At 71.7% G+C, this 48,901-nt stretch carries 41 protein-coding genes, 2 pseudogenes and 2 riboswitches; of the genes and pseudogenes, 19 read left to right on the top strand and 24 right to left on the bottom strand.

Features of this window, described 5'->3' with window-relative positions; translation table 11 throughout:
- Positions 1–254, bottom strand: a pseudogene (locus AC1DXK_RS12825) (glycosyltransferase family 2 protein); the annotation flags it as partial.
- Positions 255–714: 460 nt separating this feature from the next.
- Here AC1DXK_RS12825 and AC1DXK_RS12820 point away from each other — a divergent pair.
- Positions 715–1,188 (top strand): DoxX family membrane protein, encoded by a 474-nt coding sequence (locus AC1DXK_RS12820; RefSeq protein WP_457107316.1) that lies wholly within the window; start codon positions 715–717, stop codon positions 1,186–1,188.
- Between the two features lie 23 nt (positions 1,189–1,211).
- Here the strand turns inward: AC1DXK_RS12820 and AC1DXK_RS12815 are convergent, their stop codons facing one another.
- Positions 1,212–1,817 (bottom strand): glutathione S-transferase, encoded by a 606-nt coding sequence (locus tag AC1DXK_RS12815; RefSeq protein WP_457107353.1) that lies wholly within the window; start codon positions 1,815–1,817, stop codon positions 1,212–1,214.
- A 68-nt stretch (positions 1,818–1,885) separates the two neighbouring features.
- Complete coding sequence (locus AC1DXK_RS12810; RefSeq protein WP_457107317.1) at positions 1,886–2,131, bottom strand: hypothetical protein; 246 nt, start codon at positions 2,129–2,131, stop codon at positions 1,886–1,888.
- Between the two features lie 362 nt (positions 2,132–2,493).
- A riboswitch (glycine riboswitch) is annotated at positions 2,494–2,596 on the top strand.
- Between the two features lie 3 nt (positions 2,597–2,599).
- Positions 2,600–2,709, top strand: a riboswitch (glycine riboswitch).
- Between the two features lie 66 nt (positions 2,710–2,775).
- Here AC1DXK_RS12810 and AC1DXK_RS12805 point away from each other — a divergent pair.
- The 6 genes from AC1DXK_RS12805 (at position 2,776) to AC1DXK_RS12780 (ending at position 10,132) form a co-directional block, all read left to right on the top strand.
- Positions 2,776–4,038, top strand: a complete 1,263-nt coding sequence (locus AC1DXK_RS12805) for a D-amino acid dehydrogenase (RefSeq protein WP_477297947.1) — start codon at positions 2,776–2,778, stop codon at positions 4,036–4,038.
- Between the two features lie 181 nt (positions 4,039–4,219).
- The gene (locus AC1DXK_RS12800) at positions 4,220–5,359 is read left to right on the top strand and encodes a threonine synthase (RefSeq protein WP_457107319.1); all 1,140 of its coding nucleotides are present in this window, start codon (positions 4,220–4,222) and stop codon (positions 5,357–5,359) included.
- Between the two features lie 36 nt (positions 5,360–5,395).
- Positions 5,396–6,517 carry a DSD1 family PLP-dependent enzyme gene (locus AC1DXK_RS12795; protein ID WP_457107320.1) on the top strand — a complete coding sequence of 374 codons (1,122 nt, stop codon included), beginning with the start codon at positions 5,396–5,398 and terminating at the stop codon, positions 6,515–6,517.
- A 123-nt stretch (positions 6,518–6,640) separates the two neighbouring features.
- Positions 6,641–7,579, top strand: a complete 939-nt coding sequence (locus AC1DXK_RS12790) for an ornithine cyclodeaminase family protein (RefSeq protein ID WP_457107321.1) — start codon at positions 6,641–6,643, stop codon at positions 7,577–7,579.
- Between the two features lie 48 nt (positions 7,580–7,627).
- A complete protein-coding gene (gene cobF / locus AC1DXK_RS12785) occupies positions 7,628–8,416 on the top strand; it encodes a precorrin-6A synthase (deacetylating) (RefSeq protein WP_457107322.1) in 789 nt (262 codons plus the stop codon).
- 9 nt (positions 8,417–8,425) lie between these two features.
- Entirely contained in the window at positions 8,426–10,132 is a 1,707-nt protein-coding gene (locus AC1DXK_RS12780) for a DEAD/DEAH box helicase (RefSeq protein ID WP_477297944.1), read from the top strand.
- A 1,292-nt stretch (positions 10,133–11,424) separates the two neighbouring features.
- Here AC1DXK_RS12780 and AC1DXK_RS12775 read toward each other — a convergent pair.
- From AC1DXK_RS12775 to AC1DXK_RS12740, 8 genes are all read right to left on the bottom strand, one after another.
- Positions 11,425–12,168: a MauE/DoxX family redox-associated membrane protein gene (locus tag AC1DXK_RS12775; protein WP_477297942.1), complete on the bottom strand. Its 744-nt coding sequence runs from the start codon at positions 12,166–12,168 to the stop codon at positions 11,425–11,427.
- 79 nt (positions 12,169–12,247) lie between these two features.
- The gene (gene copM, locus AC1DXK_RS12770; protein WP_457107325.1) at positions 12,248–12,649 is read right to left on the bottom strand and encodes a CopM family metallochaperone; all 402 of its coding nucleotides are present in this window, start codon (positions 12,647–12,649) and stop codon (positions 12,248–12,250) included.
- 33 nt (positions 12,650–12,682) lie between these two features.
- Entirely contained in the window at positions 12,683–13,048 is a 366-nt protein-coding gene (locus AC1DXK_RS12765) for a hypothetical protein (RefSeq protein ID WP_457107326.1), read from the bottom strand.
- Between the two features lie 19 nt (positions 13,049–13,067).
- Positions 13,068–16,217 (bottom strand): efflux RND transporter permease subunit, encoded by a 3,150-nt coding sequence (locus tag AC1DXK_RS12760; protein WP_457107327.1) that lies wholly within the window; start codon positions 16,215–16,217, stop codon positions 13,068–13,070.
- Positions 16,218–16,228: 11 nt separating this feature from the next.
- Positions 16,229–17,968: an efflux RND transporter periplasmic adaptor subunit gene (locus AC1DXK_RS12755; RefSeq protein ID WP_457107328.1), complete on the bottom strand. Its 1,740-nt coding sequence runs from the start codon at positions 17,966–17,968 to the stop codon at positions 16,229–16,231.
- A gap of 86 nt (positions 17,969–18,054) precedes the next feature.
- On the bottom strand, positions 18,055–18,507 hold the full coding sequence (locus AC1DXK_RS12750; RefSeq protein ID WP_457107329.1) for a hypothetical protein: 453 nt from the start codon (positions 18,505–18,507) through the stop codon (positions 18,055–18,057).
- 92 nt (positions 18,508–18,599) lie between these two features.
- The gene (locus AC1DXK_RS12745; RefSeq protein ID WP_457107330.1) at positions 18,600–18,812 is read right to left on the bottom strand and encodes a heavy-metal-associated domain-containing protein; all 213 of its coding nucleotides are present in this window, start codon (positions 18,810–18,812) and stop codon (positions 18,600–18,602) included.
- Positions 18,813–18,947: 135 nt separating this feature from the next.
- The gene (locus AC1DXK_RS12740) at positions 18,948–20,363 is read right to left on the bottom strand and encodes a multicopper oxidase family protein (RefSeq protein ID WP_457107331.1); all 1,416 of its coding nucleotides are present in this window, start codon (positions 20,361–20,363) and stop codon (positions 18,948–18,950) included.
- A 235-nt stretch (positions 20,364–20,598) separates the two neighbouring features.
- On the opposite strand from AC1DXK_RS12740, the gene chrA reads away from it, so the two are divergent.
- Positions 20,599–21,843, top strand: coding sequence for a chromate efflux transporter (gene chrA, locus AC1DXK_RS12735; protein ID WP_457107332.1), 1,245 nt, complete (start codon positions 20,599–20,601; stop codon positions 21,841–21,843).
- A 252-nt stretch (positions 21,844–22,095) separates the two neighbouring features.
- Here chrA and AC1DXK_RS12730 read toward each other — a convergent pair whose 3' ends face one another.
- The 3 genes from AC1DXK_RS12730 to AC1DXK_RS12720 all read right to left on the bottom strand — a co-directional run bounded on the left by AC1DXK_RS12730 (position 22,096) and on the right by AC1DXK_RS12720 (position 23,966).
- Entirely contained in the window at positions 22,096–22,431 is a 336-nt protein-coding gene (locus AC1DXK_RS12730) for a PadR family transcriptional regulator (protein ID WP_477297938.1), read from the bottom strand.
- Positions 22,432–22,559: 128 nt separating this feature from the next.
- Complete coding sequence (locus AC1DXK_RS12725) at positions 22,560–23,678, bottom strand: nickel/cobalt efflux transporter (protein ID WP_457107334.1); 1,119 nt, start codon at positions 23,676–23,678, stop codon at positions 22,560–22,562.
- Between the two features lie 9 nt (positions 23,679–23,687).
- Complete coding sequence (locus tag AC1DXK_RS12720) at positions 23,688–23,966, bottom strand: metal/formaldehyde-sensitive transcriptional repressor (protein ID WP_457107335.1); 279 nt, start codon at positions 23,964–23,966, stop codon at positions 23,688–23,690.
- An 88-nt stretch (positions 23,967–24,054) separates the two neighbouring features.
- Between AC1DXK_RS12720 and AC1DXK_RS12715 the strand changes: the two genes are divergently transcribed.
- Positions 24,055–24,258, top strand: a complete 204-nt coding sequence (locus tag AC1DXK_RS12715) for a DUF1289 domain-containing protein (protein ID WP_457107336.1) — start codon at positions 24,055–24,057, stop codon at positions 24,256–24,258.
- Between the two features lie 285 nt (positions 24,259–24,543).
- Here AC1DXK_RS12715 and AC1DXK_RS12710 read toward each other — a convergent pair whose 3' ends face one another.
- The 3 genes from AC1DXK_RS12710 to AC1DXK_RS12700 all read right to left on the bottom strand — a co-directional run bounded on the left by AC1DXK_RS12710 (position 24,544) and on the right by AC1DXK_RS12700 (position 28,070).
- Positions 24,544–25,344: a MetQ/NlpA family ABC transporter substrate-binding protein gene (locus tag AC1DXK_RS12710; protein ID WP_457107337.1), complete on the bottom strand. Its 801-nt coding sequence runs from the start codon at positions 25,342–25,344 to the stop codon at positions 24,544–24,546.
- Between the two features lie 262 nt (positions 25,345–25,606).
- Complete coding sequence (locus AC1DXK_RS12705) at positions 25,607–26,740, bottom strand: hypothetical protein (protein WP_457107338.1); 1,134 nt, start codon at positions 26,738–26,740, stop codon at positions 25,607–25,609.
- Between the two features lie 100 nt (positions 26,741–26,840).
- The gene (locus AC1DXK_RS12700) at positions 26,841–28,070 is read right to left on the bottom strand and encodes a sensor histidine kinase (protein ID WP_457107354.1); all 1,230 of its coding nucleotides are present in this window, start codon (positions 28,068–28,070) and stop codon (positions 26,841–26,843) included.
- A gap of 162 nt (positions 28,071–28,232) precedes the next feature.
- On the opposite strand from AC1DXK_RS12700, the gene AC1DXK_RS12695 reads away from it, so the two are divergent.
- The 6 genes from AC1DXK_RS12695 to AC1DXK_RS12670 all read left to right on the top strand — a co-directional run bounded on the left by AC1DXK_RS12695 (position 28,233) and on the right by AC1DXK_RS12670 (position 34,118).
- Positions 28,233–28,496 carry a hypothetical protein gene (locus tag AC1DXK_RS12695; protein WP_457107339.1) on the top strand — a complete coding sequence of 88 codons (264 nt, stop codon included), beginning with the start codon at positions 28,233–28,235 and terminating at the stop codon, positions 28,494–28,496.
- Positions 28,497–28,725: 229 nt separating this feature from the next.
- The gene (locus AC1DXK_RS12690) at positions 28,726–28,956 is read left to right on the top strand and encodes a hypervirulence associated TUDOR domain-containing protein (protein ID WP_457107340.1); all 231 of its coding nucleotides are present in this window, start codon (positions 28,726–28,728) and stop codon (positions 28,954–28,956) included.
- A 115-nt stretch (positions 28,957–29,071) separates the two neighbouring features.
- Complete coding sequence (locus AC1DXK_RS12685; RefSeq protein WP_042673359.1) at positions 29,072–29,566, top strand: (2Fe-2S)-binding protein; 495 nt, start codon at positions 29,072–29,074, stop codon at positions 29,564–29,566.
- Entirely contained in the window at positions 29,563–30,603 is a 1,041-nt protein-coding gene (locus AC1DXK_RS12680; RefSeq protein ID WP_457107341.1) for an FAD binding domain-containing protein, read from the top strand. The genes AC1DXK_RS12685 and AC1DXK_RS12680 overlap by 4 nt, the downstream gene beginning before the upstream one ends.
- A 172-nt stretch (positions 30,604–30,775) precedes the next feature.
- Entirely contained in the window at positions 30,776–33,052 is a 2,277-nt protein-coding gene (locus AC1DXK_RS12675) for a xanthine dehydrogenase family protein molybdopterin-binding subunit (protein WP_457107342.1), read from the top strand.
- Between the two features lie 130 nt (positions 33,053–33,182).
- Entirely contained in the window at positions 33,183–34,118 is a 936-nt protein-coding gene (locus AC1DXK_RS12670) for a dihydrodipicolinate synthase family protein (protein ID WP_457107343.1), read from the top strand.
- An 80-nt stretch (positions 34,119–34,198) separates the two neighbouring features.
- Here the strand turns inward: AC1DXK_RS12670 and AC1DXK_RS12665 are convergent, their stop codons facing one another.
- Together AC1DXK_RS12665 and AC1DXK_RS12660 are read right to left on the bottom strand one after the other, a co-directional pair.
- Positions 34,199–36,637 (bottom strand): membrane-bound PQQ-dependent dehydrogenase, glucose/quinate/shikimate family, encoded by a 2,439-nt coding sequence (locus tag AC1DXK_RS12665; RefSeq protein WP_457107344.1) that lies wholly within the window; start codon positions 36,635–36,637, stop codon positions 34,199–34,201.
- Between the two features lie 166 nt (positions 36,638–36,803).
- Entirely contained in the window at positions 36,804–38,075 is a 1,272-nt protein-coding gene (locus AC1DXK_RS12660) for an efflux RND transporter periplasmic adaptor subunit (protein ID WP_457107345.1), read from the bottom strand.
- A 192-nt stretch (positions 38,076–38,267) separates the two neighbouring features.
- On the opposite strand from AC1DXK_RS12660, the pseudogene AC1DXK_RS12655 reads away from it, so the two are divergent.
- From AC1DXK_RS12655 to purD, 3 genes and pseudogenes are all read left to right on the top strand, one after another.
- Positions 38,268–38,738 (top strand): annotated as a pseudogene (locus AC1DXK_RS12655) (cupin domain-containing protein); the annotation flags it as partial.
- Between the two features lie 75 nt (positions 38,739–38,813).
- Positions 38,814–39,128: a hypothetical protein gene (locus AC1DXK_RS12650; RefSeq protein WP_457107346.1), complete on the top strand. Its 315-nt coding sequence runs from the start codon at positions 38,814–38,816 to the stop codon at positions 39,126–39,128.
- Between the two features lie 96 nt (positions 39,129–39,224).
- Positions 39,225–40,490 carry a phosphoribosylamine--glycine ligase gene (gene purD / locus AC1DXK_RS12645; RefSeq protein WP_457107347.1) on the top strand — a complete coding sequence of 422 codons (1,266 nt, stop codon included), beginning with the start codon at positions 39,225–39,227 and terminating at the stop codon, positions 40,488–40,490.
- Positions 40,491–40,575: 85 nt separating this feature from the next.
- Here purD and ggt read toward each other — a convergent pair whose 3' ends face one another.
- Positions 40,576–42,345 carry a gamma-glutamyltransferase gene (ggt, locus tag AC1DXK_RS12640; protein WP_457107348.1) on the bottom strand — a complete coding sequence of 590 codons (1,770 nt, stop codon included), beginning with the start codon at positions 42,343–42,345 and terminating at the stop codon, positions 40,576–40,578.
- A 381-nt stretch (positions 42,346–42,726) separates the two neighbouring features.
- Positions 42,727–43,737, bottom strand: coding sequence for a 1-aminocyclopropane-1-carboxylate deaminase (locus tag AC1DXK_RS12635; RefSeq protein ID WP_331318870.1), 1,011 nt, complete (start codon positions 43,735–43,737; stop codon positions 42,727–42,729).
- A gap of 250 nt (positions 43,738–43,987) precedes the next feature.
- Here AC1DXK_RS12635 and AC1DXK_RS12630 point away from each other — a divergent pair, with 250 nt between their 5' ends.
- The gene (locus AC1DXK_RS12630; RefSeq protein ID WP_457107349.1) at positions 43,988–44,452 is read left to right on the top strand and encodes an Lrp/AsnC family transcriptional regulator; all 465 of its coding nucleotides are present in this window, start codon (positions 43,988–43,990) and stop codon (positions 44,450–44,452) included.
- 153 nt (positions 44,453–44,605) lie between these two features.
- Here AC1DXK_RS12630 and AC1DXK_RS12625 read toward each other — a convergent pair whose 3' ends face one another.
- The 3 genes from AC1DXK_RS12625 to AC1DXK_RS12615 form a co-directional block, all read right to left on the bottom strand.
- Positions 44,606–45,958 (bottom strand): replication-associated recombination protein A, encoded by a 1,353-nt coding sequence (locus AC1DXK_RS12625; RefSeq protein ID WP_457107350.1) that lies wholly within the window; start codon positions 45,956–45,958, stop codon positions 44,606–44,608.
- Between the two features lie 86 nt (positions 45,959–46,044).
- Positions 46,045–47,502 (bottom strand): Do family serine endopeptidase, encoded by a 1,458-nt coding sequence (locus AC1DXK_RS12620; protein WP_457107351.1) that lies wholly within the window; start codon positions 47,500–47,502, stop codon positions 46,045–46,047.
- Positions 47,503–47,626: 124 nt separating this feature from the next.
- Complete coding sequence (locus AC1DXK_RS12615) at positions 47,627–48,115, bottom strand: Ros/MucR family transcriptional regulator (RefSeq protein ID WP_457107352.1); 489 nt, start codon at positions 48,113–48,115, stop codon at positions 47,627–47,629.
- Positions 48,116–48,901 lie beyond the last annotated feature (786 nt).

The following is a 48,901-nucleotide window of genomic DNA, read 5'->3' as shown; positions in this document are numbered from 1 at the left end:
GCGCGGATGGCCGCGTTCAAGGCCGGGACCTGCGCCTTGCGGTCGCTGCGCACGAACGTGATCTGGGGGTGGTCGGCCAGCCTCGCCGGGATCTCGGTGTCGGGATCGATCCCGACGAAGAAACGGAGCGTCACCGGCCTGTCGAGGTCCTGGCCGGCGGCGCTCTCCATCGCGTGCTCCAGGAAATACTGGCCGGCCTTTCCGGCCAAGGTCGAAGGCTTCAGCCGTGATGGTGTGATGATCGCGATGTTCATGCTCAGTTCGCTCAGTTAAATCCGATTTCGAGGCCGTAACGTGCCGTCGGATCGGGAGAGTCGGAGATGGAACGCGATGACTCTCGCTGGAACGTTTGAGATTACAGAGTTCGCGAGGGTGCCTTCTGTCAAGTCGTGATTCGAAGTTCGAATTTCTGAGTGAAGGCACAAGAAGTCTTAATAATGTTTAAATCTCTGATATTAGAATACAAACGATCGAGATGCACTTGTGAGAATGAGGAAATAAAATACGACGTACTATATTCCGTCAATCCATCCTCTGTTGCCTGCATGCAACCTACGTCCGAAGAAATAGGGCGCGCTGTCTGGGTCCGGTCCGGGTATCGTGCGCCGTGTGCCGGGAATCGGTGGCCGAGGGGCTGTCGCGGACGAAACCTTTGCGCCGCTCGCGGCTTGGATCAGCGGCTCGAACCGGGCCGGATCGGGGTCGATTCTGCGCATGGCCAGCCTCAGCGTCGCGATCGCGTTCGGCGTCCGCCTGCTCCTCGTGCTGCTGTTCCTGCCGTTCAGCGCCCTCGACAAGATCCTGAACTTCAGGGGCGCGGTCGGGCAGGCGCGGGAGGCCGTGCACGCCACCGCGCCCGCGACGGCGCTGATCCTGGTCGGGCTCTGCGTCGAGATCGGGATGTCGCTCTGCATCCTGACGGGGACCGCCGACCGGGCCGCCGCGTTCGTGCTCGCCGGCTATTGCGGCCTCACGGCCCTGCTGTGGAAGCGGTTCTGGCGGCCGGGGGATTTCTGGGTCGGCGGCAAGGGTCGCGAACTGTTCTGGGACTTCCTGAAGAACATCGCGCTGGCGGGCGGCTTCCTGCTCATCACGTTCGGCACGGGGGCCGGCACGGTCCAGGACTTCCTGGCCGAACCCCTCGGCTCCACGCATCCCTACGCGATCGCCGATCGGGCTCGGCCGTAGCCGAGCCCCGGGGGGGCAGGTTCTCAGGCCTTCGGCACGGTGGCTTCCATCGAGGGGCGGCGCTCGAAATCCGCGTACCATGCCGCGACCGCCGGACGGCCCTCCCGCCACGCGAGGTCGGGGAAGCGCAGATCCAGGTAGCCGAGGGCGCAGGCCATCGCGACCGCGCCGATATCCAGCGCCGGCATGCCGGCGACCAGGGCCTCGAACCGGTCCAGCGCCGACCGGATCTTGCCGATCTGGCCGGCCTCCCAGGCGTCCCAGCGCTGGGGCTCGGGGCGCAGCACGCGCTCGTAGCGGGTGAGCAACGCCGCATCGAGCAGGCCGTCGGCGAGCGCCTGCCGGGTCAGCGCGTCCCAGCGGGCGGCGCCCTGGGGGAACAGGTGCGGGCCGGCCGAGAGGCCGTCGAGATACTCGCAGATCACCCGGCTGTCGTAGAGGGCGGTGCCGTCCTCCAGGACCAGCGCGGGGATCTTGCCCAGCGGGTTGTGGGCGGCGACCTCGGGGGAAGGTCCGGTCGGCGACGCCCCGGCGGCCGTGACGGCGATCCGGTCGATCAGCCCGGTCTCGTGGGCGAGGACCAGAACCTTGCGGGCGTAGGGGGAGGCGGGGGAGTAGAGCAGCTTCATCGGACCGTCCCGGTTGATCGTGGCGCCGGGACCTTGCACCGATGCCACCGGGAATCCAGCCCCGGCGCTCAGACCTTCCGGGTCATTCCGGACCCGGCATGAACCGCCCGAGACCGGCTCAGGCGTTGTGCCCGCATCCGCTCGCGCCAGGTGAGGATGCCGGTCGCGGCCCGATCCAAGAGGAACATGCACAGGCTGCCGATGATGGCCAGCACGCAGACGGCCCCGATCAGGACCCCCCAGATCCCGGGGGCCGGGATGATCATCAGGCACAGGAGGCCGAAAACGGCCGCGCCGGGTATCCACTTCGCCATCGCGCCGCCTGCCTGAACCAGAACTGTGTCGCTCGGACCTTGCCTAGGCTGAGACTCTTAAAAGATCCCGGTCGCACAGTGTCGACCCGAATTTTTCTGTATTCAGGGAGCGAAAATCTGGATTGCTGGGTTTATAGAGTGTAAATCAACCTCTCGGATCGGCGGCGATCGCGCACCGTACTGGCTCAGGTCGCCAGCCCGGTCCGCATCGGGTGCCCGCGGCACGCCTTCGTCGACCGACGGCGGCCCGGATCGCGCCCGGCCGGTGACATCCCGCATCCGCTGTCCGTGGAATCGGACGCCGGCCCGGCCTGCGGGCTTCTCCTCCGGGGCCGAATCGGCGTATCGGAGGATCAGCCCATCGCGACGATGCGGGAGAGACCGGGATCTTCCCAACAGAGGGGACCCGGCGCCGACGGAGCAACCGCCCCGGAAACTCTCAGGCACCGGAACCGTGTCGTCAGGGCGATCTGGAGAGTGGTGCAGCGGGCGTGCCCGTGGGCACCCGCCGAAGGGGACGTCCGTGCTTCGCCTCGCCAGGGCTGGGCCGGATCAAACTCTCAGGCACCGGGACAGATGGGGCGCGCAACCGGCCGACCGCTCGCGGACGGCCTCCACGCGTCCACGTCCCGGAGTCCAATCCCATGACCCACATCGCCGTGATCGGCGCCGGCATCACCGGCGTGACGACCGCCTACGCCCTCGCCCAGCGCGGCTACCGCGTCACCGTCCTCGACCGGCAGCGCTACGCCGCCATGGAGACCTCCTTCGCCAATGGCGGCCAGCTCTCGGCCTGCAACGCAGAGGTCTGGAACAAGCCCTCCACGGTGATGCAGGGCCTGCGCTGGATGATGCGCCGCGACGCGCCGCTTCTGATGAATCCCAAGCCCTCCTGGCACAAGCTGACCTGGATGGCCGAGTTCGTCCGCGAGATCGCCCATTACCGGGAGAACACCGTGGAGACCGTGCGGCTGGCGCTGAAGGCCCGGGAGGCCCTGTTCGCCATGGCCGGGGCCGAGGGGATCGACTTCGACCTGAAGACCCGCGGCATCCTGCATTTCTACCGGGACCGGGCGGGCTTCGAGAAGGCGGTCGGCGTCAACGCCCTGCTGCGGGAGGGCGGCCTCGAGCGCTACGCCGTGACCCCGGAGGAGATCCGGGCGATCGAGCCGACGCTCTCCGGGACCTACCACGGCGGCTTCTTCACGCCCTCCGATGCCACCGGCGACATCCACAAGTTCACCCGGGGGCTGGCTTCCGCCTGCGCCCGCAAGGGCGTCCGCTTCGTCCAGGACGCCGACGTCGCGACGATCGCGCCGGGGGAGGGGGGCTACGCCGTCCGCTGGCGTGAAGCGGGCCATCCTGCCGGGGCGCTGCGGATCCTGCGGGCCGACGCGGTGGTGATCTGCGCGGGCTGCGCCAGCCGGCATTTCGCCGCGATGCTCGGGGACCGGGTGAACGTCTACCCGGTGAAGGGCTACTCGATCACCGTGAACCTGCTGACCCCGGAGGCGCAGCGGGCGGCCCCCGAGGTGAGCATCCTCGACGAGGCGGCCAAGATCGTCACCAGCCGGCTCGGCGACGCGCGCCTGCGGGTCGCCGGCACCGCCGAGTTCAACGGCTTCAACCGCGACATCCGCCACGACCGGATCCAGCCGCTGGTCGACTGGACCCGGGAGCAGTTCCCGCGCGTCGACACCGACCGGGTGGTGGCCTGGAGCGGCCTGCGCCCGATGCTGCCGAACATGCTGCCCAAGGTCGGCCGCGGCCGCCGGCCCGGCGTCTTCTACAACACCGGCCACGGCCATCTCGGCTGGACCCTGGCGGGCGCCACCGCCGAGATCGTCGCTGGGGCGATCGCCGCCGAGCACGCCCCGGAGCCGGCGGTCCTGCCGCTCGCGGCCTGAGGATCCCGGGTTCCGAAGGGCGCCGGGCCTTCGGCGGGTCGTCAGGGCTTAGCCCTGACGAGGGGGGCCTCGGCCGCCCCAGTCCGGATCGCGGCGCGCCGTCCCTGCCCCGAGAAGGGAGGCGCGCCGCTCAAGATTATTTTGTATTATCTTCCCGAGCCGCCCCGGAAACCGAGCCGCGATGTCCCTGTCCCCGGCCTATCTCGACCCCGCCACCGGCGCGACCTACCCGATCGAGACGCCGCGCTGGCGTTCCGAGACGGGCGGTCCGCTGATGATCACCGACCTGCCGGGGATCGGCCGGGCCGAGATCGACACCGGCACCCGCTCCCTCTGGCGCTACGCCGCCGCGCTGCCGGTGGTGGTGGCCGATCCGGTCTCGCTCGGGGAGGGCTGCACCCCGCTGGTGCGCCGGCCCTGGCGGGGCGGCCACGCCCATTTCAAGCTCGAATGGTTCGCGCCCTCGGGCAGCTTCAAGGACCGGGGTGCCTCCGTGATGCTGTCGATCCTGCGTCAGCAGGGGATCGACGCGGTGCTGGAGGATTCCTCCGGGAACGGCGGCGCCGCGGTGGCGACCTACGCGGCCGCCGCCGGGATGCGGGCCAAGATCCTGGTCCCGGCCTCGACCTCGCCGGCCAAGACCGTGCAGATGCGCGCCGCCGGCGCCGCGGTCGAGCTGGTGCCCGGCACCCGCCAGGACACCGCGGACGCCGCGGTCGGCCAAGCGGAGTCGATCTTCTACGCCAGCCACAACTGGCAGGCCCATTTCCTCCAGGGCACCAAGACCCTCGCCTACGAGCTGTGGGAGGATCTGGGTTTTGCCGCGCCCGACGCCGTCATCATCCCGTGTGGCGCCGGCAGCAACATCCTCGGCTGCGACATCGGCTTCTCGGAGCTGCTGCGCCGGGGCGCGATCGCCCGCCTGCCGCGGCTCTACGCGGTCCAGCCGGCCCATTGCGCGCCCCTGCATGCCGGGTTCGAGGCCGGCGCCTCCGATTTCGTGCCGGTCACCCCGCGCCCGACGCTGGCGGAGGGCGCCTCGATCGCCCAGCCGGTGCGCGGCCGGGAGGTGCTGGCGGCGCTCCGCCGCTCCGGCGGCGGCACCGTGGCGGTCTCCGAGGAAGCCATCGAGGCGGCCCTGATGGAGCTCGCCCGCTCGGGCCTCTACGTCGAGCCCACCTGCGCCATGGCGACGGCGGCGCTCACCGATCTCACCGCGCGCGGAGCGATCCGGCCCGACGAGACCACCGTGGTGGTGCTCACCGGCACCGGCATCAAGGCGACGCCGCGCATCGCCGAACTGCTGGGCCTCGCCCCGTGACCCACGCCCGCTGACACGCGATCAGGAGGACACACCATGCGCAACAACATCCCCGCCAGCGTCGGGATGCCGGTCGAGGAGGTGGATACCCCCTGCCTGATGGTCGACCTCGACGCCCTCGAGCGCAACATCGACAGGCTCGGCCGCTTCATGACGGAGCACGGCCTGCGCCACCGGGCGCATGCCAAGACCCACAAGTCGTCCGACATCGCCGTGATGCAGATCGAGCGGGGCGGGGCCTGCGGCGTCTGCTGCCAGAAGGTGAGCGAGGCCGAGGCGCTGGTGAGCGCCGGCATCCGCGACGTGCTGGTCTCCAACCAGGTTGTGGCGCCGAAGAAGATCGAGCGCCTCGCGGCGCTCGCCACCCGGGCGCGGGTACTGGTCTGCGTCGACGACCTCGGCAATGTCGACGACCTCTCGGCGGCGGCGGTCAAGTTCGGCGTCACCCTCGAGTGCCTCGTGGAGATCGACGTCGGCGCCGGCCGCTGCGGCGTCGCGCCGGGCGAGCCAGCAGTCGCGATCGCGAAGAAGATCGCGGCGGCGCCGGGCCTCAGCTTCGCGGGCCTGCAGGCCTATCAGGGCAAGGCGCAGCACGTGCGCGACTACGGCGAGCGCAAGGCCCTGATCCAGACGGCGATCGACGAGACGCGGCGCACCGTCGACCTCCTGAAGGCCGAGGGGCTCACCTGCGACATCGTCGCGGGCGCCGGGACCGGCAGCTTCGCCCTGGAGGGCGGCAGCGGCGTCTACAACGAGCTGCAATGCGGCTCCTACGTCTTCATGGACGCCGACTACCAGCGGGTGAAGGACGCGGACGGGCGGCCGATCGCGGAGTTCGAGAACAGCCTGTTCATCTACACGGCGATCATGAGCAAGGCGAAGGCGGACGTCGCGATCTGCGACGCCGGCCTGAAGGCGCAGAGCATCGACAGCGGCCTGCCGGTGGTCTTCGGCCGGGAGGACGTCGCGTACATCAAGTGCTCGGACGAGCACGGGGTGATCAGCGATCCCGGCAACGTGCTGAGGCTCAACGAGCGCCTGAAGCTGATCCCCGGCCATTGCGACCCGACGGTCAACGTCTACGATTGGTACGTGGGCGTGCGGAACGGCCGCGTCGAAGCGATCTGGCCGGTCACCGCCCGCGGCATGACCCTGTAGGGGTTTCCGAAGGGCTCTGGCCCTTCGCCGGGGTGTCGGGGCGGCGCCCCTACATCGGGCTCTGCCCGACACCCGCAAAGGGTCTCGACCTTTTGAAACCATGACTTTGGAGATCGTCACGTCATGCGCTTCATCGCGGAAGAGGAATCCGCCGCCCTGGTCGATCACGCCATGGCGTTCGCGGCGGCCCGGGAGGCGCTGATCGCCGCGGTGGCGCCGGGGACCACCCTGTTCCCGGCGGTGCTCGGCCACGGCTCGGAGCCGACCAACCGGTTCTCGATCAAGTCGGGCGCGACGGCCGACTATGCCGGCCTGAAGGTCGGCTCGTTCTGGCCCGGCAACCCCGACCGGGGCCTGCCCCGGCACAATTCGGTGATCCTGCTGTTCGACCAGGCTGTCGGCCGGGTCGACACGGTGATCGAGGCGGGCCGCGTCAACGCCTACCGGACCGCCGCCGCCGACGCTGTGGCGGCCAGTGTCCTGGCGCGGCCGGATTCGGCGGTGCTGGCGGTGTTCGGGGCCGGCAACCAGGCCGAGTTCGAGTGCGCGGCGCTGGCCCGGATCCTGCCGATCCGGACGGTCCTGGTCGTCGCCCGGGACGCCGCCAAGGTCGCGGGGCTCGGTGAGCGCCTGGCGGGGCAGGGGGCGTCCGGGCTCGACGTGCGGGCGGCCGCGCCCCGGGAGGCCTGCGCGGCCGCCGACGTGATCGTCACGGCGACGCCCGCCCGCGCGCCGCTGTTCGAGGCCGCCTGGGTCCGCCCCGGCACGCATGTTGCCGCCATGGGGGCGGATGCGAAGGGCAAGCAGGAGCTGCCCCCCGCCCTGCTGGAGCGGGCGGCCCTGTTCTGCGACCTGCCGGAGCAGTCGCGCGCCATCGGCGAGTTCCAGCACGCCTCCGCGGGCGCCCTGGCCGGCCTGCGGGCGCTCGGCGACGTGCTCCGGAGCGGGGAGGGGGGCCGGACCGATCCGGAGGCGATCACCGTGTTCGATTCCTCCGGCATCGCCCTGCAGGACCTGACCATCGCCCGGGCGATCCTCGCCAAAGCCGACGCGCGCAGGTAGGGGAGGCCGGCGCCGGCCCTCCCCCGCACCGGCGGAGGACGGCCACGCATGCAGGACAGGCAGATCCGGGTCATCGGCATCGGCACCGGCGATCCCGAGCACCTGACCCTTCAGGCGGTGCGGGCGCTCGCCGACGTCGACGCGGTGTTCGTGCTCGACAAGCGCGCCGAGACCGCCGATCTCGTCGAGATCCGCCGCCGGATCTGCGCGGCCCATATCGCGAAGCCCCATCGGGTCGTCACGGTCGAGGACCCGCCCCGGGAGCGCCGCCCGGCCGATTACGGCGGCACCGTCGCGGCCTGGCACGCGGCCCGGGCCGAGCGCCTGGAGGCGGCCTTCGCGGCGGATCTCCGGCCGGGGGAGGTGGGGGCGATCCTGGCCTGGGGCGACCCCGCCCTCTACGACAGCGTGCTCCGCATCCTCGACCGCATCGCCGCCCGCGGGCGCGTCGCGTTCACCCGCAGGGTGATCCCCGGCCTGACGAGCGTGCAGGTGCTCGCCGCCCGCCACGGCGTGCCGCTGAACGGCATCGGCGGGTCGGTGCTGATCACCACCGGCCGGCGCCTCGCGGCGGGCTGGCCGGTGGACGTGGAGAGCGTCGTGGTGATGCTCGACGGCGAACCGGCCTTCGGCCATCTCGACCCGGACCTGACGATCTACTGGGGCGCCTATCTCGGCGGCCCGGACGAGATCCTGCTCGCCGGCCGGCTGGGCGACGTGGGCGACGGGATCCGCCGGGTCCGTGCGGAGGCCCGCGCCCGCCACGGCTGGATCATGGACATCTACCTGCTGCGCCGTGACCGCGCCGCCACGGACAGGGCCGGCGAACCCGCTTAGACCGCGGCCATGCTGCGCCTGCGGGACTACCAGCGCGCCAGCCTCGACGCGCTCTCGGCCGCTTGGGGGCGGGGAGGGGCGGACGCGTCGGCGCCCGGCCACCTGATCGTGCTGCCTACCGGCGCCGGTAAGGCGCTCGTGATCGCGGCCCTCGCCCGGGAGACCCTGGCGGAAAACCCCCTCGCCCGGGTGGCGATCGTCACCCACAGCCGCGAGCTGGTCGCCCAGAACTTCTCGGAACTGACCCGCGCCTGGCCGGAGGCGCCGGCCGGGATCTTCTCCGCCGGGCTCGGGCGGCGGGAGGCCGACGCGCAGGTGCTGGTCTGCGGCATCCAGTCGGTGGCCGACCGGCTCGACGCGGTGGGCCCGCGCGATCTCGTGATCGTCGACGAGGCCCACCTGATCCCCCGCGCCGCCGACACCCGCTACGGCCGGTTCCTGTCGGGCCTGCGGGCGCGGACCCCCGGGCTGCGCGTGGCGGGCTTCACCGCGACCCCGTACCGGCTCGATTCGGGCCGCCTCGACGAAGGCGAGCACCGGCTGTTCTCCGGCATCGCCTACGAGGCCGACACGTTCACGCTGATCCGGCGGGGCTTCCTGGCGCCCCTCGTCTCCAAGGCGACCCTGACCCAGCTCGACGTCTCGGGGGTCGGCCGGCGCGGGGGCGACTACATCCCGGGGGAACTGGAGGCGGCGGTCAACCGCGACTGGATCACCCGCGCGGCGGTGGCGGAGCTCGCGGAGTACGGATGCGGGCGCCGGGCCTGGCTCGCCTTCTGCGCGGGCCTCGCCCACGCGGAGGCCGTGCGCGACGCCGTGCGGGCGGAAGGCTATGCCTGCGAGACCGTCTCGGGCGAGACGCCGCGCCGGGTGCGCGACCGGATCGTTGCGGCGTTCCGGGCGGGACAGATCCGCTGCCTGACCTCGGTGGGCGTGCTCGGGACCGGCTTCAACGTGCCCGAGGTCGACTTGGTGGCGCTGCTGCGCCCGACCCGCAGCACCGGGCTCTACGTGCAGCAGGTCGGCCGGGCGCTCCGCTGCGCCCCCGGCAAGGCCGACGCCCTGATCCTCGACTATGCCGGGCTGGTGCGGATGCACGGTCCCGTGGACGCCGTGACCGTCCGGAGCGCCACCCAGGGCTTGGGCGGGGCAGGGGCCTCGCGCGCCAAGCCCTGCCCCGGCTGCGGAGCCCTGATCGCGCTGAACGCCTCCACCTGCGAGGCCTGCTGGACCGAGCCGGAGACGGACGCGGACGCGGAGGCTCCGCACGAGGCCGCGGCCGACGACGAGCTGGCGATCCTCTCGGCCGACCCCGGATTGCCGGATCTCGAACCGGCCGGCCCTGCCCCCGCGCCGGAGACCGGCGGGCACGGGGCGGCCTGGCATCCGGTCACGGCCCTGAACCTGGAAGCCGCGCCGGACGGGGTCGACCTCGTGCTCGGCTGGCGGGACGGGGTCGCGCAGGCCCGCTGGCGCGTGCGCCTGCGGCCGGAGCGCAGGGGCTACGAGCGGGAGAAGGCGGTGTCCTGGTGGCGGGGGCTCGGCGGCGGGCGTGACGCGCCGATGACCGCCGCAGGTTTCCTGGAGCACGCCGAGACCCTGACCCGACCCGCGGCCGTCCGCGTCCGACCGGGCCGCATGTCGGAGCAGATCGAGTGTCGCACCCGCGACGGCCGGATCCTGGGCGAGCGCCGGACGCCCGGTCCCGACGCCTGACAGCGTCTCTTCCCACAGCGCGTCCGCAGGCCGTCGGAGGCGCGGGAACGGGGAGGGGGCTCGCACCGCCCTCGCCCGGTCTCCCTGGAGACGCCTTCCGGCACCGAGATCGGCCGCGCCGGCGGGGTTGGCCACAGATCCGGCCAGGATCCCTGCTATCCATCGGGCCGCTTGGCATGCCGGCCCCCTCGCCCGGCCCGTTTCGAGGCTTGAGTTCCATAATATATCTTATGCGAATTCCCGGTGCGGGCTCGGGACCGGACGAGGGCTGTCGTGCCCGGATTGAAAACGGCCCTGGCCACCCCCGCAAAACGGCACCCTGTCCGCCCTCCCCGCTGCAAAGCGCTCGCTGGCGCTCCGCAGGCGGGTGACCGCGGGCCTCACGGCCGCATCCGCCGAAGGAAGGCAGAGCATCCTTCGCACCGTCGGCTGCAGCCTCTGCGTGCCTGGCCAGGGCCGATGCCATGGCCTCGGCTTGCTTCAGGCGCAAGCGGTCGAGCGAACCTGCGTCGTCCCGGTCGGGCCGCTCCGAGACCCGGCCGCGCGTCTCGGAGGACGGCCGGTACGAGAAGCGCCCCAGGGAATCGGCCACCGCATCCGCACGTTCGCCGGGGAGGGCTGCAGGATCGGCCTCGGCTCCGGACCTGTCGGCGTGGTGCGCCGTCTCCAGCGCGACCCGGTGGCCGTGCTGCAGCGACAGGCCGAGCCGGCCTTCCGGAAACGTGGCCGCCCCGCCCTGCCCCATCTCCTTCTCCGTCAGGTGAAGGCGTGGAAGGTGTTCGGCGGGGACGCCACGCCGGCACTTTACAGGCGTCGGCGGGGCGAACGCGGAGGCGTGCCATGATGGACGTCCCGCAGGTCGCGGCGCGCGCCGCCTGGGCCGGCGTCAGGTTCCGCTTCCGGCCGCCGAGGTCCGCGGCGGCCCGCCGCCTTTTCGCAGAACCGGAAACGGACGCCTTTCCAGACGCTTGGGGCGGGTTGGCCCATCCCTGCCCCGCCCTATCCTGGCACCCAGCCGAGGTCTTCCGACACGCGCCCCGGCATAATCTGACACCGGCGGCGGTCGTAAGGCTCGGTCATGCTGCGGGGGGCGGATGAACCGACCGAAGGCCCCTGCCCCGGCTGTCAGCCAACGTTCCAATAAGGCGCAGACCGGCCAGATGACGTTCACCACCGCCATGTGCTGCGGGTGGCGGATCGCCTGCACCGACAGCAGGAGCGAGCCGGCAGCCCCTGGCAGGAGGAACGCGACGGAGAGGGCGTGGAGCCAGCCCGGGTGGCGAAGGCGGCACTCAAGGGTGCATTGCCAGCATCCAGACGGCCATGGCGACCATCATCACGTTCTCGGTGAGCGAGACGAAGCCGAGCGGCACCTTGCTCGACCCGCCAACGCAGGCACACGTGATGTCCCGCTTGTCGACGTAGACCGCCTTGAACACCGAGACCGCCCCGACCGAGCCGATGAACAGGGCCACCGGGATCGAGATCCAGTTCAGGGCGCCAGCCAACATCAGCACGCCGGCGATGCCTTCGAGGAACGGGTAGGCGTAGGCGTAGCGCACCCAGCGCTGGCCGAGCAGGTCGTAGCCCAGGAACATCGAGGAGAAGCTCTCCACGTCCTGCAACTTCAGGAGGGCGAGCACGCACATGCTGAAGGCGATGAACCACGCGGCCGCGCGCACCGTCAGCGGCGTGCCGTAGGCGGCGTAACTCGCCGCCAGGGCCATCAGCGCCGTCATCGAGAACACCGCGATGACGGGCGTGTAGGTCGGCGTGTCCGGGTCGCCGGCGGGCTTGCCGAAATGACGCTGCAGATCGTCGAAGCCACCGACGCGCGCGCCGTCGATGAAGGTCTGCGGCGTCGACTTGACGTGGTGCTCGGCCTTGAAGCGGTCTGTCTCCTCGCGCGTGGTCAGCCAATGGTCATCGACCGCGAAGCCCTTGCGTTCGAGGAGGTCCTTGGCCTTCAGGCCGTAGGGACAGGTGTGTTCGGGGGTGACCATCCGATAGAGGATGGCCTTCCGGGCGGCTTGCATCTCGGTCTCCTGCGGGAACGGGGGCTGCATCGGGGAAGCGGACCGGGACCTCGCTGGCCGGTGGTCCCGGCGACGGCGGCTACTTCCCGTGCCGCTTGAGCCACGCCTGCATGTCCGCGATCTCCTTCTCCTGGTCGTCGATGATCGTCTGCGCCATCGCCTTGGTGGCCGGATCCTTGGCGTGCTTCAGCGCAACCTTGGCCATGGCGACCGCACCCTTGTGGTGCGGGATCATGTGCGTGCGGAAGTCGACGTCGGCGTCGCCGGTGTAGGGGACGTCCATGTCCTTCATCATCGCCATGTCGGCGGCCTTGAACGCCTTGGTCGAGGCGTCGTCCTTGGGGTCCGGCTTCATCGAGCCCATCGAGTCCGTGTCCTTGCCGGACAGGGAGCCGTGGTCGTGCAGGCCCTGCGCGAGGGCGGCGCCGGCCAGCCCGGTCGACAGCAGGGCGGCGGCGAACAGGGTGCGGAGGCGCGTCATGGATCTTGCTCTCTCGGTGGGGATCAGTTGAACTCAGTTGAACTTGCCGCTGGCGGTCGCGCCGTCCGGACCGGTGAGCTGCACGGCGCCCTTGGGGCCGTCGCCGAGCGCCGCCGCGGCCTTGCCGGTGAGGCGGTTGCCGTCGGCGGGCTCCAGCGGGACCCGGGTCGGCTTGCCGCCGACGACGAGGATGGCGGTCCCCTTGAAGCCGGCCGCGGGGACCGGCCTCTGCCTCTCGTCGGACAGGAACACGTCGACGGTCTCGCCCTTGGCGACGAGCTCGACGTGGAACAGGCCGGCGTCGGTCACCCGGCCGCCGTGCCGGCCGGCGGTCTCGTGGGCGTAGGCGGCGGTCGCGGCGAGCAGGCCGGCGGCCAGGGTCACTCTCGATAGGATCACGCTCTCGTCTCCTCTGGGGTCAGTAGGCCTCGGCCGGGCGCGGGTGCGCGCCGTCCGCGGAGGGGTGGGCCGGCGTCTCGGCGTGGAGGGCGCGCAGCCGCTCCAGCGGCTTGCGGCCGAAGCGCAGGAACAGGACCGGGGTCAGGACGGTGTCGAGCAGCGTCGCGCTGACGAGCCCGCCGAAGATCGTCACCGCCACCGGGTGCAGGATCTCCTTGCCCGGGCTCGCCGCGTCGTAGAGCAGCGGCACCAGGGCGACGCCGGCCGACAGCGCCGTCATCAGCACCGGGGTCAGCCGCTCCAGGCTGCCGCGCACCACGAGGTCGGCGCCGAACGGCACCCCCTCGTGCAGCGACAGGTTCAGATAGTGGCTGATCTTCAGGATGCCGTTGCGCGCCGCGATGCCGGTCAGCGTGATGAAGCCGATCATCGACGCCACCGACAGTGGCTGCCCGACCAGCCACAGCGCCGCCACCGAGCCGATCAGCGCGAGGGGCACGTTGCCCATGATGATGAGGGCGAGCGCCGCCGACCTGTAGCGGCTGAACAGGATGGCGAAGACGAGGGCCAGGGACAGGCCGGACAGCAGCGCGATGGTCCGGCTCGCCTCCTCCTGGGCCTGGAAGGTCCCCTCCAGGCTGGTGAAGAAGCCCGGCGGCAGCGGCTCCTTCGCCACCGCCTCGCGGATGGCTGCCACGACGGTGGCCATGTCGCTCCCGCCGTCCGTGTTGGCCTGCACCACGATGCGCCGCCGGGTGTTCTCGCGCAGGATCTGGTTCGGGCCGTCCGTCTCGCGGATGTCGGCCACCTGGCGCGCCGGCACCCAGCCCGAGGGCGTCTCCAGTAGCAGGTCGCCCAGGCCCGCGGTGGTCCGGCGGTCCTCGGACAGGCGCAGCACCACGTCGAAGCGGCGCACGCCATCGACCACCGTCGAGAGCACGCGCCCGTTCGAGAGGCGGCTGATCTGGTCGACGACTGCGGCCGGCTGGACCCCGTAGAGGGCCGCCCGGGTGTAGTCGACGCGGACCTCAAGCTGCGGGATGCGCACCTGCCGCTCGACCTGCAGGTCGGTGAGTCCCGGGATCGCGGCCATCCGGTCGCGCAGGGCGTTGGCCACCCGCCGCAGGGCGTCGAGGTCCTCCCCGTACACCTTGAGGGCGATCTCGGCGCGTACGCCTGACAGCATGTGGTCGAGCCGGTGCGCGATCGGCTGGCCGACGTTGACCGCCACCGGCAGGGCCGCGAGGCGCCCGCGGATGTCGGCGACCAGCGCCGCCTTCGGGCGCCTCGCGCCCTCGTCGAGGGCCACCTCGATCTCCGAGGAATGGACGCCCTCGGCATGCTCGTCGAACTCGGCCCGGCCGGTGCGGCGGCCGACCGCCTTCACGCCGGGGATCTCCAGCAGCAGCTTCTCCGCGATCAGGCCGACCCGGTTGCTCTCGGCGAGCGAGATGCCCGGGTTGAAGGTCATGTTGACCGTGAAGGAGCCCTCGTTGAACGGCGGCAGGAAGGCCCGGGGCAGGTTCCAGGCGGCGATACCGGCCGCAACCACTGCCGCCGCGACGGTCCCGACCAGCAGGGCCTGGTGCCGGAACGCGATCTGCAGCAGGGCGGCGTTGCCCCGCTTGAGCAGCTTGAGAAGGCGGCTGTCGTGCTCCTCCAGGTTCTTCAGGCCCGGCAGCAGCAGGGACGCCAGCACCGGGGTCAGGGTGATGGAGGTGAGCAGGCTCGCCAGGATGGAAATGATGTACGCCTGCCCGAGTGGGGCGAAGAGCCGACCCTCGATGCCCGAGAGCGCGAAGAGCGGCACGAACACCAGGATGATGATCAGCGTCGCGTAGACGATGCCGGAGCGCACCTCGTTCGAGGCCGAGACCACCACCTCGAAGACCGAGCGCGGGTTGCCCGCTCGCCGGTTCTCGCCGAGCCTCCGATAGATGTTCTCGACGTCGACCACCGCGTCGTCGACGAGTTCGCCGATGGCGATGGCCAGCCCCCCGAGCGTCATGGTGTTGATGGACAGCCCGAACAGGTAGAACGCCACGGCCGTCGTCAGCACCGAGACCGGGATGGCCAGCAGCGAGATCGCCGTGGTGCGCACGTTCAGCAGGAAGGCGAACAGCACCACGGCCACCACCAGCACGGCCTCGACGAGGACGCGCTCGACGTTGCGGATCGAGGTCTCGATGAAGTCGGCCTGGCGGAACAGGACCTGGTCGGCCTTGATGCCGCCGGGCAGGCTCGGGTTCAGCTCCTTCAGCGCTGTCTCGATGCTGCGGGTCAGCCGCACCGTGTCGACGCCGGGCTGCTTCTCGACCGAGACGATGACCGCGGGCTTGGCCCTGTAGCCGGCGTCGCCGCGCTTCGCCTTGGCGGCGAACGACACGTCGGCGATCTGGCGCAGGTAGACCGGCGCGTCCTTGACCGTCGCGACCACGAGGTTGCGCAGGTCGTCGAGGCTCATGGTCCGGCCGATGTTCCGGATCAGGTACTCGCGGGCGTTCTGGTCGGTGAAGCCGCCGCCGGCGTTGGTGCCGAACTGCGCGAGCGCGGTCTCGAGCTGCGCGTTGGTCACGCCGAGCGCGCGCATCGCCGCCGGGTTCGGGCTGACCCGGAACTGGCGCACCTCGCCGCCGATGGGGATGACCTGCGCGACGCCCGGAATGGTCAGCAGCCGCGGGCGGATGGTGAAGTCCGCGATCTCGCGCACCTGCATGGGGGTCGCGGTGTCGCCCGTGACCGCCACCAGCAGGATCTGGCCCATGATCGAGGAGATCGGCCCCATGACCGGGGTCACGCCCCGAGGCAGCTGATCCTGCACCAGCGCCAGTCGCTCGGCGACCTGCTGGCGGTTGCGGTAGATGTCCGTGCCCCAGTCGAACTCGACGTAGGTGATGGACAGCCCCACGCCCGAGACCGAGCGCACCCGGTTCACCCCGGGGAGGCCGTTCATCCGGGTCTCGATGGGGTAGGTCACGAGCTGCTCGACCTCCTGGGGGGCATACCCTTCGGCCTCCGTCATGATGGTGACGGTCGGCTTGTTGAGGTCAGGGAAGACGTCGACCGGCAGCTTGGTGGCGGCGAAGGCGCCGTAGAACACCAGCACCGCGGCGAGCGCGAGCACGAGCAGGCGGTTGCGGACCGACTGGCCGACGAGGAACGTGAACATCGGGGGCCTCCTCAGCGCACCTGGTCGAGGAGCTCGGCGCCCTGGGTCACGATCCGCCTGCCCGGTCCGACCCCCTCGGCGACCAGCACCCGGCCGCCGTCCAGCGGCTCGACGCGGACGGGTCGCGCCTCGAAGCGCTCGGCGGTGGTGTGCTCGTAGACGACGTCCTGCCCGTTGCCGGCGCGCACGACCGCCGCGCGCGGCAGCGCCAGCCCGGCCTGCTCGCGGTCGGTGCCGGCGAGCACGGTGACGAGCTGCCCGACCCGCAGGCCCGAGGCGTCGCCCTGGATCGCGAACTGCACCGGGATGGCCTGGTTGCGGTCGGCGAGGCCCGAACCCTGGTAGGCGAGCTTGAGGGTGCGGCCGTCGGCGAGCCGCGCCGTGGCGTCCTGCGCGGGCGTGAGGGCGTCGAAGCTCAGTGCCTCGACCCAGAGGCGGGCCGGATCGACGATCTGGAAGACCATCTGCCCGGGGCTGGCCATCTGGCCCGCCACCGCCGCGGCCTGGGCCACAACCCCGTCGACCGGCGCGACAAGCGGCTCCGGCTGCTGCCGGATCTTGTCGAGGGCCGCGCGCCGGTCCTGAAGGCCCTTGAGTTCGGCCTGGGCGTCGTCGAGCTGGGTCTGGGCCACGGCCCCCGTCAGGGCGAGGCGCTTGTACCGGTCGACCCGGCGTTCGACGATGGCGATCTGCTGATCGAGGTCCCCTTGGGTCTGGCGCATGTCGGAGACGTCGACGGCCTGGATCGGCGGGGTGACCGTGGCCAGAACCTCGCCCTTGCGCACCCGCGTGCCGAGGCGAGGGAACAGCCCGGAGGGCGGCGGCGACAGGCGGCCGCCGACCGAGGACTGCACGACGCCGCTGGCGTTGGGGTCGGGGATGATGCGGCCGGGCAGCGCGACCGAGCGGTGGAAACGGCCCTGCTCGGTCATGACCGTTCGCAGGACGAGCAGGCGCTGGGTGGGCTTGGGCACGAAGACCGAGCCGTCGGGCAGGCGCTGCGCCAGGTCCGACGAGGCGGGCGCGCCCTGACGCGGCCCGGTCAGAGCGGCCCCCTGCACGGGGGCGCCGTGATCCGCGTCGTCGTGCGCGAAGGCGGCGGTGCCCAGCACGAGGGTGATGCCGAGGGCGGCGAGCGCCACCGCCGGGACGCTACGGCGCCCCCGGGCGAGCCCGGTCACGAGCATGCCGAGCAGGAAGGCGACGGCGACCGCGCCGACCAGGGTCGGGTCCTTCGCGCCGAGGCGCTCGCGGACGCGGCGGGCGATTGTCGAGACGCGCGACGTCACGGACTGTATCGACGCGGGCGTCGCCGGGGCGCCTCCCATCGTCGCCTTCCCGTCCGGAACGGTGACCGAGACCGCGAGGACGTCGACGTCCCCGCCCACCGTGACGGTGGCGGTGAACGCGTGCCGCCCGGGCTTGGACAGCCACGGGGCCGGCAGCGCGTAGCCGCCCTCGGGCGTGGCAGTGGCGGTCCTCGGACCCTCCGGCGTCTCGACCTCGAGCGTCGCACCGGTCACCGGCTCGTTCGTCCGGAAGCGGTCGAGGAACAGGGTCAGGGTACCGTCGCGCGGGACGGCGACGAGTTCGAAGGCGTCGGTGAGGGCCTCGCCGCGCGGGGCGATGGTCTTCGAGACGGGCGGCTGGCCGGCGCCGTGGTCGTGGCCCTCGTGGGCGCGCGCGGGCTCGGCCAGCACGGCGGCCAGCAGCGCCACCGCGCCGAGGGCGGCGGCAGGACGGATCGGCATGGGAACGGTATCCTCGCGGTGGGGATGCCGGGCGCGGCCACGGGCGGGCGCACCTCGGGCCTCGCGCGCCTCAGGCGCGCCTCATCTCACGCGCGGGTTCGTGGGGGCTCTGGCAGGGTCTCGGGGCCGCGGCCGGCGCGGCCGGCGACGTCGCGCGGGATCAGCGTGACGGTCCGGAACAGGGACGGCGAGAGGCCATGGGGTCCGGTGAGGATTGCGGTGGCGCAGCAGGCCATCGTCCCGCAGCAGCGGGTCTTGCAGCCCGGGCGGCAGCAACCGTCCTCGGTCGGCTCGATGCGCGCCGCCTCGGCGGTGGCGCGCGCGACCCTGGACCACGCGGGCGCCTCGGCCCGGAATGCGGGCTTCGCCGGCACAACCACGGTGTCGGCGGCCGCCGTGACGGCCTTCGGCTGCGCCGCCACGGGATGGCCGTGGTGCGCGTGGCCCTCGTGGGCCTGGACGGCGGACGGCGCGACGTAGGCGATGATCGCGAGGATCATCGCCGCCATCAGGCGCAGGATCTGCCGGTCGGGGCTCATGGGGTCAGGATTATACCGGTTCGGGTGTCGGGACCATGTCCGCGCGTGGGACGTGAATGCGGACGGGGAGGTTAGGTTTCCGGCCCGCAGCCTCAGGCCGCCGCGCGCAGGGGCTCCGCCGGGTAGCCGGCCGACGCGATCGCGTGGGCGATCCTCTCGGCCGTTCCGACAGCGCCCGACACGGTCACGCGCTTGGTCTCCAGGTCGACCGTCACCCGGGCGCCGGGCTCGATGGCCTCGACGGCGCGGGTCACGGCCTTGGCGCAGCCGCCGCACTCCATCGTGTCGACCTTGAAGCGGATCATGACGCTCTCCTTCGGATGACGTCCCGACAAGATGGGGCTTCCCACCGTGGGAAGGTCAAGCCCTCCGAACGCGTGGAGTCCCGAGGATCCGGGCTGCCGCGTTCCCCGGCGGCGCCGCGCCCAGGTTCGCCGGCCTCACGCGTAGCGGATCAGCCCTGCGAAGCCCTCGTCCATGTGGTCCTGGTGGTGGCAGTGGAAGAAGGTCGCGCCGGGGTCGTCGGCGACGAAGTCGACCTCCGCCTTCGAGAAGCGCGGCAGGCTGATCGTGTCCTTCATCAGCCCCGACATGGGCTGGTCGCCGACCTTGGTCACCTCGAACGTGTGGCGGTGGATGTGCACCGGGTGCTCGTCGCCGCTATGGTTGTCCATGACCAGGCGGTAGCGCTTGCCCCGTTGCACCGTGAACAGCGGATCGGTGTCGGGCCAGGACTTGCCGTTGATCGTCCATCGGTTGTAGCCGCCGCGGCCCCCGGGGATCTTCTCGAACCGCAGGGCGATGGTCTCGTCCGGCGCGGCCGCCGCCCCGGCCCGGGCGAAGGCGGCATAGCGCCAGTCGTCCCGCTGTGGCCTGATCCAGTGCGGCTCGCCCTGCCGGTTCGCGTATTCGACGACCACGCCCATGCCCATGCCGCGCGCGTCGTCCTTGGTCGAGCCGAGCACCCAGACGCCGGGGTTGTTCATCGCGACGATGACGTCGGCGCGCTCCGCCACGTCGAGCTTGAGCACCTCGACGGCGGCCTGGACCGGCACCGGGTTGCCGTCGAGCGCGATGACCTGGAAGCGGTGGCCCGGCAGGGCGAGGGAGATGCCCATGCTCGCGTTGGCGTTGAGGATGCGGAACAGCACCCGCTCGCCCTCGCGGACCCGGACGGGCTCGCCGTGGCCGAGCATCCGGTCGCCCAGCGTCGCCGAGCGGTACATCGCCTCCAGGCCGTTGTCCGGCGGCGGCCCCTTCCTCATGTCCTGCATGCTGACCCAGTGGCCTTCCCAGGTGTGGGATGCCAGGAGCACCTCGCGGTCGTAGCGGCCGGGGTCGCCCGCCGCCGGCTCCACGATCAGGAAGCCGAACTCGCCCGAGTAGGTGCTCTTCGTCAGGTCCTCCATGGCCATGGCGTGGCTGTGGTACCAGCGCGTACCGGAGGGCTTCGGCGTGAAGGCGTAGACCAGCGACCCGCCCGGCGCGATGATGGGCGAGCCTTCCTCGATCGCGCCGTCCTGCTCGGGCGGGAGGTGCAACCCGTGCCAGTGGACGAGGTTGGGATAGCCGCTGTCGTTGACGACGTTGATGCGGACCGGCTCATTCTCCTTCAGGCGCAGGACCGGCCCCGGGACGGCGCCGTTATAGGCCGTCGTCCGGATGACCTTGCCGGGGGCGATCTCGTGCGAGACCGGCGCGATCCGGATGGTGTGGTCCGCGCCCGCCTCCGCGGCGTGGCCGGAGGACGACGGGAGCGCGAGGCCGAGCGTCGCGGCTCCGCTAGCGCCAAGGACCTGGCCAAGGACTTGGCCAAGGACCTGGCGACGGTCCGGGTGAGGCATGCGGACGGGCATGGTGGCGTCCTTGTCGCGACGGGGGCGGGACGGGCCTGCGAGGGCGCCTTGTCCCGGCCCCTCGTCCTCGATATCGAAACCCGATACCGCAGGAAGGCTCACCGATCCAGGCGGCTGCGACAGCATGACGGACCGGTGCTCGATGGGGCGCCGGGGGAGGCCGTCCTGCGAGGGACGCCGAACCCTGGACGTCCGCGAACCCCCCTCCGCCTGCCGAGACGGACCGAGACGGACCATGGCCGATGCTCCCCCGACCGCTGAGACGCGGCGTGCCGACGAGGCGTCGGCTGGCCCTGCCGGCTCCGTCGGCGAGGTGTTCCTCGCCTTCCTCAAGCTGGGCCTGACCGCGTTCGGCGGCCCCATCGCGCATCTCGGCTACTTCCGCGACGCGCTGGTCACCCGGCGGCGGTGGCTGGACGAGCGCGCCTACGCCGACCTGGTGGCGCTCTGCCAGTTCCTGCCCGGGCCGGCTTCCAGTCAGGTCGGCTTCTCGCTGGGCGTCCTGCGGGGTGGCGGGCTTCTCGGCGGGCTCGCCGCCTGGGCCGGGTTCACCCTCCCGTCGGCCCTGCTGCTGCTCGCCTTCGCGTACGGAGCCGCCGCGCTGTCCGGCCCGGTCGCCGACGGCGCGATCCACGGCCTGAAGCTCGTCGCCGTCGCCGTGGTCGCGCAGGCGGTGTGGGGCATGGCCCGCTCCCTGGCGCCGGACCGGCCGCGCGCCGGCATCGCGGTGGCGGCGCTGTTCCTCACCGTGTTCGTGGCCGGCTCGGTCGGGCAGCTCGCGGCCATCGTCCTCGGGGCCGTCGCCGGCCTCGCCCTCTGCCGCGCGGCGCCGCCGGGTCAAGCCGGGCACCTCGCGTTCCCGGTGTCCCGTCGGGCAGGGGCTGCGGCGCTGATCGCCTTCGCCCTGCTCCTCGTCGTGCCTCACCTCCTCGCCGCCGGCCTGCACGCCCAGTCCCTGGCCCTGTTCGACGCCTTCTATCGCTCCGGCGCCCTGGTGTTCGGCGGCGGCCACGTGGTGCTGCCGCTGCTGCAGGCCGAGGTGGTCGCCCCGGGCTGGGTCGGCCCCGGCACCTTCCTCGCCGGCTACGGCGCCGCCCAGGCCGTGCCCGGCCCGCTGTTCACCTTCGCGGCCTATCTCGGGGCCGTCGCCGGGCCGGCACCCCACGGGGCGGTCGGTTCGGCCATCGCGCTCGTGGCGATCTTTCTCCCGGGGCTGCTGCTGGTCTACGGCATGCTGCCCTACTGGGACGCGTTCCGGACGCGTCCGATGGCCCAGGCGGCCATGCGCGGCACCAATGCGGCGGTGGTCGGCATCCTCGGTTCCGCGCTCTACGAGCCCGTCTGGACCAGTGCCGTCGGCAACCCCCGCGATGTCGCGGTGGCCGTGCTGGCCTTCGTGCTGCTCACGGTCGGTCGGGTCCCGCCGTGGATCGTCGTCGCGCTCACGGCCCTGGGCGGCGTCGCCCTGGCCCTGCTCTGACCGGCCCCGCCGCCAGGATCCAGTCCGCCTTGCCCGATCCGGCCGGGGCTCGAGGCCTGCGATGACGGGGATTGCGGGCCAGGTCGCGGGCCGGGGGCGGCACGCAGTCCCGACTCCGACCGGGAGGCGGCTTCCGAGCGGGCCGATGCCGACCTGTCCGAGGTCGGGCACCGGCGCAGGCCGATCGGCGACCTCGGGGTCGGCGGACCGGGCGAAGGACGAGACCTGTCCCGTCGCGCGCGACGGCGACGGTCAGGGATGCGAGGTGCCCCGCCGGTCGGGTTCCTCGCGCGGCAGCACCTCGTGGAACAGCTCGCGCATCCGCTCGCGCGCCAGGGCGAGGGCCTCGCAGCCCAATACCGTCGCGCGGTAGATCCGCCGCTGGCTGCGGCCGGCCCGTTCCATCCGTGAGGTCAGGTACCCCCGGCGCTCCATGGCGTGCAGCATCGGGTAGAGGGTCCCGGCGCTGAGCGTGTAGCCGTGCCGGCCCAGTTCCGCGATCATCCACTGGCCGTAGAGGTCGCCCTCGGCCGCGTGGTGGAGGATGTGCAGCCGGACGAAGCCAGCCAGGAGATCCTGGTGTTCCATGTGACCAAGGTCGCGGATAACCCGGCGCGAGGAACAGGGCAAAGGTCGTGCGCACCGGGTTCGGCAGGCTCTCGGCCGCGCGCCGGCGGGGCGATGCCGGAGATCCTGCCGTCGCGGAGGACTGTCGGTCAACCGGCCCAGCTCGACGCGCTCTCTGCCTGTGTGGCCGCGGGATGATGGAGGCCTTCCCAGCCGAGCCAGCCCGTGTAGAGGCCGACCAGGACGATCAGGGCGGCCGAGGCGTAGGGCGCCTGGCGGGCGAAACCGCCGAATCCGGACCAGCGCGAGGCGACGTGCCTGACGCTGAGCGCCGCGATGACGCCGGCCGAGACCATCGTGAGCGCCAAGCCGATGCTGAAGCAGACGACGAGCGCGAATCCCAGGCTGAACTGCTTGAGCTGGATGCAGAGGAGCAGGACCGTGATGGCCGCCGGGCACGGGATCAGGCCGCCGGTCAGGCCGAACAGGACGATCTGACCGGTCGTCACCGGCCGGCCCGCGAAGCGGCGGCGGATGTCCTGGGCATGCGCCCTGGCATGGGCGTCGTCCTCGTCGCCCAGGTTCATGTGTCCATGGTCGTGGTCGTGCTCTGCGAAGGCAACCTCATGGGTCTCGGCGCCGGCCGGCCCCTTCAGGTGCAGGCGCGCCGTGAAGGCGTGCGGCTCGGGGACGGTCTCCAGGCTCTCCAGGACGTCGCCCCCGTTCGCGAAGGCGAACGTCTGCCGGCCGCCATCGGGCCGGACCGTCTCGACGGTCATGGTCCCGGGGGCCGGCAGCGCGCCCCCCTCCGCCCGCACCCGCCAGCGCGGCGGCACGCCGTCCTCGAACAGTTCCAGCGTCAGGATTCCGGCTTCGGTCGCGACGCGTCTCGCCTCGTCGTGATGGTGGTGATGGTCGTGGTGCTGCGCGCGCCAGGTGCGCCACGCCATCCAGAGCGCGATGCCGACGATGGCGACCGCGGAGGCGAGCTGGAAGTACGGCTCGCTCGCCGCGCCGCCCCATTCCTGGCCGACGTACTGCCCGCCCAGCGCGATCACCCACACGACCGCCGTGTGCGAGAGCGTGGCCGCGAGCCCCAGCAGCACCGCCTGCGTCACCGTGCCCCGGACCGCGATGATGAAGGCGGCCATCATCGTCTTCGCGTGGCCCGGCTCCAGGCCGTGCAAGGCGCCGAGCAGGATCGCGCTCGGCACGAACAGCCACGCATGCGCGGTCCCCTGCTGCAGCAGGTCAGGCAAGGAGGTCATGGGATCTCGTCACTTGAGGTAGGTCCGCACCACCTCGATCAGCTCGGCCGCGCCCCGGGCGCGCTCGGCGTCCGGCTCGACGTCCGGGTTCACGACGTGGTGGCGGATGTGGTCTTCCATCAGCTCGGCGGTCAGCCCGTTGATGGCCCCGCGCATCGAGGCGACCAGCATCAGGACGTCGGCGCAGCCGAGCTCGGCCTCCAGAGCCCGCTCGACGGCTTCCGCCTGTCCCTTGATCCGGCGCACCCGCGCCAGGAGCTTGGTCTTGTCCTTGATCGTGTGGGCCATCGGGGGCTTCCTCGTCGTCGTGATATATAGGGGGGTACCCTATATGTGTCGAGCGGTTGATGGTCCTCGTGACGTGCGGAGCCCTAACATGAAGAAGGACGACCCCTGCATCGGGGTTTGCCAGTGGGACGGGCGCACCGGCTGGTGCCTCGGTTGCGGCCGCACGGTCCTGGAGATCCGCGCGTGGCGGAAGATGGCGCCCTACAGGAGGACCGCCCTCGTTCGCGACCTGCCGCGGCGGATCCGGCAGATCACCGGCGTACGGGCCGGGACGGGTGCCGACGGGTCCTGAAGACCCTCGTGCGGAGCGGCGGCCGCAATGCGTGACGCGGGCGCCCGTCGGGCCTCGCGCGCACTATCGAGAGCCTGGCGATCGCGATGGACCGGACGTGACGGTGGGAGAGGTGGACGACGACCGCGCGGGTGAGGGCGCCTGCGCGCCACCGCGCTGTCACCCGAGGCAGGCTCCCCCTGCCCTGTCTGACGGCTGCTGCCCCGGGCGGTCGACCCGACGCAGGACCGAAACGCCGGCCGGCCGGACCCCGGCCCGGGTCCTGGGTGCGGACAGGACGTCCGGTCAGGCGCGGACCGGCACCACGGAGCCGCGATAGCGCGTCCGGATGAAGCCCGCGACCTCGGCCGAAGTCAGGAGGTCGACGAGGCGCAGGATGCGCGGATCGCGTGCCAGCACCTCCGTGGTGACGAGGACGTTCGCGTACGGATTGCCGTCCGCCCGTTCCAGCGCCAGGGCGTCCCGGGCCGGCGCCAACCCCGCCTCCAGCGCGGAGTTGCCGTTGATCACCGCGAGCGCCACGTCGTCGAGGGAGCGCGGCACCTGCGCCGCGTCGATCTCGACGAAGCGGAACGCCTTCGGGTTCTCGGCGATGTCGTCGGTTGTCGCCAGGATCCCCTCCCCGCCCGGCCGCAGGCGGATCAGGCCGTTCTCCTGGAGCAGCTTCAGGCTCCGGCTCGCGTTCGACACGTTGTTCGGAAGGGCGATGACGCCTCCCTTGGGCAGGTCGGCCAGCGCCTTGGCGCGTCGACTATAGAGCCCGAGGGGCTCGACATGCACCGTGGCCACCACGGCGAAACGGATCCCCAGCGCGGCTTCCTCGGCCCGCAGGTAGGGCACGTGCTGGAAGAAGTTGGCGTCGGCATCGCCGTCGCGCAGCAGCGCGTTCGGCCGCAGGTCACCGCTGATCTCGATGATCGTCAGGGGAAAGCCGGGGGCAAGGGTCTCGCTCACGAAGCGCAGGATCTCCGCATGGGGCACCGAGGATGCCACGACGCGCAGGGGCGGCCCGGCCGCACGGGCCGCCCCCCCGACAACAAGGCTCAGGGTGCCTGCCAGGACGAGGCGGCGGGACGGGACACGCATGAGGCCGGCCAGATGGTTTGCGCGACAGCGGAGGAGGCCAAGTTTTATTCGATGTGAAGTCAAGATCAAGAAAATGAATGCGTCGATTTTTCCCCTGAACGCAGGCGTAAATCCTGCGGTCGAGCCGACGAGGGGTAGGTTTTTACGGGAGACCATCTTCGCTGAGTCGATCGTCCACTTTGCCCGGACGCTCCCTCGTCGGTGTCCCGTGGGCGTGTGGACGGTCCCGCCGGGTCGATGTCGGGACCCGGCGCCGACGATGCTACAGGAACCGCGGCCGCAGCCGGCCGAGGAGATCCCGGCCCGGGAAGCGGGCGGGCGGCATCCGCAACGCCGGCGCGGGCTCATCCCCCGGAATCGGTCCTTCGGCGAAGCGCGCCCCGGCGGACCAGAACGCGTCCCGGTTGGTGCCGATCATGCCAAGCCCGACGGGCTCGCGCGTTGCCTCGGGCCGCAGCCGCCCCGCGGCCCAGACGCGCTGCCAGCAGCCGCGCTGCGACAGGTCCGCATCCCGCCAGCCGAGCCGCGCGTAGCCGGCCGCCGCGAAGACCCGCGTCCCGGAAAAATCCTCCGGGATCCACACCCAGCTCGAGAACACGTGGACCGCCTCGCTTCGGAAGCCGGCCGGGTCGACCGCCCGGGTGTAGGCGCTCAGCGCTTCCTCCCGGTGGCGGCCGACATGGCGGCGCAGGCGGCCCGGCAGCGCCAGCGCCTGCGGGAAGGCTGTGGCGTCGAGGCGGCTCGGCGCCGCCCCGCGCACGAGCGCGTAGGCGCCGTCCACGAGGTGCATCCAGGGTTCGAGGTCGACCTCCCAGGCCTGCTCCACCGGCGCGAACCGGCGGACCCGTCCCGCGATCAGGCGGTCGGCGACGCGCCGGGCCGGCTCCGGACGCCAGTCCGGTCCGGCCTCGGTGACGCGCAGCAGCGTCGAGGGCCCGTGCGCCCAGACCGCCTCGGCCAAGCGGGCGAAGTCGGCCTCGGCCTCGTCGCGGCCGACCTTGCGCACCAGGATCTTCGAGCCGTCGGCGAGGTCGTCCAGCAGCTTGCCCTTGAGATGGGCCAGCCGGCCGTATTCCCGCTCCAGCAGCAGCTCCGGGGCGATCGAGCCGGCCGGGTGCCCGGTATTCGCCCAGATGTTGTAGGCGCAGCTGTGACAGTAATAGGTGCCGCCCGCGCTCACGGAGAGCCGCAGGTCGCCCGGCACGCCGAAATCCGAGAACCCGCAGCGCAGGCCGCGGATCAGGTCTTCCATCGGCGTGTAGGAGAAGCGCAGCAGGCCGGAGGGCTCGACGCCGCCGTAGCGCTGCACGAACCCGAACTCGCAATTGTCGCCCAGGCTCCGGAAGGCGTGGAGCCGCTCGGCGAGGATCGCCGCCGCATCCCTGATCCCGGTCACTGCATCCGCTCTGTCTCGCCCAGCCCGTCGCGCGCAGATCGCGACGGCGCGGGACATTTGTCCAGTCCCGGCCGCGGCGCGTGCCGCGCCGCGCAGGCGTTCATTGGGTCATCGGCACGTCCAGCCGGAAGCAGGCGCCCCGCCCGGGGGCGGGCGTCGTCAGGCTGCCGCCGAGCTGGCGCGTCAGGCTGCCGATCACCCGCATGCCGAGGCTCTTCGAGACGCGGCCGATCTCGAACCCCGCCGGCAGCCCGACCCCGTCGTCGGCCACCTCGACCACGAGGGTGTCGAGCTGGCGTTCGGCCCGGACCCGGATCTCGCCCCCCTCCGGGTGGGTCGCGGGCGGGTAGGCGTATTTCAGCGCATTGGTCACGAGTTCGTTGACGAGGAGGCCGATCGGGATCGCCCGGTCGGCCGAGATCCGCTGCGGGCAGGCCGTACAGGCGAGACGCAGGCCCGGCGCGCCGCTGTCGAGGTTGGCCACCAGCTTCTCCAGGAAGGGCGCGAGGTCGATTTCGCCCGGGACCCCCTCCCCGTCATCGGCCGTCCCGTCACCCTCCCGCCAGAGCTGGTCGTGGACGCCCGCGATCGCCTCGACCCGGCTGCGCGCGTCCGTCAGGGCCGCCTGCACGGCGGGCTCCTCGGCGGCGCGGGCCTGGAGGGCGAGCAGGCTCGCCACGATGGCGAGGCTGTTCTTGACCCGGTGGCTCATCTCCCGGGCGAGCAGGTCCTGGCGGGCCAGCGCCGCGCGCAGCAGGCTCTCGGTGCGCTGGCGCTCGATGGCGCCGCCGAGCAGGTTGGCGAAGCCCTGCATGAACGCGATGTCGGCCTCCGCGAACATGCCCTCGCGGGTGTCGTCCACCTCCAGCACCCCGAAGGCCCCGTCCCGGTTCTCGATCAGCACGTTGATCGCCCGGCGGATGCCGTGGTCGGCCATGAGCTGCGGCGTGCGGAACCGGGTCTCATCGGCGAGGTGGTTCGAGATCACCGGCCGGCCGGTCTTGAGGGCGAAGCCCGCCGGGGAGGCGAGGTCGGCCCCGACCCGGGCCTTCCCGATCACGTCCGGCCCCCAGCCGACGCCGGCCCGCACCAGCAGCGTGTCCGCACCGCGCCGGTATTCCAGGGCCTTGCAGAACTCGGCGCCCATGCCCTCGGCGCACAGCTCCGCCGCCCGCTGCAGCAGGTGGTCGACATCGGTGCCGCGGAGGGCCTCGACGCCGAACTCCGACAGGATCGCCTGCTGGCGCAGGCGATAGTCGAGGTCGTGGGGTTCCGGTCCACCGGCCATCTCGGGGCTGGGTTCCACTTCGGTCTGGTCGGTGTTCGGCATCATGCGGGCGGCAGAGTAGCAAAAAGGCGGGGCTCGGGCGACGCGCGGCCGCCGCGACGGTCGCACCCGTCGTCGCACCCCTGGCGGCCGCCGGAGCCGTCGCCCCCGCAGGGCGTTCGTCCGTCGAACCCGACCCGGGACCGGTGCGCGAGGACAACCATCATGGCCGACGACGTGAACGCACTCTCCGACAAGGCTCTCTCGATCCTCGCCTTCGCGGCCTATCACCGCCTCGTCAGCGGCGAGAAGGTCACCGCGGTGATCCGCCGGGACGGCGCGGGCCACGAGGCGGATTCGGAGGGCGTCCAGGAGCTGGAAGGGCGCGGCCTCGTGACCGCCGGCGCGACCCAGATCGACCTCGGCGAAACCGCGCAGGCGGCGGTCGAGACGATGGTCGCGGCCCTGCGGGGGGCGGTCGGCCGCTGAGGGCCTGGTCCTCAGCCGTCGACTGGGCGCCTGAAACGGTCAGGCGCGTCGCGACGGCTGCGAAGGCGCGCCGTCGCCGTCTGGCCTGCTGAAAGGCGACCGCGCGTCTCCGTGACAGGAGGCCGATAGCCAAGCGGTCTGGCCGCGTGCCTGCGGCATCCCGGCCGTGGACACCCGGGAACGCCCCTGCCCCGGCCCGCTTGTTCCCGCATCCACGAGGGAGACGCGCATGACCGCCAAGGCGAAGGTGAAGACCGGGGACGATGTCACCTACAAGTGGGGCAAGGGCAGCGTCTCGGGCGAGGTGACCAAGGTCCACACCCAGGACGTCGAGAAGACCATCAAGGGCAACACCGTGAAGCGCGCGGCCTCAAAGGCGGAGCCGGCCGTGGAGATCAAGACCACCAAGGGCAAGACGGTGCTGAAGTCGACTTCGGAAGTGACGGTCAAGTCAGCATAACCGCGCAACCGGCACGGACCGTGAGCTTGCGCACATCGCCTCCCGGTTGAGGCCTCGCCGAGGGCCGGGCGGCGGCTATCTGTAACGGTTCCAGCCTTCAAGCCGGGACCCCCGCATGACCATTCCCCTCAGGCTCACCCTGAACGGGCAGCCGCGCGAGATCGCCCTCGACGATCCACGCGTCACCCTCCTCGACCTCCTGCGCGAGCGCCTCGGCCTGACCGGTGCCAAGAAGGGCTGCGACCGCGGCCAGTGCGGCGCCTGCACGGTTCTGGTGGACGGGCGGCGCATCAACAGCTGCCTGACGCTGGCCGCGAGCCTCGACGGCGCCGAGATCCTGACCATCGAGGGGCTGGCCGAGGGCGACCGGCTCCATCCCGTCCAGGCGGCCTTCATCGCCCATGACGGCTTCCAGTGCGGCTTCTGCACCCCCGGCCAGATCATGAGCGCCGTGGGGCTGATCCGCGAGGGGCAGGCCGGCACCGATCCCGAACGCATCCGCGAGGGCATGAGCGGCAACCTCTGCCGCTGCGGCGCCTATGCGGGCATCTTGGACGCCGTGCAGGACGCGGCTGCCCGGACCTCGGAGCAGCGGGAGGACGCGGCGTGAGGACCTTCGACTACATCCGCCCCGCGAGCGTGCCGGAGGCCGTGGCGGCCGGGCGGCAGCCGGGCACGGCCTATCTCGCCGCCGGGACCAACCTGGTCGACCTGATGAAGGGCGGCGTCGCCACCCCGGAACGGGTCGTCGACATCACCCGCCTGCCCGGCCTCTCGGCTATCGAGCGGCTGCCGGACGGGGCCACACGGGTCGGCGCCCTGGTGCGCAACAGCGACCTCGCCCACGACCCCGCCTTCGCCAAGGCCTACCCGATGGTGGCCGAGGCCCTGCTGGCGGGCGCCTCGGCGCAGCTGCGCAACGCCGCCACGGTCGGCGGCAACCTGATGCAGCGCACCCGCTGCCCGTACTTCACCGACGCGGTCTCGCCCTGCAACAAGCGCGCGCCCGGCTCCGGCTGCGCGGCCCTGGGGCACGCCACCCGCATCCACGCGGTCCAGGGCTGGAGCGCGCACTGCATCGCAACCCACCCGTCCGATTTCTGCGTGCCGCTCGCCGCCCTCGACGCGGTGGTGGAGATCGCCGGGCCGGACGGTGACCGAACGGTGCCGCTCACGGCCTTCCACCACCTGCCCGGCGACCATCCGGAGCGGGAGACCGACCTGCGGCCCGGCGAGTTGATCACCGCCCTGCGGCTGCCCCCGGAGGGCGCCGACTTCCGAGCCCATGCCCGCTACCTCAAGGTCCGCGACCGCACCTCCTACGCCTTCGCGGTGGTGTCGGCGGCCGCCGCCCTGACCCTCGAGGGAGGCCGGATCGGCCGGGCGCGGCTCGCCTTCGGCGGGCTGGCGCTCAAGCCCTGGCGGGTGGCGGAGGCCGAGGCGGCGCTCGCCGGACAGGCGCCCGCCCCCGAGGCCTACGCGAAGGCCGCCGACGCCGCGCTCGCCGGCGCCAAGCCCACCGGCGAAGTCAACGCCTTCAAGATCGAGCTCGCCCGGCGGGTGGCGGTCCGTGCGCTGACCCTGGCCGCCGCCGGGACGCCCGCCCGGATCCCGGCGCTCCCCGCCTCCCCGTTCGGCATCGTCTGACCCTGCCCCCGGTCGGCAGCTCCGGCGCCGTCTTTGCGAGCGGAGCGAAGCAACCCAGGCGGCGCTACGATGCCCGATGTCGCGCTGCCCTGGGTCACTTCGCTCCGCTCGTGATGACGGAGCGGGTCACCGCAACCGAAGGCTTCAACCGGAACCCTCTGAGGAGACCCGCATGACCGCGACCTCCACGCCATCGAACACGCCCGCCTCGAACCTCCCCGCCGGCGCGGTCCGGCACGGCTCCAGCATGGGCCAGCCCCTGACCCGGCGCGACGGTCCCCTCAAGGTGACCGGTCAGGCCCGCTTCTCCGCCGACAACCTGCCCCCCGGGACTCTCCACGCGGCGCTCTGCGTCGCCCGGATCGCGAAGGGCCGCGTCACCGGCCTCGACGTGGCCGCTGCCGAGGCCCATCCGGGTGTCGTCGCGGTGATGCGGCCGGGCCATGCCCCGGCGCTCGCCAAGGACCCGGACGCCAAGGACGGGCCGTTCACGTTCCGCCTCGACCTCCTGCAGAACGACCGGGTCCGCTACGCCAACCAGCCCATCGCGGTGGTGATCGCCGAGACCCTGGAGGCGGCGACCGAAGGCGCCCGGCTGCTCGCCCCGACCTACGCGGCCGAGACGCCGCGGATCGGCCTCGATTCCGGTGAGGCCTTCACGCCGGATTCGGTCGGCGTCGGCGCGCCACCGGTGGAGACCGAGGGCGACGTCGAGGCCGGGCTCGCGGCCGCATCCAGGACGATCGCTGCCACCTACGAGACGCCGGCCCAGTACCACAACGCGATGGAGCCGCACGCGGCGGTGGCCAGCTGGGACGGGGACCGGCTGACGCTGCTCATGCCGACCCAGGCGCTCGCCATGTCGCAGGGGCGGCTCGCCGGCCTGTTCGGCATCCGCCCCGACGACATCCACATCGACAGCCCCTATCTCGGCGGCGGCTTCGGCTCGAAGGGCGTGCCGGCCGGGCCCCAGGTGCTCGCCTGCATGGCGGCCAAGCTCGTCGGCCGACCGGTGAAGCTGGTTCCGACCCGCACCCAGATGTACGGCCCGATGGGCCATCGCGGGCCGACCCGGCAGACGATCCGGCTCGGCGCCGACGCGTCCGGCAAGCTGACCGCCCTCGACCACCACATCCGCACCGCCTCGTCGAGCTTCGACGACTTCTTCGAGCCGGCGGGCCGGGCGACCAGCACCCTCTACGCGAGCCCGGCCATCGCCATCCGGCATGAGGCGGTGCGCCTCGACACCGGCACGCCGCTGTTCATGCGGGCGCCCGGCGAGGCCACCGGCAGCGTCGCCCTGGAGAGCGCGCTGGACGAGATGGCCCACGAACTCGGCATGGACCCGCTGGACTTCCGGCTCGCCAACTACGCCGAGGTCGAGCCGATCACCGGAAAGCCCTTCTCCTCCAAGGCCCTGCGGGAATGCTACCGGCGCGGCGCGGAGGCCTTCGGCTGGGCCGGGCGCCCGCTGCAGCCCCGCCAGACGCGGGACAGGGATGGGTTCCTGGTCGGCACCGGCATGGGGACCGCGACCTTCCCGGCGCTGATCTTCGAGGGGCTGGCCCGGGCCGAGATCCGCGCCGACGGCACCGGCACGGTGGAACTCGGGGCGATCGACATGGGCCAGGGTGCCTGGACGGCGCTGGCCCAGATCGCCGCCGACGGGCTGGGGATCGGGATGGACGCCCTCACCTTCCGGATGGGGTCCTCCGACCTGCCGAATGCCGGCATCGCGGGCGGCTCGGGCCACACCGCCACGGCGGGCGGCGCGGTCCACGCGGCGGCCGGCGACGTGATCCGGCAACTCGCGGAGCTCGCCACCAACGACCCCGCCTCGCCGCTCTACGGGGCGGGCAATGCCGGCGTGACCGCCGCGGGCGGTCACCTGACCCGGCGCGACGATTCGGGCCGGAGCGAGTCGTTCACCGACATCCTCCGGCGGGCCGGCCGGTCCAGCATCGAGGGCCAGGGCAAGGCTGGCGCCGACCCGGCCGCGCAGGCCTCCTACGCCATGCACGCCCACGGCGCGGTCTTCGCCGAGGTGAAGGTCGATCCCGATCTCGGCCAGATCCGGGTGAGCCGCCTCACCGGCGCCTTCGCGGCCGGCCGGGTGATCAACCCGCGCCTCGTCCAGAGCCAGTATTACGGCGGGATGATCTGGGGCCTGTCCTTCGCCCTCCACGAGCGGGCCGAGATGGATCCGCGCACCGGCCGCTTCCTCAACGACAACCTCGCCGAGTATCACGTGCCGGTGAACGCCGACATTCCGGCCCTGGAGGCGATCCTGGTCCACGAGGACGACGCGGTGGTGAACAATCTCGGCGTGAAGGGGGTCGGCGAGATCGGCATCACCGGCACGGTGGGCGCCATCGCCAACGCGGTCTGGCACGCCACCGGCGTGCGGGTCCGCGCGATGCCGATCACCCTCGACAAGCTGCTGGGCTGAGCCAACGGGTCGCTCGCACGCGCCGAACGCGGTCCGATCCCGTCCCGGGCGCGTCGCGTCGCCCGGGATTTTTTAGTATGGGGCATGCCACCTGGCGGCCGGCGGCCGCCGCAGCAGCGCGGAGACCGGCATGCCCCTCACCAGCGACATCGGCGGCGTCGTCCCGATCGCGCCGACGCCGTTCCATCCGGACGGCCGGATCGACGAGGATTCCCTGGACCGGATGACCGATTTCTTCGGGTCGGCCGGCGTCGACGGCCTGACAATCCTCGGTCAGCTCGGCGAGGCCGGCAAGCTCGACCACGCGGAGGGAATCGCGGTGGCCAAGCGCGTCCTCGGGCGCACCCGGCTGCCGGTGATCGTCGGCGTCACGGCGCCGGGCTTCGCGGCCATGCGGTCGCTCGCCCGGGAGGTGATGGAACTGGGTGCGGCCGGCGTGATGATCGCGCCGCCCAACACGCTGCGCACCGACGACCAGGTGGTCGGCTACTACCGCAACGCCGTGGAGGCGATCGGGACGGACGTGCCCTTCGTGCTTCAGGATTATCCCCTCACCTTCTCGGTCCAGATGACCACCGGGGTGATCCGCCGGATCGTGTCCGAGAACCCTTCCTGCGTGATGCTTAAGCACGAGGACTGGCCGGGACTCGAGAAGATCTCGACGCTGCGCGGCTTCGAGCGCGACGGCTCCATGCGCCACATCAGCATCCTCGTGGGCAATGGCGGCCTGTTCCTCGATTTCGAGACCGAGCGCGGCGCCGACGGGGCCAATACCGGCTACGCCTTCCCGGAGATGCTGGTCGACGTGGTCCGCCTCGGCCGGGCCGGCGAGCGCGAGGCCGCCCACGACCTGTTCGACGCCCACCTCCCCTATCTCCGCTACGAGCAGCAGCAGGGGCCGCTGGGCCTCGCGGTGCGCAAGTACGTGTTCATGCGCCGGGGGATCTTTTCATCCGACGCGCAACGCAAGCCGTCCCAGGCGCTGACCCCGCAGGCGAAGGCCGAGGTCGAATACCTGCTGGGCCGCCTCGCCCGCATCGACGCGCGGGCGCGGCTGGCGGGCTGAACGGCGCGCCGCCTCGGAAGGCCGGGGGGGCGCCCGCCGGCCCTGCAGGCCGGTCCCGGCGTCGCGACGGGCGCGCCGGCTTACTCGAGCCGGAAGGCGATGACCGAATCGCCCGGCGTGGTCCCGAGCGAGCCGTGCCCGCCCGCCGCGATCACGACGTATTGCCGGCCATCCTTGCCGCGATAGGTCATCGGGGTGGCCTGACCGCCGGCCGGCAGCGGCCTGGACCACAGGACCGCCCCGGTCTGCATGTCGTAGCCGCGGATGCGGTCGTCGAGGGTGGCGGCCGTGAACGCGACGCCGCCGGCCGTGGCCAGGGTGCCGCCATGGGCCAGCATGCCCATCTCGAACGGGATTGGGACCGCGAGACCGCCGATCCTCTGCCCCGCGACGGTGCCGTTGCGGTGCTTCCAGGCGGTGGTGCCGTCCGCGAGGTTCACGCCGACCCGCACGCCCCAGGGCGGCGCGTTGCACGGGACGCCGAGGGCGGAACGCATATGCGCGATGGACACCGCGTAGGGGCCGCCGAGATTCTCGTTGCCCGGGGTGGAATCCGGATCGACGCTGACGAGGCGCCGCTCGGGCTCGCTCGCCGGTCGGGGGAGCAGGCGGTAGATGTAGGGCAGGTATTGCGGCGTCGCGATCATCCAGTGATGGACCGGATCGACGGCCACCGAGCCCCAGTTGAACACACCGATGTTGCCCGGCCAGATGATCGCGCCTTCCGACGCCTGGGGCGGCGTGAACGGGTTGCCGTCGTAGCGGTTCGACCGGAAGGCGAGGCGGCACTGGATCTGGTCGAAGGGCGTGACGCCCCACATGTCGGCCTCCGTCAGCGGCGCCGGCGTGAAGCGGAGGGACGCCATCGGCTGGACTGGGGACGGTGTCTCCCCCGGGATGTCGGTCCGGGTGGAGACCGCCACCTGAGAGATCGGCCGGATCGGGTCGCCGGTGCGGCGATCGAGAATCCAGACGTTGCCGACCTTGGTGGGGATCAGGATCGCCGGCACCGGACCGTCGCCCCGGTCGCCCCGCGGTAGGGTCAGGAGCACCGGCTGGGACGGATTATCGCGGTCCCACAGGTCGTGATGGGTGGTCCGGAACGCCCAGGCCAGCTTGCCGGTCTGCAGGTCCAAAGCCGCCAGGGCGTCGACCAGGGCCTCGTCCGCCTGAGACCGGGACACGCCGACCTGATCGGGCGCCCGGTTGCCGAACGGCACGTAGACCAGCCCCAGGGCCTCGTCGGCCGAGAACTGCGTCCAGGCCACCGCCGAGTTGGGCTCGTAGAGCGCCCCCGGCTGTAGCGGCGCGGTCTCGTCGGGCTTGCCGGCGTCGAACTTCCAGACGATCGCGCCGGTGCGCACGTCGAAGGCGCGGATCACGCCCGACGGATTCTCCGCGTAGTAATTGTCGGCGATCGCGCTGCCGAGGACGATGAGGTTCCGTGTCACCAGCGGCGCCGAGGTCTGCTGATAGGCCGCGCGCCGGAGGTTCGGCATCTGTGCCGTGAGGTCGACGAACCCGTCCGGCCCGAAGGTCCTGCACAGGGCGCCGGTCTCGGCGTTCAACGCGTAGAGCCGTGCGTCGACCGAGGACGCGATGATCCGGCGCGGGCATTCGGCGATCGCCGTCGCGACGGCGGCGGCCGTGGCGGGATCGGTCCCCGGCGGCGACGCGTAAGCGGCCGAGTCGTTGTAGGACACGCCCCGGCAGGTCTGGTGCTGGTACTGGCCGTCCCGCGCCATCTTCGGATCGAAGGACCAGACCAGCCGGCCGGTCTCGGGCTCCAGGGCCTGGACGATGTTGTGCGGGGTGCAGAAATAGAGCAGCCCGTTCACCTTGATCGGCGTGGCCTCAAAGGTGAACTCCTTCGAATCCGTCCGTCCGTCGCTGCGCAGGTCGCCCGTGTGATGCTCCCAGGCCACCGCGAGGCCCCGGACAGTGCCGGTGGTGATGTCCGTGAGCGCCGAGTAGCGCTGGCCGAGATTGGTGCCGCCATAGGCGACCCAGTCGTCGGCCGGATAGGCAACGCCGCTCGGATCCACGGCGGCGGATCCCGCCTCCGCGGTCTTCGGCAGGCTGCCGCGGATCTCGACCGGATCGACGAACCAGGCCGCGGCACTCGCGGCCGCGATGAGCAGGACGATGGCCCGAAGGAGGAGCGGGCCGTTTCCGGGGCTCGGTACCCAGGGCCGCCCGGGCGCGTCGCGCAGGCGCCGCACGACGAAGGGCAGGCAGAGAACCGCGCCGACGAGCAGGATCAGGGCGCCGCGCGGGATCCATTGCCACTTGTCGAACCCGACCTCGCCGATCGTCCAGGCGAAGGCGGCCGCCAGGACCAGGGCGTAGATCCACAATCCGCTCCGGCGGCGCCGGGCCAGCTGAACGCCGGAGGCGAACACGCCCGCGCCCAGGGCGACGTAGAACCAGGACCCGCCTGCAAGGGTCAGCTTCAGCCCGAAGAGCGCGAGGGCGAGGCCGAGCAGCGCGATCGACAGCGCTATCGTTCCGAGTGCCACGGCGGTCGTATCCGCTTCCTGAGCCAGCCTGTCGCGGCGGACGCCGCGGGTCCTGCGGCTTATCGCCGACGGAGCTGTGCCAGGGCTGGACACGGGCCGCATGGGTGGGGCGGCCGCACGGGTCTGCCCCGCACCGGACGGCTGGCGCCGCGTCCCGCGGCGGCGCTCACGCCCCTGCCCTGTCCTCCGGAGGCAGGGTGACCCTGTCGCCGTCGCGCAGGGAGGCCGGAGGACCCACGACGACGCGCTCGCCGCCGTTCAGGCCGGTGCGCAGCTCCAGCAGCGTCCGGGTCTGCCGGAAGATGGTGACCGGGCGCATCCGCACCACCCCGCTCCCGTCCCCGGCCGGTTCGACCGCCGCCACGCGGGTCCCGTTCTGGTCGAAGATCAGGGCGTCGTTCGGCACCGTCACGGCGGGCGCGACCCGCGGAATCTCCAGCGTCAGGGTGATGTAGAGCCCCGCCCGCAGGGCGCCGTCCGGGTTGGGGATGTCGACCTGCGTGACCAGGGTCCGGGCGGCGGAGAGCAGCGTCGTCGAGGAGCGCGAGACCGTCCCGGGGAAGACCTTTCCGGGGATCTGCGCGACCTCGACCTTGGCGTCGAGCCCGTCGCGGACGCCGTCGGCGGCGTAGAGCGGCACGTTCACCGCCATGCGCAGGACGTCGTCCCGCGCCAGGGTGAGGAGCGGCGCGCCGGTGTTCGTGTCCGCCGTGACCGCGTCGCCGACATCGTTGTTGCGGGTGGTCACGACCCCGTCGAAGGGCGCGCGGATCTCCTCGAAGCCGGTCAGCACCTTCAGGCGCGCGACCTGCGCCTCCTGGGCGGCGATGTTGGCCTCGGCCACCTTCACGGCGGCCCTGGCGGCGTCGACATTGGCGGTCTGGGCCAGCACCCCGGCCTGGGACGTGTCGGCGTTCTGCCGGGTCTCGACACCGGTGCCGGCAAGCGTCGAGGTCCGTCGGTTGGTCACGTCGGCGAGGTGCCGGTTGGCCTCGGCCTGGTCGACCATCGCGCGCGCCTGGATCAGCGCCGCCTGGAGCTGCAGGACCTGCGACTGCGCCTGGACGAGCTGCTGGTCGAGGTCGGGGGCGCTGATCCGGAACAGCAGGTCGCCCGTCTTCACGTGCGAGCCGATATCGACCTTGCGCTCCACGATGTAGCCGGTCGCCCGCGGGTAGAGGCTCGCCGCGTCGAAGGCCTGGGTGGTGCCGGTCTGGGTGAGGCTCAGGGGGCCTGTGGCCCGCTCGGCCTTGGCGACGCGCACGGAGGGCGGCTTGGCCGGGGCGGAGCGCGGTGGGCTCGCCGCCCGGGACTGCTCCGGCCAGTGGCGGTAGCCGAGGAAGCCCACGCCCGCCAGGGCCAGCAGGGCGATCCACAGGCGCCCGTGGGACGCGGCGCTGCCGGCTCTTCCTGCGGCTGAACTGTGCCGGTTCGCCATCCTCGCCCTCGGGTCGCGCATCATGCGCCGCAATGGCGCCCGCCGCCCGGTCGGGACGCGTCAGGTCGTGCATTCAATATATAGGCCGAAAGCCGGTTCCGGGCGAGATGCCGCACTGCACGATGCGCCCCGATCGCGGATCCACCCGTCCGCCGTCCGGTTACCCTGCGACACAGCAGGGACCGAGACCCGATGACCGAGATCTCCAGGCGCGCCCTCATCGCCGCCGGCGGCGCGATGGTGGCGTCCCCGGCCGCGGCGCAATCCGCCGGACCGGCCCCGCCCCTCCCCGAGCGCGGCAACAAGGGCGCCGACATCAAGGGAGCCGACATCCTGGGGCCGCAGAACCGTCCCCGGGCCGCCGAGGAGCCCTTCACCCTGGCGCCGCCCGCCACCGACCATGGCACGATGCCGAACCTAAAATGGTCCTTCGCCGACAGCCACATGCGTCTGGAGACGGGTGGCTGGGCACGCCAGACGACGATCCGCGAGCTGCCGGTCTCGAAGGCCATGGCCGGGGTCAACATGCGGCTCAAGGCCGGCGCGGTCCGCGAGATGCACTGGCACAAGGAGGCCGAGTGGGCCTACATGATCGCGGGCCGCGCCCGGATCACCGCCATCGACCAGGATGGCCGCACCTTCGCGGACGATGTCGGGCCGGGTTGACGCGGCCCGGAACCCGGACCGATCCTGGCGCGTCGAGTCGGAAGGTTCCTCGAACACCGCACGGAGAGACCCATGCGCGCCGCGTCCCGCGCGCTCCTCGCCCTGGCGCTCGCCCTCCCGGCGGGCGCCGCCTCGGCGCAGGTGCAGCAGAACGACCCGAACGCCGCCAACGCCTCGTTCGCCCTGCAGGGTCAGCTTCGGACCTTCAACCAGCAGCGGGTCACCGACTTCAATACCCTGAATCAGACGATCCAGCGCAACGTCCAGTACCAGGACCTCGGACCCTCCCTGCCCTACCGGGGGGGCCGTGGGGGGCGCCATATCGGCCGTCACGGGGTCGTGCGGCGCGGCGGCGGCGTCAGCACGGGCGTCTGCATCGGCTGCTGAACGGGCGGGATATCCGCGCAGAGCGGGGAAAGCCCGAAAAAAACCTTTTCCCGCCGGCACGCTTACCCCAGAAGCTGGGCTCATGGTGGCGTGCACATGAACATCCTGCTGATCGGCTCCGGCGGCCGCGAGCACGCCCTGGCCTGGCGACTGGCCCAGAGCCCCCTCTGCACCCGCCTGTTCACGGCGCCGGGCAATCCCGGCACCGCCCGCCACGGGACGAACCGTCCGGACCTCTCCGTCACGGACCACGCGGCCGTGGCCGCCTTCTGCGCCGCGGAGTCGATCGGCCTCGTGGTGGTCGGGCCCGAGGCGCCCCTGGTCGCCGGGCTCGTGGACGACCTGAAGGCCGCCGGGATCCGCGCCTTCGGGCCGACCCGCGACGCCGCCCGGCTCGAGGGCTCCAAGGGCTTCACCAAGGATCTCTGCGCCGCCTGCGGCATCCCCACCGCAGCCTTCGCGCGCTTCACGGCCCTCGACCCGGCGCTGGCCTATGTCCGCCGGCAGGGCGCCCCGATCGTCGTGAAGGCCGACGGGCTCGCGGCCGGCAAGGGCGTCACGGTGGCCGAGACCGTCGACCAGGCCGAGGACGCGCTGACCGCCCTGTTCGCCGAGCCCGGCGCCGAGGTCGTGGTCGAGGAATGCCTGTTCGGCGAGGAAGCGAGCTTCTTCGCGCTGTGCGACGGCACGCGGGCCATCCCGCTCGGCACTGCGCAGGACCACAAGCGCGTGTTCGACGGCGACCGCGGCCCCAACACCGGCGGCATGGGCGCCTATTCCCCGGCCCGGGTGGTCACCCCGGAGATCGAGGCCCGGGTCATGGCCGAGATCATCGCGCCGACGCTGGCCGGCATGCGGGCGCGGGGCTGCCCGTTCACCGGCATCCTGTATGCCGGCCTGATGCTCACCGCCGACGGGCCGAAGCTCATCGAGTACAACACCCGGTTCGGCGACCCCGAGGCGCAGGTGCTGATGCCGCGCCTTGCCTCCGACCTCGTGCCGGCCCTGCTATCGGCCACCGAGGGGGATCTCTCCGGGGTGACCCTGGAATTCGACGCCCACCGGGCCGCCCTTACCGTGGTGATGGCGGCGGCGGGCTATCCGGGGGCCGTGGTCCGGGGCTCGGTGATCCGGGGCGTCGATGGGGCCGAGGGCGACGGCGTCCACGTGTTCCAGGCCGGCACCCGCGCCGAGGGCGGTCAGCTCCTCGCCGATGGCGGCCGGGTCCTCGCGGTCACGGCGCTCGGCGACAGCGTCACCGACGCCCAGGCCCGCGCCTACGCGGCGGTGGCCCGGATCGACTGGCCGGAGGGTTTTTGCCGCCGCGACATCGGGTTCCGGGCGGTGGCCCGGGAGGCCTGAGAGGGCTGAGCGTCCAGCGTGTCATGCCGGGCGCCGCCTCGCGGGTCCGGCGTGACGAGTTTGTTCCGATGGGACCGGCCGCGCCCTAGTCCCCCACGGCCGCGCCCGCCGGCCGCCGGTTGTCGTTGGCACCGTAGAGCAGCCCCGGGCGCATCCGCCCGGTGCGCGAGGCGTCGTTGCCCGAGGAGGCCGTCTCCGGCCCGGCCGGGGCGGCGGCGCGCACCGCGATGAGTTCCTGCGCGCCCCAGGGTTTCTGCTCCACGATCGTGTGGCCCATGGCGCGCAGGATCGCCTGCGTGTCGGCCGAGAGCGCGAAGGGCTCGGCATAGACCGTGTCGGGCAGCCACTGGTGGTGGATGCGCGGGGCGTCCACCGCCTCCTGCGGCTCCATGCCGAAATCCAGCATGTTGATCAGCGTCTGCGCGGTGATCGTGATGATCCGCGACCCCCCCGGCGAGCCCGCCACCAGCGCCACCTTGCCGTCGCGCAGGACGATGGTGGGGGCCATCGACGAGAGCGGGCGCTTGCCGGGCGCGATCGCGTTCTTCGTCCCCTGCACGAGGCCGAACAGGTTCGGCACCCCGGTCTTGACCGTGAAGTCGTCCATCTCGTCGTTCAGGAAGAACCCCGTGTCGCCGGCGATCACCCCGGCGCCGAAATAGCCGTTGATCGTGTAGGTCAGCGAGGCCGCGTTGCCGGCCTTGTCCATCACCGAGATATGGGTGGTCTCGGGCCGCTCCCCCGTCGCCTGGCCGGGATCCGGACGGATCTCCGCCGACGGGGTCGCCCGGTCCGGACGGATCGAGGCCCGGAGCGTCTCCGCGTAGGCCGGCGACAGGAGCCGCTCGACCGGGTTTTCCACGAAGGCCGGGTCGCCGAGCAGCAGGTTGCGGTCCGCGTAGGCGCGCCGCATCGCCTCGACCATCAGGTGCACGGTCCGGGCCGCGTTGAACCCGGCGGCCCGCAGGTCGTAGCCGTCCAGGATGTTGAGGATCTCGCAGAGCGTGGTGCCGCCGGACGAGGGCGGGGGCGCCGACAGGATGGTGGCGCCCCGGTAGCGGCAGGTGAGCGGCTCGGATTGCGTCACCGTGTAGGCGGCGAAGTCGGCCGCCGTCAGCAGGCCGCCGCCCGCGCGCGAGGCCGCCTCCACGGCGTCCGGGATCGCGCCCCTGTAGAACGCATCCGCGCCGCGGTCGGCGATGGCCTGGAGGGTGCGGGCGAGGTCGGCCTGGACCAGCCGGTCCCCGGGCCGCCAGGGGCTGCCGTCCGGGCGCAGGAAGATCCGGGCGACGTTTGCCTGGGCGGCGAACAGCTTGGTGCCGGATGCGAGGATGTCGGTGTCGCCCCGGGTCAGCACGAACCCGTCGCGGGCGAGCGCGATCGCCGGCGCCATCACCTGCGCCAGCGGCAGGGTCCCGTATTCGGCGAGCGTGGTGTTGAGGCCGAGCACGGTTCCGGGCACGCCGGCCGCCTTCCAGCCGCGCAGGCTAGCGCCCTTCACGACGGTGCCGGCGGCGTCGAGATACATGTCCCGGGTGGCGGCCGCCGGGGCAATCTCGCGGAAATTGACGAAGCGGCTGCGCCCGTCGGCGTTGTGGAGCACCAGGAAGCCGCCGCCGCCGAGATTGCCGCAGCACGGGTTCACCACCGCCTCGGCGTAGGCCACCGCCACCGCGGCGTCGACGGCGTTGCCGCCGGCCCTCAGGATGTCGGCGCCCACCTGCGAGGCGAGGCGCTGGGACGAGACCACCATCCCGTTCTCGGCCTCCACGGCCGGCCCCGAGGCGGCCCAGGCGGCCGGGCCTCCGAGGGCGAGCAGGGTGGCCAGGAGCAGCGCGCGTGCCGGTGCGATCATCCCTGCTCTCTATGGTGCGTGTCCCGCGCGGCCATATAGGGGACCGCGCGCCGGAGTCGCTGGCCCCGTCCGATCGCCGCATCCTGAGATGCCCGCGCCAGCGGGCCTCGGAGGAGCTCCAGGGATCGCGAGACTTCCGGAGCCCCCTTCGAGGCTGCTGCACGGCACATCAGGATGAGATGGCCGAAGGCAGGTGAGGGATCTGGCCGCTCCGCCTCACACAGCTTCGCTCGAACGCTTCGGTCGAGGTGCCCCACTCCGTCATCACGAGCGCAGCGAAGTGACCCAGGCTCACGCCACGTCGGGAAGCGTGGCGCCGTCTGGATTGCTTCGCTCCGCTCGCAAGGACGGCAGTGCCGAAGGCATCGACCGGTAACGGTATCAGCCGTTGCGGAACGTGTAGCTGTAGCCGTTCAGCGCCGGCGCGCCGCCGAGATGGGCGTAGAGCACCTTCGAGCCCTTCGGGAAGAAGCCCTTCTTCACGAGGTCGATCATGCCCTGCATCGACTTCCCCTCGTAGACCGGGTCGGTGATCATCCCCTCGAGCCGGGCCGAGAGCCGGATCGCTTCCACGGTCTCCTTGGAGGGCACGCCGTAGACCGGGTAGGCGTAATCCTCGTTGAGCACCACGTCGTCGGCCACGATGTCGCCCGCGCCGACCAGGGCGGCGGTGTTCTGGGCGATGTCGAGGACCTGGGCCTTGGTCTGGGCCGGGGTGCAGGAGGCGTCGATGCCGATGACGTTGCGGGCGCGCCCGTCGGCGGAGAAGCCCACCAGCATGCCGGCATGGGTCGAGCCCGTGACCGTGCAGACCACCACGTAGTCGAAGCGCAGGCCCATCTCGGCCTCCTGCCTGCGCACCTCCTCGGCGAAGCCGACATAGCCGAGCCCGCCGTACTTGTGCACCGAGGCGCCGGCCGGGATCGCGTAGGGCTTGCCGCCCTCGGCCTCGACCTCGGCGAGCGCCCGCTTCCACGAATCGCGGATGCCGATGTCGAACCCGTCATCCACGAGCTGCGTCTGCGCGCCCATGATCCGCGACAGGAGGATGTTGCCGACCCGGTCGTAGACGGCGTCCTCGTGGGGCACCCATGCCTCTTGGATCAGCCGGCACTTCATCCCGATCTTGGCGGCGACCGCCGCGACCATGCGGGTGTGGTTCGACTGCACGCCGCCGATCGACACCAGCGTGTCGGCCCCGCTCTTGATCGCGTCCGGCACGATGTACTCGAGCTTGCGCAGCTTGTTGCCGCCGTAGGCGAGGCCGGAATTGCAATCCTCGCGCTTGGCGTAGAGCTCGACCTCCCCGCCGAGATGCGCGGTCAGGCGCTTGAGCGGCTCGATCGGCGTCGGGCCGAAGGTCAGGGGATAGCGCTCGAACTTGTCCAGCATCGGGTCTCTCCGGGTCTCGGGGCGCGGCCCGGGCAGGAGCGGTCTCCCTCCGGCCCGGACGCGTTGAAGCGAGGCCTCGGGGACGGTCCGGCGCGGGGCTCGGATCCGTCTTCGAGGCGCAGGGAAAACTACCCGATCCGGCATGAAAGGTGCTCTCGATCTTTCAGATCGGAGGTGCGTAGCCTTGCGCTGTCGAGCACGTTCACCACAGAGAATTCCGGATTGCGTGTCTCTCCTGAAAGAATCCACCATGTCCGAAGGGCTCGACCGGATCGACCAGAAGATCCTCCGGCTCCTCCAGGCTGACGGGCGCATGGCCAATGCCGAGATCGCCGAGCGGGTCGGCACCAGCGCGGCCACCTGCCATCGCCGGATCCAGCGCCTGTTCGCCGACGGGTTCGTGCGGGCGGTCCGGGCGTTGATCGACCCGATGCGGGTCGGGCGCGGCACCCTGGTCTTCGTCGGCGTGGTGCTCGACCGCTCCACCCCCGAGAGCTTCTCCGCGTTCGAGGCCGCCGTGCGGGCGATCCCCGTGCTCCTCGACTGCCACCTCGTGGCCGGCGACTTCGACTACATGCTGAAGATCCGGGTCTCCGACATGGCCGACTTCAACCGCCTCCACAGCGCCACGCTGATCGGCCTGCCGGGGGTGCGCCAGACCCGGACCTTCTTCGTGATGAAGGAGGTGATCGACAACGCGCCCCTCGATCTTTGATACGGCTTCGGTTGATGCAGCCCACGCCGTCATCACGAGCGCAGCGAAGTGACCCAGGGCAGCGCGACGTCAGGAATCGTGGGGCTGCTGGATTGCTTCGCTCCGCTCGCAATGACGGCGCCGGAGCCGTCAGCCAGAAGCGGGATAAGCCCCCTACCCCGCCCCGCGCCGCGCCTTCCGCAGCGCCTCCCACCGGTCGAGGCGCTCGGCGAGCCGGGTCTCGTAGCCGCGCTCGGTGGGCCGGTAGAGGTGCTGGCGTCCCAGGGCGTCGGGCCAGTAATCCTGCCCCGAGAAGGCGTCGGGCTCGTCGTGGTCGTAGCGGTAGCCCTCGCCGTAGCCGATCCGCTTCATCAGCTTGGTCGGCGCGTTCAGGATGGTGCGGGGCGGTGCCAGGGAGCCCGCCTCCTTGGCGAGGCGGGTCGCGGCCTTGTAGGCCTCGTAGACCGCGTTCGATTTCGGCGCGCAGGCGAGGTAGATCGCCGCCTGGGCCAGCGCCAGCTCGCCCTCGGGGCTGCCGAGGAAGTCGAAGGCGTCCTTGGCGGCGTTGGCGACCACCAGCGCTTGCGGGTCGGCGAGCCCGATATCCTCCACCGCCATGCGCACCAGCCGGCGGGCGATGAACAGCCGGTCCTCGCCGGCATCGAGCATTCGGCAGAGATAGTAGAGCGCCGCGTCCGGGTCCGAGCCGCGCACGGTCTTGTGCAGGGCCGAGATCAGGTTGTAGTGGCCCTCCTGCGCCTTGTCGTAGATCGGCGCCCGGCGCTGCACGATTTTTTGCAGTTCTTCCGCGTCGAGGGTCTCACCGGGGCCAGCCGAGCGCCAGACCTCCTCGGCCAGGGTCAGCGCCGCGCGCCCGTCCCCGTCGGCCATCCGCACCAGCACGCCGCGCGCCTCCTCGGTGAGCGGCAGGGCCTGCCCGGTCAGCGCCTCGGCCCGCACCAGGAGCCGCGCGATGGCGCCCGGATCGAGCGCCCGGAACAGCAGCACCCGGGCGCGGGACAGGAGCGCGGCGTTCAGCTCGAACGAGGGGTTCTCGGTGGTCGCGCCCACCAGCGTGACGGTGCCGTCCTCCATCACCGGCAGGAAGGCGTCGAGCTGCGCCCGGTTGAAACGGTGGATCTCGTCGACGAACAGCAGGGTCGCCTGCCCGCTCGCCCGGCGCCTGCGGGCGGCCTCGAACACCTTGCGCAGGTCGGGCACGCCGGAAAAGATCGCCGAGATCTGCTCGAAATGCAGGTCGGTGCCCTGGGCGAGCAGCCGCGCCACCGTGGTCTTGCCGGTGCCCGGCGGTCCCCAGAAGATCAGCGAGCCGAGGCTCCGTCCGCGCAGCAGCCGCGTGAGTGCCCCGCCCTCCCCGGTCAGGTGCTCCTGGCCGACGACCTCCGCGAGGCTCTGCGGGCGCAGCCGGTCCGCCAAGGGCCGGTCCGCGAGGGGCCGGGCGGTCTCGGGGCCGGGGGCTAGATCCGGCGCGGAGGGCGGCTCCGCGGAGGCGAACAGGTCGGACATCCGCGCATCAACACCGGGCGCGGGCGGCGGCGCAAGCCGGGAGCCGGCGCTTGCCCACGGTTACGGAGCCGTCCGCCCGGGCGGGATCAGCCGCCGAACACCGAGGTCAGGATCTCGCCGTTGCGGTTGATCGCCACCTCCCAGGAATTGAGGCTGTTGCGGGTGACCCGGTCGAGATCCTTGGTGGTCGGCACCGGGACGCCGTTGACCGAGAGGATCACGTCGCCCTTCTGCAGACCGACCCGGGCCGCGATGGAGGTCTCGTCGACCGCCTGCACGGCCACGCCGTCCGTCTGGAAATCGACCTGCATCTCCTCGGCCACCGCCGGCGAGGTGTTGACGAGCGTCGCGCCCAGGAACGGCGAGCGATTCTTCACCTTGAGCACGTCGCGCGGGCGCGTCTCCGGCGCCGGTGCGAGCTTGATCGCCACCGTCTGGCGGCTCGTGCCGCGCAGGATCCCGAACCGGGCCTGGCCCTGGACGCCCTTGAGGGCGAAGCGGTAGCCGAAGGCCTCCGGGTCGGCCACCTCCTGGCCGTCCACCGTGAGGATCAGGTCGCCGCGCTTCAGGCCGGCCTCCTCGGCGGGGCTCTTGGCCTGCAGGCTCGCCACCAGAACGCCGGTCGGGTGATCGAGGCCCATGCTGTCGGCGATGTCGGGGGAGACGCTCTGGATGCGCGCCCCGAGCCAGGGCCGGCGCACGACGCTCGCGCCGTCGCGGGCGGCGTCGACGACCGCCTTGACCATGCCCACGGGGATCGCGAAGCCGATGCCGTGGCTGCCACCCGACTGCGAGTAGATCGCGGTATTGATGCCCACCAGATGGCCGCGCAGATCGACCAGCGCCCCGCCCGAATTGCCCGGGTTGATCGCCGCGTCCGTCTGGATGAAGTACTGATAGTCGGCCGAGCCGACCTGCGTCCGCGCCAGGGCCGAGACGATGCCCTGCGTCACCGTCTGGCCGACGCCGAACGGGTTGCCGATCGCCATCACGAAATCGCCGACCTCGAGGGCGTCGGCATCGCCGAACGGCATCGGCACGAGGCCCTTCGGCACGTCCTTGATCTTGAGTACCGCGAGGTCGGTGCGGGTGTCGCGCATCACGATCGTCGCCTCGAACTCCCGGCGGTCCGCCAGCGCGATCCGCACCTCGTTCATGTTGTCGATGACGTGGTTGTTGGTGATGACGAGGCCGTCGGCATCGACCAGCACGCCGGAACCCAGCGATTTCTGAGCCCGGTCGCCCCGGGGGCCGCGACCGCCCTCCGGCTCACCGAAGAAGCGGCGCATGAACTCCTCCATGGCGCTGGAGCGGGCACTGGCGCGCTTCTCGACATGGGAGGCGTAGACGTTCACCACCGACGGCGCGGCCCGCTTCACCACGGGGGCGAAGGAGAGCTGCACGTCGGCCTTGCTGAGGGGCACGACCTTGGCCGTCCCGTCCCGGGGGGCTTCCCGCGCCTCCGTGCGCGCCATCTGCGCCGCGGCCGGGCCGGTGGCCATCAGGGCGGCGGCGAGGGCAGGCAGGGCGAGGCGGGTCAGCATGCAGGGCTCCGGCATCAGGGCGGGTGCGCCGTCCAGGCCGATCAGGCGGGCGCACCGTGCGGCCCTACGCTATCGAGGCCGATTGCGGCAGGGCGACGACACCTTCGCCGCAAGCGCTTCGCAATCAGGCGACCGCTTTGCTGCGCACCCGGCGTCGTCCCGCGGGTTGAGGGGCCGGGTCGGGCTCCGGAGGCGCTTCCGCGGGCTTCACCCGTTGCTGCCCGAGGCCCAGGGAGCGGGCGAGCTGCGAGCGCTGCTCGGAATAGGTCTGCGCGGTCATCGGGTAGTCGAGGGCGAGACCCCACTTGGCGCGGTACGCCTCGGGGGTGAGGCCGCGCAGGGTGAGATGGCGGCGCAGGGTCTTGTAGGGCTTCCCATCCTCGAACGAGATCAGGAAGTCAGGGGTCACCGAGCGTCGGATCTCCTGGGGGGTCGCCTTGGTCACCGGCGGCGTGTCGCTGCCGGCGCCGCAGATGCCCCGGATCGCCGCATGCACATCGTTGAGGAGGCCTGGCAGGTCCGCGCTCTGCACGTGATTGTGGCTCACATAGGCCGAGACGATCTCGGAGGTGAGCGTGACGAAGCGGAGGTGGACGCCGTTCGACTCAAGCATGTCTCGTGCGTTGCCTTCTCAAGATGACGAAACTCGCCAGAACGCAAGCACTGCGTCGCGATTCGGATGCCCGATACAATCGCATTTCCAAGATGGGTCAAGTCTTAAATTCAGACTGGCGATATACCCATCCAAATAGCCTAAGATGAATAATCCGGAACGCTCAACCTGAAGGAACAATGTCTGCCATAACTTCGCTTGTGCGCAATCGATATGGCTATTTTATCCTTCCGACCTGGTTGAGGCCGCGCTTTACAGCCGGAGGCATGATTTGGGGCAGGCTATAGAGATTTCGTCCTCATGCGCATCCGTCGATTGCGAGCGCGGGGCGGATGTGCGGTCGTCCTTTCACGTCGGAAAATGCAACTCCAGCGTGCTGAATCCGGTGAAGGCGGTTCAGGGCAAGCGAGCGGGGCAGGGTCCGGAGCGGCGCCGGATCCTACCGACCTACGGTCGAGGCGCTTGTAAAGGCTCGGTGAGGGGCCGCTTGGTCAGGCGGCTGGATGGGCGTCCCGTTCCAGGGCGGCCGATCGGACAGCCGTCAGGCGTCGATGATCGAACCGGCGCCGCTCGCCGGCCAAGCTGCGCAGGAGAATTCCGGGCATTGAGCATCCGGCGTCTTTCCCGGATCCTCGCGCAGGCGGGGCCAAGTCGAGCATCCATCGACTCGGCGAAAGGCGAGTCGCGCTTGCTTCGATCGTATTTAAAAACCAAACAACCCGCCGCGCATGTGAGCGTGGCGGGTTGTTTGGTATTGGGATTTGGTTGCGGGGACAGGATTTGAAC

This window comes from Methylobacterium sp. P3_A11 (assembly GCF_056403155.1).
Note: the sequence above shows the minus strand (reverse complement) of the source record. Positions and strands in the feature narration are given on the sequence as shown.

Bases quoted from the DNA above. Each gene is read 5' to 3' on its own strand.
- AC1DXK_RS12820 (WP_457107316.1), top strand. From the start codon at position 715: ATGGCCAGCCTCAGCGTCGCGATCGCGTTCGGCGTCCGCCTGCTCCTC.
- AC1DXK_RS12815 (WP_457107353.1), bottom strand. From the start codon at position 1,817: ATGAAGCTGCTCTACTCCCCCGCCTCCCCCTACGCCCGCAAGGTTCTG.
- AC1DXK_RS12810 (WP_457107317.1), bottom strand. From the start codon at position 2,131: ATGGCGAAGTGGATACCCGGCGCGGCCGTTTTCGGCCTCCTGTGCCTG.
- AC1DXK_RS12805 (WP_477297947.1), top strand. From the start codon at position 2,776: ATGACCCACATCGCCGTGATCGGCGCCGGCATCACCGGCGTGACGACC.
- AC1DXK_RS12800 (WP_457107319.1), top strand. From the start codon at position 4,220: ATGTCCCTGTCCCCGGCCTATCTCGACCCCGCCACCGGCGCGACCTAC.
- AC1DXK_RS12795 (WP_457107320.1), top strand. From the start codon at position 5,396: ATGCGCAACAACATCCCCGCCAGCGTCGGGATGCCGGTCGAGGAGGTG.
- AC1DXK_RS12790 (WP_457107321.1), top strand. From the start codon at position 6,641: ATGCGCTTCATCGCGGAAGAGGAATCCGCCGCCCTGGTCGATCACGCC.
- cobF (WP_457107322.1), top strand. From the start codon at position 7,628: ATGCAGGACAGGCAGATCCGGGTCATCGGCATCGGCACCGGCGATCCC.
- AC1DXK_RS12780 (WP_477297944.1), top strand. From the start codon at position 8,426: ATGCTGCGCCTGCGGGACTACCAGCGCGCCAGCCTCGACGCGCTCTCG.
- AC1DXK_RS12775 (WP_477297942.1), bottom strand. From the start codon at position 12,168: ATGCAAGCCGCCCGGAAGGCCATCCTCTATCGGATGGTCACCCCCGAA.
- copM (WP_457107325.1), bottom strand. From the start codon at position 12,649: ATGACGCGCCTCCGCACCCTGTTCGCCGCCGCCCTGCTGTCGACCGGG.
- AC1DXK_RS12760 (WP_457107327.1), bottom strand. From the start codon at position 16,217: ATGTTCACGTTCCTCGTCGGCCAGTCGGTCCGCAACCGCCTGCTCGTG.
- AC1DXK_RS12755 (WP_457107328.1), bottom strand. From the start codon at position 17,968: ATGCCGATCCGTCCTGCCGCCGCCCTCGGCGCGGTGGCGCTGCTGGCC.
- AC1DXK_RS12750 (WP_457107329.1), bottom strand. From the start codon at position 18,507: ATGAGCCCCGACCGGCAGATCCTGCGCCTGATGGCGGCGATGATCCTC.
- AC1DXK_RS12745 (WP_457107330.1), bottom strand. From the start codon at position 18,812: ATGATCCGCTTCAAGGTCGACACGATGGAGTGCGGCGGCTGCGCCAAG.
- AC1DXK_RS12740 (WP_457107331.1), bottom strand. From the start codon at position 20,363: ATGCCCGTCCGCATGCCTCACCCGGACCGTCGCCAGGTCCTTGGCCAA.
- chrA (WP_457107332.1), top strand. From the start codon at position 20,599: ATGGCCGATGCTCCCCCGACCGCTGAGACGCGGCGTGCCGACGAGGCG.
- AC1DXK_RS12730 (WP_477297938.1), bottom strand. From the start codon at position 22,431: ATGGAACACCAGGATCTCCTGGCTGGCTTCGTCCGGCTGCACATCCTC.
- AC1DXK_RS12725 (WP_457107334.1), bottom strand. From the start codon at position 23,678: ATGACCTCCTTGCCTGACCTGCTGCAGCAGGGGACCGCGCATGCGTGG.
- AC1DXK_RS12720 (WP_457107335.1), bottom strand. From the start codon at position 23,966: ATGGCCCACACGATCAAGGACAAGACCAAGCTCCTGGCGCGGGTGCGC.
- AC1DXK_RS12715 (WP_457107336.1), top strand. From the start codon at position 24,055: ATGAAGAAGGACGACCCCTGCATCGGGGTTTGCCAGTGGGACGGGCGC.
- AC1DXK_RS12710 (WP_457107337.1), bottom strand. From the start codon at position 25,344: ATGCGTGTCCCGTCCCGCCGCCTCGTCCTGGCAGGCACCCTGAGCCTT.
- AC1DXK_RS12700 (WP_457107354.1), bottom strand. From the start codon at position 28,070: ATGCCGAACACCGACCAGACCGAAGTGGAACCCAGCCCCGAGATGGCC.
- AC1DXK_RS12695 (WP_457107339.1), top strand. From the start codon at position 28,233: ATGGCCGACGACGTGAACGCACTCTCCGACAAGGCTCTCTCGATCCTC.
- AC1DXK_RS12690 (WP_457107340.1), top strand. From the start codon at position 28,726: ATGACCGCCAAGGCGAAGGTGAAGACCGGGGACGATGTCACCTACAAG.
- AC1DXK_RS12685 (WP_042673359.1), top strand. From the start codon at position 29,072: ATGACCATTCCCCTCAGGCTCACCCTGAACGGGCAGCCGCGCGAGATC.
- AC1DXK_RS12675 (WP_457107342.1), top strand. From the start codon at position 30,776: ATGACCGCGACCTCCACGCCATCGAACACGCCCGCCTCGAACCTCCCC.
- AC1DXK_RS12670 (WP_457107343.1), top strand. From the start codon at position 33,183: ATGCCCCTCACCAGCGACATCGGCGGCGTCGTCCCGATCGCGCCGACG.
- AC1DXK_RS12660 (WP_457107345.1), bottom strand. From the start codon at position 38,075: ATGGCGAACCGGCACAGTTCAGCCGCAGGAAGAGCCGGCAGCGCCGCG.
- AC1DXK_RS12650 (WP_457107346.1), top strand. From the start codon at position 38,814: ATGCGCGCCGCGTCCCGCGCGCTCCTCGCCCTGGCGCTCGCCCTCCCG.
- purD (WP_457107347.1), top strand. From the start codon at position 39,225: ATGAACATCCTGCTGATCGGCTCCGGCGGCCGCGAGCACGCCCTGGCC.
- ggt (WP_457107348.1), bottom strand. From the start codon at position 42,345: ATGATCGCACCGGCACGCGCGCTGCTCCTGGCCACCCTGCTCGCCCTC.
- AC1DXK_RS12635 (WP_331318870.1), bottom strand. From the start codon at position 43,737: ATGCTGGACAAGTTCGAGCGCTATCCCCTGACCTTCGGCCCGACGCCG.
- AC1DXK_RS12630 (WP_457107349.1), top strand. From the start codon at position 43,988: ATGTCCGAAGGGCTCGACCGGATCGACCAGAAGATCCTCCGGCTCCTC.
- AC1DXK_RS12625 (WP_457107350.1), bottom strand. From the start codon at position 45,958: ATGTCCGACCTGTTCGCCTCCGCGGAGCCGCCCTCCGCGCCGGATCTA.
- AC1DXK_RS12620 (WP_457107351.1), bottom strand. From the start codon at position 47,502: ATGCTGACCCGCCTCGCCCTGCCTGCCCTCGCCGCCGCCCTGATGGCC.
- AC1DXK_RS12615 (WP_457107352.1), bottom strand. From the start codon at position 48,115: ATGCTTGAGTCGAACGGCGTCCACCTCCGCTTCGTCACGCTCACCTCC.